The organism is Alteromonas sp. KUL150, from assembly GCF_009811475.1.
In the GTDB taxonomy this organism is placed as follows: Bacteria; Pseudomonadota; Gammaproteobacteria; order Enterobacterales; family Alteromonadaceae; genus Alteromonas; species Alteromonas gracilis.
This window is the reverse complement of record NZ_BLIJ01000044.1, coordinates 1-57,671: the sequence shown is the minus strand read 5'-3', so window position 1 is coordinate 57,671 and position 57,671 is coordinate 1. Positions and strand designations below refer to the sequence as shown.

General features: G+C 43.8%; 50 protein-coding genes. 29 read left to right on the top strand and 21 right to left on the bottom strand.

What is annotated here, in order from left to right; genetic code table 11:
• Positions 1 to 67: 67 nt before the first annotated feature.
• Complete coding sequence (locus tag GVO62_RS10470; RefSeq protein WP_159119148.1) at positions 68 to 1,507, top strand: DUF2066 domain-containing protein; 1,440 nt, start codon at positions 68 to 70, stop codon at positions 1,505 to 1,507.
• 6 nt (positions 1,508 to 1,513) lie between these two features.
• Entirely contained in the window at positions 1,514 to 2,257 is a 744-nt protein-coding gene (gene hda, locus GVO62_RS10465) for a DnaA regulatory inactivator Hda (protein ID WP_159119146.1), read from the top strand.
• Positions 2,258 to 2,331: 74 nt separating this feature from the next.
• Here hda and GVO62_RS10460 read toward each other — a convergent pair whose 3' ends face one another.
• The 4 genes from GVO62_RS10460 to arsC form a co-directional block, all read right to left on the bottom strand.
• Positions 2,332 to 4,299 (bottom strand): hypothetical protein, encoded by a 1,968-nt coding sequence (locus GVO62_RS10460; protein ID WP_236547124.1) that lies wholly within the window; start codon positions 4,297 to 4,299, stop codon positions 2,332 to 2,334.
• A 108-nt stretch (positions 4,300 to 4,407) separates the two neighbouring features.
• On the bottom strand, positions 4,408 to 4,830 hold the full coding sequence (locus GVO62_RS10455) for a DUF2069 domain-containing protein (RefSeq protein WP_120959129.1): 423 nt from the start codon (positions 4,828 to 4,830) through the stop codon (positions 4,408 to 4,410).
• A 50-nt stretch (positions 4,831 to 4,880) separates the two neighbouring features.
• Positions 4,881 to 5,483 (bottom strand): NAD(P)H:quinone oxidoreductase, encoded by a 603-nt coding sequence (gene wrbA, locus GVO62_RS10450; RefSeq protein ID WP_159119144.1) that lies wholly within the window; start codon positions 5,481 to 5,483, stop codon positions 4,881 to 4,883.
• Positions 5,483 to 5,836, bottom strand: coding sequence for an arsenate reductase (glutaredoxin) (gene arsC / locus GVO62_RS10445; protein ID WP_159119142.1), 354 nt, complete (start codon positions 5,834 to 5,836; stop codon positions 5,483 to 5,485). The genes wrbA and arsC overlap by 1 nt, the downstream gene beginning before the upstream one ends.
• A gap of 231 nt (positions 5,837 to 6,067) precedes the next feature.
• Here arsC and GVO62_RS10440 point away from each other — a divergent pair, with 231 nt between their 5' ends.
• A complete protein-coding gene (locus tag GVO62_RS10440) occupies positions 6,068 to 6,577 on the top strand; it encodes a TlpA family protein disulfide reductase (protein WP_159119141.1) in 510 nt (169 codons plus the stop codon).
• 13 nt (positions 6,578 to 6,590) lie between these two features.
• On the opposite strand, the gene GVO62_RS10435 is transcribed toward GVO62_RS10440, so the two are convergent.
• Positions 6,591 to 8,054, bottom strand: a complete 1,464-nt coding sequence (locus tag GVO62_RS10435; RefSeq protein WP_105931409.1) for a M48 family metalloprotease — start codon at positions 8,052 to 8,054, stop codon at positions 6,591 to 6,593.
• Between the two features lie 327 nt (positions 8,055 to 8,381).
• On the opposite strand from GVO62_RS10435, the gene GVO62_RS10430 reads away from it, so the two are divergent.
• On the top strand, positions 8,382 to 9,455 hold the full coding sequence (locus tag GVO62_RS10430) for an AI-2E family transporter (protein WP_159119139.1): 1,074 nt from the start codon (positions 8,382 to 8,384) through the stop codon (positions 9,453 to 9,455).
• Between the two features lie 119 nt (positions 9,456 to 9,574).
• Here GVO62_RS10430 and bcp read toward each other — a convergent pair whose 3' ends face one another.
• Positions 9,575 to 10,039 (bottom strand): thioredoxin-dependent thiol peroxidase, encoded by a 465-nt coding sequence (gene bcp / locus GVO62_RS10425; RefSeq protein WP_159119137.1) that lies wholly within the window; start codon positions 10,037 to 10,039, stop codon positions 9,575 to 9,577.
• Complete coding sequence (locus GVO62_RS10420) at positions 10,017 to 10,580, bottom strand: glycine cleavage system protein R (protein WP_159119135.1); 564 nt, start codon at positions 10,578 to 10,580, stop codon at positions 10,017 to 10,019. Before GVO62_RS10420 ends, bcp begins: the two co-directional genes overlap by 23 nt.
• 178 nt (positions 10,581 to 10,758) lie before the next feature.
• Between GVO62_RS10420 and dapA the strand changes: the two genes are divergently transcribed.
• The 5 genes from dapA to GVO62_RS10395 all read left to right on the top strand — a co-directional run bounded on the left by dapA (position 10,759) and on the right by GVO62_RS10395 (position 17,316).
• Positions 10,759 to 11,643 (top strand): 4-hydroxy-tetrahydrodipicolinate synthase, encoded by an 885-nt coding sequence (dapA, locus tag GVO62_RS10415; RefSeq protein WP_159119133.1) that lies wholly within the window; start codon positions 10,759 to 10,761, stop codon positions 11,641 to 11,643.
• Between the two features lie 12 nt (positions 11,644 to 11,655).
• Complete coding sequence (gene bamC / locus GVO62_RS10410) at positions 11,656 to 12,759, top strand: outer membrane protein assembly factor BamC (RefSeq protein ID WP_159119131.1); 1,104 nt, start codon at positions 11,656 to 11,658, stop codon at positions 12,757 to 12,759.
• Positions 12,760 to 12,771: 12 nt separating this feature from the next.
• Positions 12,772 to 13,485, top strand: coding sequence for a phosphoribosylaminoimidazolesuccinocarboxamide synthase (purC, locus tag GVO62_RS10405; protein WP_159119129.1), 714 nt, complete (start codon positions 12,772 to 12,774; stop codon positions 13,483 to 13,485).
• Between the two features lie 324 nt (positions 13,486 to 13,809).
• Entirely contained in the window at positions 13,810 to 14,682 is an 873-nt protein-coding gene (locus GVO62_RS10400) for a DMT family transporter (protein ID WP_159119127.1), read from the top strand.
• Positions 14,683 to 14,982: 300 nt separating this feature from the next.
• On the top strand, positions 14,983 to 17,316 hold the full coding sequence (locus tag GVO62_RS10395) for a sensor domain-containing phosphodiesterase (RefSeq protein ID WP_159119125.1): 2,334 nt from the start codon (positions 14,983 to 14,985) through the stop codon (positions 17,314 to 17,316).
• A gap of 40 nt (positions 17,317 to 17,356) precedes the next feature.
• On the opposite strand, the gene GVO62_RS10390 is transcribed toward GVO62_RS10395, so the two are convergent.
• A complete protein-coding gene (locus GVO62_RS10390) occupies positions 17,357 to 18,454 on the bottom strand; it encodes an NADH:flavin oxidoreductase (RefSeq protein WP_159119123.1) in 1,098 nt (365 codons plus the stop codon).
• Positions 18,455 to 18,757: 303 nt separating this feature from the next.
• Positions 18,758 to 19,072: a hypothetical protein gene (locus GVO62_RS10385; RefSeq protein WP_159119121.1), complete on the bottom strand. Its 315-nt coding sequence runs from the start codon at positions 19,070 to 19,072 to the stop codon at positions 18,758 to 18,760.
• Positions 19,073 to 19,403: 331 nt separating this feature from the next.
• On the opposite strand from GVO62_RS10385, the gene GVO62_RS10380 reads away from it, so the two are divergent.
• The gene (locus GVO62_RS10380; protein WP_120959140.1) at positions 19,404 to 19,646 is read left to right on the top strand and encodes a DUF2164 domain-containing protein; all 243 of its coding nucleotides are present in this window, start codon (positions 19,404 to 19,406) and stop codon (positions 19,644 to 19,646) included.
• A gap of 76 nt (positions 19,647 to 19,722) precedes the next feature.
• On the opposite strand, the gene GVO62_RS10375 is transcribed toward GVO62_RS10380, so the two are convergent.
• The 5 genes from GVO62_RS10375 to ubiG form a co-directional block, all read right to left on the bottom strand.
• A complete protein-coding gene (locus tag GVO62_RS10375; RefSeq protein WP_159119118.1) occupies positions 19,723 to 20,460 on the bottom strand; it encodes an SDR family oxidoreductase in 738 nt (245 codons plus the stop codon).
• A gap of 261 nt (positions 20,461 to 20,721) precedes the next feature.
• Entirely contained in the window at positions 20,722 to 20,994 is a 273-nt protein-coding gene (gene yfaE / locus GVO62_RS10370; protein WP_159119116.1) for a class I ribonucleotide reductase maintenance protein YfaE, read from the bottom strand.
• A gap of 12 nt (positions 20,995 to 21,006) precedes the next feature.
• Positions 21,007 to 22,137 carry a class Ia ribonucleoside-diphosphate reductase subunit beta gene (gene nrdB / locus GVO62_RS10365; RefSeq protein WP_159119114.1) on the bottom strand — a complete coding sequence of 377 codons (1,131 nt, stop codon included), beginning with the start codon at positions 22,135 to 22,137 and terminating at the stop codon, positions 21,007 to 21,009.
• 123 nt (positions 22,138 to 22,260) lie between these two features.
• Entirely contained in the window at positions 22,261 to 24,582 is a 2,322-nt protein-coding gene (gene nrdA / locus GVO62_RS10360) for a class 1a ribonucleoside-diphosphate reductase subunit alpha (RefSeq protein WP_159119112.1), read from the bottom strand.
• Between the two features lie 544 nt (positions 24,583 to 25,126).
• The gene (gene ubiG / locus GVO62_RS10355) at positions 25,127 to 25,831 is read right to left on the bottom strand and encodes a bifunctional 2-polyprenyl-6-hydroxyphenol methylase/3-demethylubiquinol 3-O-methyltransferase UbiG (RefSeq protein ID WP_159119110.1); all 705 of its coding nucleotides are present in this window, start codon (positions 25,829 to 25,831) and stop codon (positions 25,127 to 25,129) included.
• Between the two features lie 301 nt (positions 25,832 to 26,132).
• On the opposite strand from ubiG, the gene gyrA reads away from it, so the two are divergent.
• The 11 genes from gyrA (at position 26,133) to GVO62_RS10300 (ending at position 40,791) form a co-directional block, all read left to right on the top strand.
• Entirely contained in the window at positions 26,133 to 28,847 is a 2,715-nt protein-coding gene (gene gyrA, locus GVO62_RS10350) for a DNA topoisomerase (ATP-hydrolyzing) subunit A (RefSeq protein WP_159119108.1), read from the top strand.
• A gap of 144 nt (positions 28,848 to 28,991) precedes the next feature.
• Positions 28,992 to 30,077, top strand: a complete 1,086-nt coding sequence (gene serC / locus GVO62_RS10345) for a 3-phosphoserine/phosphohydroxythreonine transaminase (RefSeq protein WP_159119106.1) — start codon at positions 28,992 to 28,994, stop codon at positions 30,075 to 30,077.
• 1 nt (position 30,078) lies between these two features.
• Entirely contained in the window at positions 30,079 to 31,362 is a 1,284-nt protein-coding gene (gene aroA / locus GVO62_RS10340) for a 3-phosphoshikimate 1-carboxyvinyltransferase (RefSeq protein ID WP_159119104.1), read from the top strand.
• Between the two features lie 169 nt (positions 31,363 to 31,531).
• Complete coding sequence (gene cmk, locus GVO62_RS10335) at positions 31,532 to 32,203, top strand: (d)CMP kinase (protein WP_014976668.1); 672 nt, start codon at positions 31,532 to 31,534, stop codon at positions 32,201 to 32,203.
• A gap of 119 nt (positions 32,204 to 32,322) precedes the next feature.
• Entirely contained in the window at positions 32,323 to 33,993 is a 1,671-nt protein-coding gene (rpsA, locus tag GVO62_RS10330) for a 30S ribosomal protein S1 (RefSeq protein ID WP_105931390.1), read from the top strand.
• Between the two features lie 76 nt (positions 33,994 to 34,069).
• Positions 34,070 to 34,357 carry an integration host factor subunit beta gene (gene ihfB / locus GVO62_RS10325; RefSeq protein ID WP_014949641.1) on the top strand — a complete coding sequence of 96 codons (288 nt, stop codon included), beginning with the start codon at positions 34,070 to 34,072 and terminating at the stop codon, positions 34,355 to 34,357.
• 197 nt (positions 34,358 to 34,554) lie between these two features.
• The gene (locus GVO62_RS10320; protein WP_159119102.1) at positions 34,555 to 36,897 is read left to right on the top strand and encodes a PilZ domain-containing protein; all 2,343 of its coding nucleotides are present in this window, start codon (positions 34,555 to 34,557) and stop codon (positions 36,895 to 36,897) included.
• Between the two features lie 82 nt (positions 36,898 to 36,979).
• Positions 36,980 to 37,237 carry a LapA family protein gene (locus tag GVO62_RS10315; protein ID WP_159119100.1) on the top strand — a complete coding sequence of 86 codons (258 nt, stop codon included), beginning with the start codon at positions 36,980 to 36,982 and terminating at the stop codon, positions 37,235 to 37,237.
• Positions 37,237 to 38,406, top strand: a complete 1,170-nt coding sequence (lapB, locus tag GVO62_RS10310) for a lipopolysaccharide assembly protein LapB (RefSeq protein ID WP_159119098.1) — start codon at positions 37,237 to 37,239, stop codon at positions 38,404 to 38,406. Before GVO62_RS10315 ends, lapB begins: the two co-directional genes overlap by 1 nt.
• Positions 38,407 to 38,412: 6 nt before the next feature.
• A complete protein-coding gene (gene pyrF / locus GVO62_RS10305; RefSeq protein WP_159119096.1) occupies positions 38,413 to 39,111 on the top strand; it encodes an orotidine-5'-phosphate decarboxylase in 699 nt (232 codons plus the stop codon).
• Between the two features lie 1,158 nt (positions 39,112 to 40,269).
• Positions 40,270 to 40,791: a hypothetical protein gene (locus tag GVO62_RS10300; RefSeq protein WP_159119094.1), complete on the top strand. Its 522-nt coding sequence runs from the start codon at positions 40,270 to 40,272 to the stop codon at positions 40,789 to 40,791.
• 673 nt (positions 40,792 to 41,464) lie between these two features.
• Here the strand turns inward: GVO62_RS10300 and ald are convergent.
• A complete protein-coding gene (ald, locus tag GVO62_RS10295; RefSeq protein WP_105931386.1) occupies positions 41,465 to 42,598 on the bottom strand; it encodes an alanine dehydrogenase in 1,134 nt (377 codons plus the stop codon).
• A 184-nt stretch (positions 42,599 to 42,782) separates the two neighbouring features.
• Between ald and lrp the strand changes: the two genes are divergently transcribed.
• From lrp to GVO62_RS10255, 8 genes are all read left to right on the top strand, one after another.
• Complete coding sequence (gene lrp / locus GVO62_RS10290) at positions 42,783 to 43,268, top strand: leucine-responsive transcriptional regulator Lrp (RefSeq protein WP_105931385.1); 486 nt, start codon at positions 42,783 to 42,785, stop codon at positions 43,266 to 43,268.
• A gap of 289 nt (positions 43,269 to 43,557) precedes the next feature.
• Complete coding sequence (locus tag GVO62_RS10285) at positions 43,558 to 46,332, top strand: DNA translocase FtsK (protein WP_159119092.1); 2,775 nt, start codon at positions 43,558 to 43,560, stop codon at positions 46,330 to 46,332.
• A 16-nt stretch (positions 46,333 to 46,348) separates the two neighbouring features.
• Positions 46,349 to 47,095, top strand: a complete 747-nt coding sequence (lolA, locus tag GVO62_RS10280) for an outer membrane lipoprotein chaperone LolA (protein WP_159119084.1) — start codon at positions 46,349 to 46,351, stop codon at positions 47,093 to 47,095.
• Positions 47,082 to 48,389 carry a replication-associated recombination protein A gene (locus GVO62_RS10275; RefSeq protein ID WP_159119082.1) on the top strand — a complete coding sequence of 436 codons (1,308 nt, stop codon included), beginning with the start codon at positions 47,082 to 47,084 and terminating at the stop codon, positions 48,387 to 48,389. The genes lolA and GVO62_RS10275 overlap by 14 nt, the downstream gene beginning before the upstream one ends.
• A gap of 75 nt (positions 48,390 to 48,464) precedes the next feature.
• On the top strand, positions 48,465 to 48,848 hold the full coding sequence (gene crcB, locus GVO62_RS10270) for a fluoride efflux transporter CrcB (RefSeq protein ID WP_120959149.1): 384 nt from the start codon (positions 48,465 to 48,467) through the stop codon (positions 48,846 to 48,848).
• 10 nt (positions 48,849 to 48,858) lie between these two features.
• Positions 48,859 to 50,154 carry a serine--tRNA ligase gene (serS, locus tag GVO62_RS10265; protein WP_159119080.1) on the top strand — a complete coding sequence of 432 codons (1,296 nt, stop codon included), beginning with the start codon at positions 48,859 to 48,861 and terminating at the stop codon, positions 50,152 to 50,154.
• 491 nt (positions 50,155 to 50,645) lie between these two features.
• On the top strand, positions 50,646 to 53,552 hold the full coding sequence (locus GVO62_RS10260) for a TonB-dependent receptor plug domain-containing protein (protein WP_159119078.1): 2,907 nt from the start codon (positions 50,646 to 50,648) through the stop codon (positions 53,550 to 53,552).
• A gap of 107 nt (positions 53,553 to 53,659) precedes the next feature.
• On the top strand, positions 53,660 to 54,364 hold the full coding sequence (locus tag GVO62_RS10255; RefSeq protein ID WP_159119076.1) for an SOS response-associated peptidase family protein: 705 nt from the start codon (positions 53,660 to 53,662) through the stop codon (positions 54,362 to 54,364).
• Positions 54,365 to 54,492: 128 nt separating this feature from the next.
• On the opposite strand, the gene GVO62_RS10250 is transcribed toward GVO62_RS10255, so the two are convergent.
• The 6 genes from GVO62_RS10250 to GVO62_RS10225 all read right to left on the bottom strand — a co-directional run bounded on the left by GVO62_RS10250 (position 54,493) and on the right by GVO62_RS10225 (position 57,438).
• Entirely contained in the window at positions 54,493 to 54,930 is a 438-nt protein-coding gene (locus GVO62_RS10250) for a baeRF12 domain-containing protein (RefSeq protein ID WP_159119074.1), read from the bottom strand.
• A gap of 373 nt (positions 54,931 to 55,303) precedes the next feature.
• Positions 55,304 to 55,651, bottom strand: coding sequence for a TusE/DsrC/DsvC family sulfur relay protein (locus tag GVO62_RS10245; protein WP_159119072.1), 348 nt, complete (start codon positions 55,649 to 55,651; stop codon positions 55,304 to 55,306).
• Positions 55,648 to 55,959, bottom strand: a complete 312-nt coding sequence (locus GVO62_RS10240) for a hypothetical protein (protein WP_159119070.1) — start codon at positions 55,957 to 55,959, stop codon at positions 55,648 to 55,650. The genes GVO62_RS10245 and GVO62_RS10240 overlap by 4 nt, the downstream gene beginning before the upstream one ends.
• Complete coding sequence (locus GVO62_RS10235; RefSeq protein WP_159119068.1) at positions 55,959 to 56,327, bottom strand: DsrE family protein; 369 nt, start codon at positions 56,325 to 56,327, stop codon at positions 55,959 to 55,961. The genes GVO62_RS10240 and GVO62_RS10235 overlap by 1 nt, the downstream gene beginning before the upstream one ends.
• Positions 56,327 to 56,716 carry a sulfurtransferase complex subunit TusD gene (tusD, locus tag GVO62_RS10230; protein WP_159119066.1) on the bottom strand — a complete coding sequence of 130 codons (390 nt, stop codon included), beginning with the start codon at positions 56,714 to 56,716 and terminating at the stop codon, positions 56,327 to 56,329. The genes GVO62_RS10235 and tusD overlap by 1 nt, the downstream gene beginning before the upstream one ends.
• A gap of 56 nt (positions 56,717 to 56,772) precedes the next feature.
• Positions 56,773 to 57,438: a Bax inhibitor-1/YccA family protein gene (locus GVO62_RS10225; protein WP_014949619.1), complete on the bottom strand. Its 666-nt coding sequence runs from the start codon at positions 57,436 to 57,438 to the stop codon at positions 56,773 to 56,775.
• Positions 57,439 to 57,671 lie beyond the last annotated feature (233 nt).

Here is a 57,671-nt window from a genome sequence, read left to right as displayed (position 1 = left end):
AGCGGTATAGTCGATTAATGGCGGGTTAGCTAGGTAAGGATTTGATTTGAGAGAGTATGGAGTGTCAATGTTAACGGCAGTAAAACGCAATATCAGTGGGACCAACAAAAAGAGACAACGCTCTAAATGTATTTTAGGTCTTTCATTGATTGCACTGCTGAGCTATACAAGCCCTGCACTGGCTTCTCAGCGTATTGTGGTAAACGAAGCGCAGATTCAGGTGGAAGACCAATCTCAGCGAACTCAACAAGCTGCCCAGAAAAAGGCATTACAGCAAGTACTCGTGAAAATGTCTGGAAGTACAGGTGTATTAGAAAATGCCGGCGTTCGTGCTGTGCTAACGTCACCTCAGTCTTTGCTTCGCTCTTACCGTTTTTCTTTCGAGAACGGCAAAACTTACTACGTCGCCGAATTTGACCAACCTAAGCTTAACGAATTACTTCAAAGAGAAATGCTTCCACTATGGGGGGACAGGCGTCCAGAGACTATTGTGTGGCTGGCCAAAGAAGACGATAACGACGCCAGAGTCATTTTAGATGAGTCACTAGACACTGAACTACAGCGTGCCCTTAAACAAACGGCAAAAGAGCGAGGCGTTCCCCTTAGTTTACCGCTAATGGATCTCACCGACAGTGTGAATATTTCTTCTTATGACGTATGGGGGCGTTTCGCCGGTCCATTGCGCAAGGCGTCCGCTCGTTACAGCGTAGATAACATCATAGGGGCTCGCGTATATCGCAATGACGCCAGTGCAATTCCAGACCTGCCTGAAAATGTTGTGCCATCGGGAACTGTTGAATCACTAGATGATGTGCTTCTTGATGAAACACAAAGCGATGAGCAGGGGACTGAATCTTCTGAGCCTTCAGCAGGTACTTCGGAGCCTTCAGCAGGCGGGCAAGACGGATTTAGTAGCGAAATAAACCCCATGCAAGATCAGCATGCCACTCAGTACAACACGTTACAAGAAAACACTCCAAGCAAGCAGTCGGATAGCGTGACGCCTTCACTGATTGATACCAGCAGCAACACAACCCTTCCATTTACCATGGATGAATTTGCTGATTATGCGAAACGTGCTAGCGAAGGTGAATACGCACTTGATTGGGTGTTCATAGGCGGAGGCAAGGTCAGTTACGGCAGTATTTATGGGGATTCTCCCGAAGCATTAGGTAGTCAACTCATTGATGCTTACTCAAATTACCTCTCTTCTCTTTATGCCATCGTTGGCATTGAGGCGTCAGAGCGTGAAGTGGTAAATGTATCAATCGCTAACATTGGATCAATAAGCAGCTATGCCTCCGCAACTGATTATCTCAACAGTTTAAGCGTTATCGAAAACGCATCGTTAATTGAGCAATCAGGCACTGTGGCCACTTATTCATTGACACTAATTGGCACCTATGACGATTTACTCAACAGTATAAAACTTGAGAGTAAACTTCGTCCTGTTACTGATGCGTACGGACAAACCGTTGAAGGGCACAGTTTCTATTGGAGTAACTAATTTAGCATGCAACTGCCTTTGCCTGTAACGCTACCCGTTGACGAGAACTTCGATAGTTTCGTTAATACGGGCAATGAAGAAGTGGTTTCGATACTTGAGCAGATCGCTGCTGGGCTTCCATATTGGCGGGAGTCTTACGAGTTAGGGCCATTATCGTCACTGCAGTTACCCTTGCTCACTCTATTAGGAAGCAGTGCTACTGGTAAAAGTCATTTGCTGTTCGCCACGTGTCATCAATTGGCCGATAAAGCAGTAAGTCACCTCTATCTCAATTTAAATGATTACCAGTCATGGTCACACGACATTTTTGAGGGGCTTGAAAACCTCTCACTTATTGCGCTCGATAATATTCACGCAATTTCCGGTGATATGGTGTGGGAAGAAGCACTATTTGACTTGCTAAACAGGGTTGTCGAAACCAAGCGTGCATTGGTTATATGTACTAGCCACCTAGGCCCGTCCAACCCTGCGTTTATACTTCCCGATCTGCGGTCCCGTCTTGCTTGGGGTGTGATATATCATGTAAATCGACTTGATGATGCAGGGCGAGAAGAAGCGGTTCGCCTTCGTGCGGAAGAACGCGGCTTGAAACTTTCTAAACAAGCGCGACAGTTTCTTTTACATCACAGTGAACGCGATTTAAAAAGCTTGATGTCGTTACTGGCACGATTAGATACCCGTTCATTGCAAGAACAAAAGCGGCTTTCAGTTGCTATGGTTAAGCGAGAATTGGATCTCGGTGAACAGTGACTCTTTAAAGGCTATATTACCGACACTTTCATCAACCAACTGAAACGCAACAAACTCGTTCAATAAACAATACCTTACCGATGCCCATTTCTGTCGTTAAATCGTGATGTAGTTTTGAATTCTTCACTAACCGTCATGGTATTATCTTCGTCTACGTCAACTATTGGTTCGGCAGCATCAATAAATACGCTAACACCAGCTACTTGTTCATCTGGGTTCACACTAGATGCAGAGTCACGCCAAGTAATGTTGGTAGGGAGCATGAAAGGAGCAGGCAATGAAGCCTGAATGGTAGGAACGTCCAAATCAGGCAACAACCTACTTGCTACGTAGTCGAGGCGCATGGTGACATTATCATCACTTATGCGATTGCGCTGCGCCCAGGTCGGTACAAAAGTGCCATCATCCAGCGTATCCCGTGTAAATACGCCAACGTCTGCTTCGGCGCTCAAGCGGTAAAGCATCATAAAGCGTTCAAAGAGCATAGCAAGGTCTTCGCGTTCGGTGAAATAAGCATAGAAATCTACCGCACCATCGTCCTCAAACCAATTGGCAACTTGTTGTGCAGTGTAATTACGCTGCGCATTAGATGCTGTAGCGCCGCCGAACCTTACGTCCGCCAGTGCGTGTAGTTGAGAAGAAGTAAGAGGCAGAGCAGACGTCAACCCTGTTGAAATTGGGGAGCGGTCGTCATAAGACGAAAGCGGGCTTGCGCTATCATTTAATTGTTGCCACTCGGTATAGTCAAAAAAGTCGTTGGCGTGCGTGAGTTCATGATACAAAAGGTAGCTCAGCGCCGCCTCAACATCAGCTCCGTTTCTAGGCTGCCGTTGGGCTACATTTGATGTGCTGATAATTGGAAAATAATATTCGCCATTTTTCACGTAGCGCCACGTTGTAGTAAAGTCGAGTTCGTTGCCGAAACCACTCCTATAGTCTGGGCGCGTATTCAACGTATCCCGTTCTTGTGGGGTTCGCCAAAAATTATTCCCGTCCAGATAAATAGCGCCCGTAGCCACCCAATAAAACGAGGGGCGAATATCGTATGAGATAACCACGGCCGTTGTTGCTCGAAAAAGCTTCAGCATATCTTCTTGGGTGGCTGAAGTTTCCAAAAAGTCTTTGAAAGCATCACCCATCCAAGGGTGAGAAACATACGTTCTATCTAAAATATCGTCTATGGTTGGGCTTTCAGTCACCTGTCCGATCAGTGGTAAGCTTGAAAACGAGCAGCTATTTGCCACCTGATTATTGTAAACACACGCTTTTAGCGCGTCGGCGTAGGGGCTGTTCGTGCGATAGGGCATCATGTGGGCGCTAACGGTTTCGGGAAGACCTGTTTCGTCGTCTACAAAAAATCCGTTATTGTTGATATCAATATTTTTTACAAGTACTTGCGCTGTGTCCGTAAGCGCCTCGCCATTAGACAACATAACGGTACTTTCTATTTCTATTACGCTATCGCTATTGACGTTAGGCGCTTGAAAATAAATTGAGTGAGAGTAATCGCCATCATCAAAGGTAAATTGACTCACTGATGGTCCGGACTTCTGACGCCATTCAATGGCAGTGATCGCTAAGTTACCTGCGTTTACTGTATCTACACGCAAGGAAACGCGACCGCCCTCAGAGGCTTCATGCCCGAGGCGTAAAGCTGCCAGTGGTGCGTTATTTTCGGCGACCTGTAGCGTGATACTGTCAGTCAACCGAGAGCCATTTACAAGCTCAGCGTTAACCGTAATGTCGTAACTACCGGCAGAAAGTGCGTCGAAACCAATAGTTTGTGTATGCGCGTTGAGCGGTTGTTGTGAGAGGCCTGTCACTTGCCATTCTATGCTGCTTATCTCTGCACCCGCTGGCGCTGACACAGCAAAATCGACGGAATCACCAGCTTTCGCATTTTCAGCGCCTAAAATGTTTATCGACAAGGGCGCTGTGGGCGTTGAAGGTGGGGCATTATTGTCAGAGCCTGAGCCGCCACAGGCGGTAAGTAACGTTAATGGTACTACACACCACACTAACACTGGTACTTTGCACTTCATTTTAACCCCTCGTAAAATTCAACACTGTAGGCCCCGCACTTGCACATTACTGGGTATTATTTCTGAGTGTTATTTCTGAGCATTATTTCTGAGTGTTATTTCTGAGTATTACTGCGAGCCCTGCTCAAAGCGCGCTTTCTCTTCTTCCATTTCGTCTTTTAGCTTTTTTATACCTAAGCCAAGTTCTCTGCCACGTTTTCTTGCAAATGCGGCACAGCCAACGAACATACCCGTGCACAACAGTATTTCTACCACAGCATACCAACGTTCATCAGGAACGGCATAGGCTACAGTACATCCGTGAATAAGATAAAAAAGAACGACGAAGTTAGCCCACGCATGTGTATATGGCTTACCCTTCAATACGCCCCAATAAGGTAACAATAAAGGCAAAATATAAAATAGGGCAATAAATAGGGGCGAGTACGTATGCATTTTAGTAAACGTAAATTGCCATAATGTTATCCAAACAATAAGCCCAGTGTGACTGATGAGTGCTAGATAGCGAAAAAAACGCGTATCTGATGCCATGTTAATTCTCCGATGAAATTGTGTTTCAAATTGTCTTTAAAATTTCGCTATTAGGTTTTCTGCTCGAGTTTTTTCGCCAGCATGGCCAGACGCTTGCCCTGCGCAAGGCATAATGCCTTTTCATCTGCGCTGAGCCTTTCAGGTGTTTTTTGCCCTGAATGTGCCACATGCGTTGCGCCATAGGGCGAACCGCCCGTTGTTGTGCTGTGCAATTCCGGCTCGCTGTACGGCAAGCCGCAAATCACCATGCCATGATGCATAAGCGGGATCATCATTGAAAGAAGCGTAGATTCCTGGCCGCCATGCATGGATGAAGAAGAAGTAAATACACATGCAGGCTTATTTATAAGCGAACCTTTTAACCATTGACTGCTGGTCGAATCTAAAAAGTGTTTCACTGGCGCAGCCATATTGCCAAAACGTGTAGGACTACCTAACGCCAGGCCACTACACTGTTCAAGTTCTTGAAGCGTGACTTCTGGAACCAAATCTGACGCATTCGCCTCGGTGTCCTCATCCTGTACGTCGTGAATACGCTTCACTGTGCGCACAATAACCGGCATATCCTCAGAAGAAACACCTTGTGCGATGGCATCGGCCAGTCGCTTGGTGCTGCCATGGCGGCTGTAATAAAGAACGAGTATAGGATGCACTATAGTATTTCCAAGACTGATTCGGGTGGACGGCCAATTCGCGCACTATCACCGTTAACAACGATTGGACGTTCTATTAACTTTGGTGTCGATGGCATTGCCTCGAATAACGCATCGTCATTTACTGTGCTGTCACCTAAATTGGCGTCTTTATATTCGTTTTCTTTTGTACGCATCATCTCTCTGACCGATTCAACGTTAAGTTTTTTAAATATATCTTTTAGTTCTTGAACTGAGAGAGGGCGCTTTAAATACTCAACGATAACGGGCGAGATGCCTTGCTCTTGCAAAAGAGAAAGGGTTTGTCTGCTCTTTGAGCAGCGCGGGTTATGGATAATCGTAATGGCCGTCATAGATGCTCCTATTTGAGTGATCCTTTGAATTGGCGCGAACTATTGCGTTTTTGCCGAAGAATATCAAGCAGTTTACCGTTAAGTGGCATAGAGCGTGCAACTTTCTACAAACGGAAATAGGGGGAGGTGAGTTATCAACGCGCGTTGGTTGGTTTAAATTAGAATAGAGATAAAAAACGGAATCTGGCACTATATTTACAGGTAGCGCTATTAAACGAATAAGAACCTAATATGAGTGTATCAGACACCCAATCCACTGTTGCGAAAGCCAAACTCTTCGTCTTTACGTTATTAATAGCGAGTGCAGCTCTCGCCGGTTTATTTACCTATCAATACCTTCAGCACGATTTTGAAACTTTAGATGGAAAAACATACCGCTGGAAAGGGTTAGAAGGGCAGTGGATAGTCGTAAATTATTTCGCCCCATGGTGCGCACCATGCCTTCGTGAAATGCCCGAATTAGCGATTTTCAATTCATCGTTGCCAGAAAAAACGCAACTTTTTGCGATTAATTACGACCCCAAATCTGCAAGCGAACTGGCTGAAATGACAAAGGAGTTTAATATTACCATTCCTGTCATCGTCAGTTCACAAAACACGAAACTGCCGATGAAAAAGCCACCTTACTTGCCAGCCACATTTATCATTGGGCCAGACGGGAAGGTAATTGATACCATTATGGGAGAGTTAACCGCTGATAACTTAAAACAGCGCCTCGAAATACTCAAAGGCGCTAATTAACAAGGGAAAGGCGCTAAAGCCTTTCTAGCCTTTCTTCCTGGTCTCTAAACTGCTTTATTCGTGCCCTTATTCGTTGCTTTTCTAAATGGTCTTCGCCAGCAAAGTTATAGGCATACTGTAACTCATCTACTGCACGGTTATAGGCGCCGTAGAGGGCATAGACTTCAGCTTTGCTCTGATGCATTTGAGAAAAGCGCTTAGACTTCTGATACGCTTCACTCATTAGTTGATGCGCAATTTGATAATCTTTCTTCACAAGTAAAAAGTCTTTAAGCAAGGAAATTGCATCGTCGTACTTTTGTGCACTGATATATGCATTCGCTTGATTAAGTGCCAATACTTGATTTCGAGGGTTATGTGTAACGTGTGGGCTCAGCAATTCGACAGCTTTAAGCGGTTCACCGAGCGAAATATAAATGTCGGTCAAAGCGTCAAGATAGAAAAGGTTATTGCTATCACCTGCAATAAGCTCGTCCATTATATTTTTGGCTTTCTCGGTTTGTTCTTCGCGCATGTAGGCCAGTGCCAGCCCATAAAGTGATGCTTCTTTACTGCGCTGAACGTTTTGTTGCACTGCGGCTTCAAAATATTCAACCGCGTAATCGGCTTTGAATGAATAACGGGCTTTGATACGTGCTTTGGCCAACTCAAATTGCTTATTGATAGGGAGATATCTGCGCGGGTAGTCTCCAGCTCTACTTCTTGCATCAGCAATACGCGTTTCCGTTAATGGGTGCGTAAGAAGGCGCGCAGGTGGTCGTGAGACCATCCGGTACTCTTCGGCCATGGTAGAAAAGAATGACGCGGCAGCAGTAGGGTCAAAGCCTGCTCTAGCTAGCATGGAGATACCAATCCGGTCGGCTTCTTGCTCATTGGTTCGGGTATAATCAATTTGTAGCTGAGCAGATGCTGCAGAGCCGGCCTGCATTGCTGCAATACCTGCTTCTGGATTAGCCATGGCAATAAGCACACCACCAATAAGTGACGCCAACGCCAGCGGTGATGAACGCTGCTGCGCCTGCATCCGCCGGGCAATGTGTCTTTGAGTAACGTGCGAAATTTCGTGCGCTAGCACGGAGGCTAATTCACTTTCATTTTCTGCTCGCCGCATCAACCCGGTATGAACGCCAATGTGTCCGCCAAAAAATGCGAAGGCATTAATCGCATCATTGTTCACCCAAAAAAATTCAAAGGGAAATTTAGCATTGTCGGCATGAACAACTAAACGGTTTCCTAAATCCTGCAAGTATTCGTCCAACACAGGGTCTGATATAACAGGACTTTGTCCGCGCATTTGACGCATAACGGCGTCGCCCACAATCATCTCTTTATCGAGTGATATGGCATCTGAGGCAACAACGCCAATTTCAGGAAGCGCGTTTTTATTGCTGTATTTGGCATCTTGTGCAACAGCCGTTAAGCTCGAAGTGAGCATGAAGGAAAGGGCAAACAAAGATGCTGAAAACTTTTTTCTCATGAACCTACAATCATTGTACACGGTTAATACTGCATAACGCTTAGAGCGCTAAGTTGCTAAACAGTTTCAAATTTTATTTTTTTCTAACATACATTCATCTTGGATAGACATAATGCCGAAGTTGTCTCGCTTATACTATGTTATTTGAAGCAAACTCTGTTTCTTTTAACAATATTTACTTAAAAACAGCTTAATACCCAACATTACATACGATGAAATCATCATACCAGTTTGATTTTCAAAGATTCTTAAGTTCTCCTTATTGCTAACTGCTAGTGCTATCAACTATGATGCGTGTCCTATTCTTAGTAATTTCTGGGCGTTTATATGATTAGCGTTTTTGGTCGTTGGTACCGACGCAAATTTTCCGATCCTGATGCAGCGATGCTGCTTATTCTTATTCTCTTAACTACGGCCGTCTTGCTGTTATGGGGCGGATTAATCATGCCGGTGCTGGTAGCGGCAGTGATTGCCTATTTACTAGATTGGCCGGTTTGCAGACTGGTAAATATTGGCGTGGGAAGAACCGTTGCTTGCGGGATCGTGATGTTAGGTTTTATTACCATCACCATTTTTACGCTTATCGGTTTAGTGCCCATCATATCAAAACAAAGCGTTAATCTTATCCAAGAGACTCCACTTATTTGGCAAAAGGCCCAAGAGTGGATATTAACGCTACCTGAAAAATATCCTGACTATGTGCAGGTATATCAAATACATCAAATGATGGAAGGGCTTAACGAAAAGCTTGTTGAAGTGGGCGAAACCCTTATTTCCGCATCGTTTAGTAACATTGCCAACTTTGCTGCGCTGCTTGTATACATGGTACTCGTGCCTTTAATGGTATTTTTCATGTTGAAAGATAAGCTTTTCTTCTTAGAGAGCATATCTCGTTTGCTACCAAAAGAGCGCCGGCTAATCACCCAAGTTGGTCACGAAATGAACGCGCAAATTGCTAACTATATTCGCGGTAAAGTCATTGAGATCATTATTGTCGGTGCAGTAAGTTGCGTCACGTTTGTGTTGATGGATCTGCGCTATGCAATACTACTTGGTGTGTTGGTTGGCTTTTCTGTACTTATTCCCTACATCGGCGCGGCTGTGGTAACCATCCCCGTGGCGGTGGTAGCGATGTTTCAATGGGGAATATCCCCAGAGTTTTGGTATTTAATGATAGCTTACGGCATTATTCAGGCATTAGACGGCAACCTATTGGTGCCGCTGCTTTTCTCCGAAGCAGTAAGTTTGCATCCCCTTTATATTATTGTCGCGGTATTAGTGTTCGGTGGTTTGTGGGGTTTTTGGGGCGTGTTTTTCGCTATTCCATTGGCCACGCTGGTTAAGGCTGTGATAACGGCTTGGTCGAGTAATCCAGTTGTCATACCTGAACAAGCTGGATAACGTTGTCAAAGTTGCTTCAAATGCCATGAAGATTGTGATGATGACAATGTGATGACAAATAAAAAAGCCTCGGGCGTTTTAAACGCCCGAGGCTTTTTTGAATATCGTGCCAAGTGGTCTTAGCTATTTAAGTAATCTAAAACCACGGTGTGGTGGTCTTTTGTTTTAAATTTATTAAATACGTGTTCCACAACGCCATTTTCATCAATCAAGAATGTTAGACGGTGAATGCCATCATATTCTTTGCCCATGAATTTTTTAGGGCCCCATACGCCAAACGCGTCTGCAACGGCGTGGTCTTCGTCAGAAAGCAGCGTAAAATTCAGGTTTTCTTTCTCGATAAACTTTGGGAGACGTTTAACTGCATCAGGACTAATCCCAAGAACAACCACATTTTTATCTTGGAGTTCTTGGTTTACATCTCGTAAACCCTGTGCCTGAACGGTGCATCCTGGCGTCATGGCTTTAGGGTAAAAATACACTAATACTTTTTTGCCCTTAAAATCGCTAAGGGAAACGGTTTGATCATCTTGGTTCTGCAATGAGAATTGCGGCGCAACATCACCAGCTTGTAACGTTTTCATTGGGATCCTTTTTCTGTTTGTCTACTACTTTGCCCGTCACGTTTAACGAAGCAAACAGGGCCATTAGATCAGTTTCTAAACTGTCCACGTTTTCATCGGAAGGGAGAGAGACCACGAATTTACATCGCATATTGTCCTTACCGGTTACTTTATCCTTAAAAGTGCGCTGCCGAAATGCGCTTATCATGGCGTATCGTTCTGCAAAAAAGCCAGTTACAGACTTAATAAGACCCGCAGCATCTTCACCACTAAATTCAACGTTAAAAAGATGGGCTAAGTTCTGTTTTTCATGGTGACTTGTTCGCTTCATCATCGATAGCAAATTAAGTCGCTGGAACAGAGCTGGAAGAAAACACTCCGCCTTGGTAATTGCGCTTTGTGTCCCTTCAATAATCATGGTCAAAGAGAACTCTTTGCCATATATGGCTTGTCGACTATCAAGAATATTGCACTGCGCTTCTGATACTGTCGTAGCAATTTCACTTAATATGCCCGTATTGTCTGTACCCAGAATGGTGACGATAAGTTGGTGTTTCGACATCTACTTCACTTCAATGGTAACAATGACGGGATGTTAGCACAGAGTTTTTTTAGAAGTCAGTGCATTTTTGTTGCCTTTGAATAAGATATTGTCAAATTCTTGTCATTTTACATGCGCTATTACTTGTGTTTAAGCACTGACATATTTACCATGTGCGCTCACATTTTGCGGAGAGATTATGTTTACTGGTAGTTACGTAGCACTCGTCACGCCGATGCTCGAAAACGGCGACATTGATTACAAGTCTTTAGAGAAACTTGTGAAGTTTCATGTAGAGCAGGGTACTCACGGTATAGTGTCAGTTGGTACTACTGGTGAGTCGGCAACGTTACCTTTTGATGAGCATATAAATGTAGTCAAGGAAACCGTTGCTATTGCGTCAGGTGCAATACCTGTTATCGCTGGTAGCGGTGCAAACTCTACTGCAGAAGCAATATTCCTCACGGAACAGCTTGGTTCAACAGGTATTGACGGCTTTTTAAGCGTGGTACCTTATTACAACAAGCCTCAGCAGGCCGGTATGGTTGCTCACTTCAATGCGATTGCAGACGCCAGTGATTTACCCGTTATTTTGTACAATGTGCCCGGCCGCACAGTAGCAGATATGTTGCCTGAAACCGTTGCCACATTATCTGCGCATTCGAATATTGTTGGCTTGAAAGACGCAACTGGCAGTATTGAACGTCTTAAAGCAACGCAGCCTCTTGTACCGGATAATTTTGTGTTGTTAAGCGGCGACGACGGCACCAGCTGCGAATTTATGCGTGAAGGTGGTCACGGCGTTATATCAGTGACGGCGAATATTGTACCCAAGGCCATTGCGCAAATGTGTGAAGCAGCGCTTGCTAAAGATTTTGACAAGTGTCGCGACATTGATGAAACAATCAAGTTGCTACACAGCGAACTATTTATAGAGCCAAATCCAGTAATGCCTAAGTGGGCGTTATATAAAATGGGCATGATGGAAAGTGCTGTTATGCGCTTACCAATGGTTTTACCGGAACTATCAAGCCAAAAACGTATCGAAGAACTACTAAAAAAATACGCATTGATTTCTGGTTAATAAGGAACACAGATGAAAAGAACGCTGGCTATAGCAAGTTCAGTAGCGATGGTTGCACTTGCAGGTTGTTCAAGCCAAATAGATAGAAAGACCGCGTCGGGCAGCTACGAATATTTAAAAACGAAAGAAGAGAAGTCGTTAGAAGTACCTTCTGATCTAGAAAAGCCTACATTCTCACGGGAATTCGAAGTACCTGCATTAGGCGAGAACGCTGATGCTGATTTTGTTGGGAAGTCACTGATGGTACGCTCGCCAGCTTTAGTTTTGCCCCTTGTGACTGGCTCACATGTTGAAGAAGGTAAAAGTTCAGCCACGATTTGGTTTGACCAAGTCGATGACAGTCAGCCGTTAAGCCAAGCTATTTGGAATTCGCTATTAAGCTTCTTGGATGAGCAGGGTATTGGTGTTGATAAATTCAGCCCTGAAGAAAAAGTGCTGGTTACTGACTGGATAGTGATTAAAAAAGAAATCGATGGGCCCTGGTACAGTTTCACTGATGAAGAAAGTGAAATAGGTGAGCGTTTCGAGTTTAAACTAGACGTCAAACCACATGGACGAAGTGCTGCGCTTACGGTAGATCTTAAAGATTACATGCAAACCTTGAATGGCGACGTCATTGCTGAAGTATCCTCTATGGAAGAGCGACGAGAAGAAGTCGAGGTGCTTAATCAAGTGATTGGTCATTACGAGTACCAAATTCAATTGGCTGAAACTCGACGCATTGCGCGTATACGTCAAGGTATTCAAACCGAGATGGGCTTCAATGACGACGGCGACGCCACTTACATTGTTGAAGCGCAATATGACGTAGCGTGGCCTAGAATGTTGCTTGTGCTGCGCAAACTTGGTTTTGATGTAAAAGATTTAGATAAATCTAACGGCCTGCTCTTTGTCACCTATAATGGAGATCAAGGTAGCTGGTGGGATGGTTTATTCTCAGGCGATGATCAACTCCTTAAGAAGGGCGATTATCGTTTGAAAGTTGCAAAAGCGGGTGCAAATCGCACATCAGTGACTTTCATGAATAATGAAAGCGTGCCGTTTGAAGCAAATCAGGTTTCCGACCTTTACAGCGCCTTTGCTGAGGTCATGTCAGAAGATAATCTTGATATATAACTGAGACTGAGAATGGAAAAACGCGACGAGCTTTACCGCGGTAAAGCAAAAACTGTTTATTACACTGATGATAGCGATAAATTGATCCTTCACTTTAGAAACGACACTTCGGCGTTTGACGGTGAAAAAATTGAGCAGTTAGATCGCAAGGGTGAAGTGAATAATAAGTTTAATCACTTTATTATGACGAAGCTTGAAGAGGCTGGTATTGCAACGCAAGTTGAAGCACTGGTGTCTGATACTGAGTCTTTAGTTAAAAAGCTCGACATGATCCCCGTTGAGTGTGTGGTGAGAAACTTGTCTGCAGGTTCATTGGTTCGCCGACTAGGTGTTGAGGAAGGCAAAGAACTGAATCCACCTATTTTCGAGTTTTTCCTTAAAAACGATGCGCTGCACGACCCTATGGTTAATGATTACCATATTTTATCGTTTGGCTGGGCCACAGAGTCTCAAATTGCTGAGATGAAAGCATTAACGTTCAAAGTGAACAGCGTGCTAAAAGCGCTGTTTGATGAAGCGGGTATGTTACTTGTGGACTACAAACTAGAGTTTGGCGTTGATAAAGATGGCAACATCGTTTTAGGTGATGAATTTACGCCAGATGGTTGTCGACTGTGGGATAAAGATACCCGTAAGAAGATGGACAAAGACAGATTCAGACAAGGCTTAGGGTCTGTTGTTGAGACCTACATAGAAGTGGCAGAACGTTTAGGCTTATCGCTATAACTGGAACCACTTCTTCAGTTAATTTTCAAAAAGAGGACCAAAAGGTCCTCTTTTTTATTCCGGATTTGCGAATAAGTTATACCCGTCCGCATAGGTCATTACGCACTCAGCGAGAGTTAAAATGTTCGTAATCGCTGCGTGTTACCGCAGGTACAATGGTTCTATATCGTGGTGGCACAACAAAGAGTACGGACATAACGATTTAGCATCTCCCTAGTAATTTGAAGGCACACAGACGTGACGTTAAACAACCTGCTTCCATCGCTATATCTAAATAAGCTATTGTAGATAAAGAAAAATGAGAGCGTATTAAGGAATGAATCTGTGTTTAAGACTTTTTCATTAGTAACTTTGGCTATGGTTGCATTTGCGGCCAATTCACTGTTGTGTCGAATGGCACTTGCCAATACGTCGATAGACCCTGCCAGCTTTACTATATTGCGTTTAATGAGCGGTGCCATAGCTTTAGTCGTTCTCTCGTTAATATCACAAAGCCGAAAGAGCAACGTTGAGACACCAATAAAATTTTGGCATGACCTAAACAGCAATGCTAGTGTGCTTGGTGGTGTCTCCCTGTTTGTTTATGCAATATGTTTCTCATACGCATATATTTCTATGTCAACCGGCACTGGGGCCTTGTTACTGTTCGGTGCTGTCCAGCTAACGATGATATCAGTGGGCCTGTTCAAGGGAGAACGATTTGAGAAGCTGCAGTGGCTTGGTTTTGTGTTAGCGTTTGCGGGGTTGATCATCCTACTTCTTCCGGGAGCTTCGGCGCCATCTTTAATGTCAGGTATTATAATGACGACCGCAGGTGTTGCGTGGGGAGTATATTCTCTGTTAGGTAAAAGAAGTGCGTCTGCACTAATGTCTACGTCGGGCAACTTTATTTATGCTGCTTTGTTTTGTATTCCTATACTGGTTGTTTCGTACCTAAATTTGGGTGGGTTTACGCAAGATAAAGTCGGAATTTATTATGCGCTTACTTCGGGCATTTTTGCATCAGGGTGCGGCTATGCAATTTGGTATAGCGCTTTGCCGCTCGTTAAATCGACAACCGCGGCCACGGTGCAGTTGAGTGTTCCCGTACTCGCTTCGATTATGGGATGGATAGTCTTAGGCGAGGCGTTGACAATGCAAATATTGATCGCTTCTATCATTACGCTAGGCGGCATTTCGCTCGTAATTAGAAAATAGTGATAACACGTCTCGCTATCATTAGGCGTTTAACATTTCCTTTTTCTGGTTGTATATTAAAAAGCCATTATACTAATGGGCAATACTTGAAGCGTTTTTGAGTGATACTCTAGTGAATACGATTTTTCTTAATAAACGTGAAAAATTTAATTGTTCAAATTCTGATATATAAGTACTTTTCTGTTCCGGCGTTTAAGAGTATCGAATAGAGAATACTCTCCGACATGAACATAGGATAATACCCATGGGTATAAACGCTAAACATTGACGGCGGGCGTTCCCTTTGCGAAGGAGTAAGTTTTGCAATTACCCCCACCCATTTTAAACGATGATGAAAGAGTTAAAGCGGTAGAACGACTGGGGTTACTCGACACCCTGCCGGAAGAACGCTTTGATCGATTAACCCGATTAGCGTCAAGCATCTTTGGATGTCATTTCGCGACAATTACCTTTATTGACGCCGAAAGGCAGTGGATTAAGTCTTCAGTTAATCTTGACTTGGGTGAAAGCGCCCGTGAACTTTCATTTTGCGCTCACACTATCGCACAAAATGAAGTGCTGGTCGTTACTGATACCTGCAATGACAAACGTTTTAGAAATCACCCTTACGTAACTGGCTGCCCACATATTCGTTTTTATGCTGGGGTCCAACTCATGGCAGAAGGCCAACCCGTTGGAGCATTGTGTGTTTTTGATACCGAAGCAAAACAGTTTGATGAAACAAGCATTGAACAATTAGGCAATTTAGGCAAACTCGTCGAATCAGAGCTTCAGCGGCAACAGGTTACTGAATTGTCTAATCAGTTGGAAGAGTATCAGCGTCGTCTTGCTCGCACGCAAAAAATAACGCGTGTAAGAAGTGCCATACTCGAAAAAGTAGTTAATGCAGTGTCTTTACAAGTTGTGCTCAACGACATTGTGTATGCCATTGAAACTGAATTTTCAGAACAGATATGCAGTATATTATTGTTAGAGGATGGCAAGCTTAAAAAAGGGGCTGCGCCGTCACTGCCTGATTTTTATAACGAAGCTATTAATGGCGTTGAGATAGGTGTTGGTGTTGGTTCCTGTGGAAATGCCGCAGCAACCAACACACTGACTATTGTAGAAGATATCAGCACGCATCCCTTTTGGGCTGCATGGAAGGGTCTGGCAGAAAAAGCTGGTGTAGGCTCATGTTGGTCACAACCCATTCAAGACTCTAAAGGTCAAGTTATCGGAACGTTCGCTATCTATCATAAAGAAAAAGCCGTTCCGTCGTCCGAAGAGATCATTTTAATTGGGCAGTTTGCACATATCGCAAGTATTGCTGTGGAAAGAGAGTTGGCCAAAGCGCTTATCTGGAAGCAGGCTAATTTCGATGTGTTAACTGGCCTACCTAATCGTAATTTAATGCTAGATCACCTGCAACTTGCCATGGTTTCGGCTGACCGTGATGAAGAGAAAGTCGCAGTAATTTTTCTAGATTTGGACAACTTTAAAGATATTAATGACGCACTTGGTCACGATCTTGGTGATAAATTACTGGTCGAGTGCGCAGAACGTATAAAAAAGGCGTTGCGAGCAAAAGATACTGTATCTCGGCTAGGTGGCGATGAGTTCATTATTATACTCAACGGTATTTCTGGATTGAGCTCCGTCGAAGCTGTCGTTCAAAAGATACTGGATGCTATTGCCAAACCATATATGTTGGACCTTCAAAGAGTTCACTCTAGCGCAAGTTTAGGAATTACTATCTATCCTGATGATGGTCGTGATGTAACTAACCTATTGAAGAATGCTGATCAGGCAATGTATGGCGCCAAGGGTAAAGGAAAAAATAGTTATCAGTATTACACTCATGAAATGCAGACGGCGGCTATTAAAAGGATCACCTTACTCAATGACCTGCGTTACGCCGTAAAGAACAAGGAGTTGTTTATTGAGTATCAACCTATCTGTAACTTTGACAGTAAAAAGGTTGTGAAAGCTGAGGCATTGCTAAGATGGCAGCATCCAGAAAAAGGCAGGATCCCGCCAGACGAATTCATTCCACTTGCCGAAGAGTCGGGACTTATTATTGAAATTAGTAATTGGGTTTTCGATGAAGTGTGCAGGAATATCAAGCATTGGAAGTCGCGCTTTTGTAGCGAACTACAAATAAGTATTAATACATCACCGAGCCAATATTTTAACGCAGAGTCGAATATCACTGAGTGGCTGAATTTACTGTTGGATAGAGGCATATCAGCGCGCTCCATTCTTTTAGAGGTTACGGAAAACTTGCTAATGGAAGCGAATGATATGGTGTCTAAAAAGCTGTTTGAATTTAGGCAGGCTGGTGTCGATATCGCACTTGATGACTTTGGTACAGGCTTCTCGTCTATTTCCTATCTTAAGAAATTCCCTACCGATTACATCAAAATAGACAAAAGCTTTGTAAAGTCTATGACGGACGTGAGCAACGATAAAGTACTGTGCGAGGCCATCATCGTGCTAGCTAAAAAGCTTGGAATTAGTGTGGTTGCAGAAGGTGTGGAAACACAGGAGCAGTATGACATCTTAAAGCGTATGGGGTGTGATTACGCGCAAGGTTATCTGATTGCTCGACCACTATCCGAGGCGGATTTCGAGTCTTTTCTTATAGCACATTAGCGCAACAGGCGTTGCGCTAGTCATAAACTTGCCAGAGCGTTTAAGAGAGCGTTGCAAGCGATTGACCCGAATATGTTTCAAGCGCTTCTGTTCGGTTTTCTTTTATCTTATTCGCCCAATTAGGGTCTTGAAGCAGCGCTCTACCCACAGCAACTAAATCAAATTCCTCAGCGTTTAGACGTTCAAGCAGATCGTCAACGGAACGAGTATCTGAGCCTTGACCTTTGAAGGCACCGAAGAAATCATCATTCAGTCCCACCGATCCAACGGTTATCGTAGGTTTTCCAGTTAGCTTTTTCGTCCAACCCGCAAGATTTAACTCGCTACCTTCAAATTCATTTTCCCAATAGCGTCGCTGAGAACAATGGAATATATCGACGCCAGCCTCACTCAATGGAGTCAAAAATTTTTCTAATTCTTGGGGTGATTGTGCTAGACGCGCGGTGTAGTCTTGTTGTTTCCATTGTGAATAACGAAGTACGATAGGGAAGTCGGGCGAAGTTGCGCTTCGAATAGCTTTGATAATCTCAACAGCAAAACGGCCACGGTTTTCCATGCTGCCACCCCAACTGTCAGTGCGTTGGTTCGTGCCTTCCCAGAAAAATTGGTCAACAAGATAACCATGAGCACCGTGTATTTCTATTCCGTCCATGCCAATGGCTTTTGCGTCGGAAGCAGCCTGAGCGAATGCTGCAATTACAGATTCAATATGCTCAACAGTCATAGGCTCGGCGCCTTGCTTACCTGGCTTGAAGAGACCAGAAGGCCCTGCACTTGGAAGTTCAGGGTAGGGCGCTTTTTCTGCAACACGAGCCATACCAACATGCCACAATTGAGGCATTATTTTTCCACCCGCGCTATGCACTTCATCAACTACATGTTTCCAACCTGTCAGCGCTTCTTCTCCATGAAATTGAGGGATGTTTTTATCCATCGTTGCGACTTTATCGTTAACCGTTGTTCCTTCAGTAATAATAAGGCCTGTTCCACCTTGTGCCCGACGTTTGTAGTACGCTGCAACGTCAGCCGTTGGAATGCCGTTGGGAGAAAATTGACGCGTCATCGGCGCCATTACAATACGATTAGTTAGTGAAAGATTACCTTGTGAATAAGGTTTAAACAGTGCGTTAGCTGCCATTATCTATTCCTGATTATTATTTCGTTTTTAAGATTTTATAAAGTCCCATAGGGGCTTTTAGGTCTTAGCATTGACAACATTGGTTTGACGGTGAAAGCATTTTATTTGTAGCAGACTTATTGCTTCATCGCATGTTGTGCTCAAAGTATTAAAGCAAATTCGAGAAACTAAAAAGAGCTTTGATAGCAGTCGATATTACTTGGGAGGAGGGCTAAGTCAATTTTCTAATGTTGATAGTAAATAATAAGTAAAAATGAACTATCGGGCGCACGATGCGGCGCCCTTGCTAAAACATCATCAATGTTAATCTAAGATTTCAACTATTTCTCTTGTGGCTTGAATAAGTCTTACCACTTTGTTTTCAATACGAACGGTAATTAAGCCGTCGTTATCTAATGGCACAACAACGCGAGCATGGCCGTAAATATCACGGTCTAGACGTTTGCCAACATCTAACTTTTTTTCCCAACCTGGGGGGAGTTCTCCTGTCCGCTCATATTTTTTTTCTATACCTGGTGGTAGTGAGTTACCCTCATGCGGGTTGGTTGGATTAGCGGTAGCGGGTAAGCTATTTAACGATATAGCGGCTGCAATACCTAGAATGGGTAAAATTTTCATTGTTCACCTCTCAAGTTACTTAAAAGCCCTGCATCTTCAACTTAGTCAATCATGTTACTCATGGATCCTAGAGCAGCGACGCTTTCGGTTCGAGCGCATTTAGGCCCGGTATTTAAAACAATTTTTAATTAATGTTGAAAATTAAAAATACTGATGTGGAAGAAGTAATGCGAAACCTGTACCAAAACGAAATTTTTGGCCTAAAGATCTAAAGTTATAATGATTGTCATGTTAACGTTGACATTGCTTGGGTCGCATATGTTTACCGAACGCCAAGCTTTGAGTAATAGCAAAGGACGGTCAAGTTTAGAAATAATGTCGAGGAGTGATTATGAGTGATATTGAGTTTACGCGAGAGGAAAAAGAAGCATTAGTCGCCAAGTTGCAACGATATTTTGATAGTGAATTGGGGGTGGATCTCGGTCAATTTGATGGCGAATTTCTTCTTGATTTCATTGGTAAAGAAATAGGTGCATCGTTTTACAACAAAGGGGTCTTTGATGCGAGAGCCGTTGTAGCTACTCGTCTACAGATGATTGATGAAGAATTGTATGCGATTGAAAAGGTACAGTAGTAAAGAAGAACAAAGCCTGCCTAGAGCAGACCTTGCTATCAATGATTGACTAGTGCTAGTCATAAAAAAGTCAGAACTATAGCTCCTGATTCGTAGGCCTGATAATCATTTCGTTTATATCAACATCACCAGGTTGTTCAATTGCAAAGGTCACCGCGCGGGCAATAGCATCTGCATCTATGGCATCGTCATACATATCGTCCGCCATTTGCTTGGAATCTTTGTGAGAGATATGGTCAGTCAGTTCAGTAGCGACGGCGCCTGGCGAGATATTCGTTGAGCGAATCTGGCCGTTAGATTCTTTTCTAATACCTTCACTAATCGCTTTTACTGCAAACTTCGTAGCACAATAAACAGTAGCACCGGGAAACACCACATGGCCCGCAACCGATGATAGGTTGATGATGTGGCCACTTTTTTGTTCACGCATTGGTTTTAGCACTGCAGCAACGCCGTACATAACGCCTTTGATGTTTACGTCTATCATTTGCTCCCATTCTTCCACTTTCAATTCATCCAGTGGTGCAAGAGGCATGAGACCTGCGTTATTCACTAAGACATCAATTCGTCCGTAAGCTTCAATTGCTGCATCTGCGAGTGCTTGTACCTCTTCCTTTTTCGTGACATCTACGGTCTTGTAAGTTGCTACGCCACCAGATGACTCAATATCGTCAACGAGTTTTCTAAGACGCTCCTCACGACGGGCACCAAGGACCAATTTGGCGCCTTTGCCTGCAAGCATTTTCGCAGTAGCCTCTCCAAGCCCGCTGCTCGCGCCAGTAATAATGACAACTTTTCCAGATACTTCACTCATAACATTTTCCTTACGTTTGATTAGTGACAGTTCCTACGTACAGATGTTGAAGTGGATTACTTTCATTAGAAATTGATAGCGGGAAAGTGGGAGCGCTACTGCTTAAGTAAAAGGGAAGAAGACCAGTAAAAAGAGACATTTAAAGCTGGAGTCGCTAATTCATAATCGTTGTGCGCGATAACGGTAAATAAAGCTGCTTTAGAGAACGCCAAAAAGCGAGATGCTCTTTGTTTACGAAATTAGGGCCCAGAGATTAGAGACCTAGAGAGGAACTTTAATGGTTAAAGGGCATTTGGCAACGCAGCAGCAGGGAAGAATTTCGTCGTCATCGATGAAAGCAAGGGGGTCGGTAGTATACTCAACTTCGCCTTCTATAAGCTTACTTCGGCACGCACCACAAAACCCTTCACGACAGTGATAGTGAATATGAACGTCCGCTGCCTCAAGGGCGCTTAGAATGGTTTTATCAGAAGGGGCATGAATCGCGCCCACATCGACCACGTCGATGCGGACGAATTTTTCATTACTACTCATCAAGCTGTAATTTTACAGCTCAAAATCGGCAAAGTCGTCTTCGCTTACCGCTGAGTCAATCTGACCAACAAGGTAAGAGCTAATTTCAGATTCTTGAGGAGCAACTTGAACGTTGTCTGAATTCAGGTAGTTATTCATCCAAGGTAGCGGATTACTGCTGATATCAAACGGCGCATCTAGGCCTATAGCAGACATGCGCTGGTTTGCGATGTATTCAACATACTGGCAAAGGATCTCTTTGTTAAGTCCAATCATTGAACCGTTCTGAAACAGGTAATCTGCCCATTGCTTCTCTTGCTCAACGGCATTCATGAAAATAGCACGAGCTTCGTCTTTACACTCTTCTGCAATTTGTGCCATTTCTGGGTCGTCTTTACTCTTAGCCCAAAGATTAAGAATATGCTGTGTTGATGAGAGATGAAGGTTTTCATCACGGGCTATCAAACGAATGATCTTTGAATTACCTTCCATCAACTTACGTTCAGCAAATGCAAAGGTACAAGCAAAGGACACATAGAAACGGATAGCCTCAAGTGCGTTTACCGAGTTCATACATAGAAACAGCTTCTTTTTGAGCTCGTACATGTTAACCGTGTAGGCAGTACCGTTAACGGTATGAATGCCTTCACCCTGCGTTTGCCATAGCTGAGTGGCAAAAATGAGGTCGTCGTAGTACTTAGAGATATCAGCAGCGCGGCGCTTAATTTCGTCATTCACTACGATATCTTCAAAAATTTCACTCGGGTCTGAAAACAAGTTCCGAAGAATATGCGTGTATGAACGAGAGTGGATCGTTTCAAAGAAAGACCATGTTTCAACCCAGGTTTCTAGCTCAGGTAGCGAGATAATGGGCAAAAATGCAATGTTTGGACTGCGGCCTTGTACCGAATCCAGAAGAGTCTGATACTTAAGGTTTGATATAAAGATATGTTTTTCTGGATCGGTTAATTTCTGAAAATCAACGCGGTCACGAGAAACATCAACTTCTTCAGGACGCCAAAAAAAGCTAATTTGTTTCTCAATAAGCTTTTCGAAAATGGCATGTTTTTGTTGATCGTAACGTGCAACGTTTACGGGGTTGCCGAAAAACATCGGTTCGATCAATGGATTAGTACTTTGCTGATTAAACGTAGTGTATTTCATGATAGCCTAACTAAAAACTTAATGATTAACGCGTATTATTGTTTGTGTTCTTGCTGCGAAACGTTAAGGGCAAGTGCGGTAATATCCTTTTATACACTTGCCACTTAAACAGGTGAGCGCGTATTAAATTTTACACGCGCCGCCTGCACAATCATCATCTTCCTCTACAACCACCTCTTCTTGGCGTGGCATAGGCTCGCTTGCTTTTGCGTCTAGCGCTGAGGTGTCTGATGCACCATCGCGAGTATTGTGATAATAAAGTGTCTTAACACCAAGCTTGTAAGTGGTAAGAAGGTCTTTGAGCAGAAGCTTCATTGGTACCTTATTACCTTCATAACGGCTTGGGTCATAGTTTGTATTTGCTGAGATAGTTTGGTCAATAAACTTCTGCATGATACCAACAAGTTGTAGGTAACCATCGTTCGAAGGAATATCCCAAAGTAGCTCATATTGATCTCTTAAAGTTTCGTACTCAGGTACTACTTGCTTAAGCACACCATCTTTACTCGACTTGATACTGATGAATCCACGTGGTGGCTCAATACCGTTCGTCGCGTTAGAAATCTGTGAAGATGTCTCTGATGGCATCAATGCTGACAGCGTAGAATTACGCAAGCCGTGAGTTTTAATTTCTTCACGAAGCGCATCCCAGTCGTAATGAAGCGGTTCATTACACACACTATCAAGATCTTTCTTGTAGCTGTCGATTGGCAAAATACCTTGCGAATACGTTGTCTCATTAAACTTAGGACACGCACCTCTCTCTTTCGCAAGATTGTTCGACGCTTTTAATAAGTAGTACTGCATTGCTTCAAATGTACGGTGAACCAGACCATTCGCACTGTGATCTGAATATTTAACGCCGTTTTTAGCAAGGTAGTAAGCAAAGTTGATAACACCGACACCTAATGTGCGACGCCCCATAGTAGCATTGTATGCCGCCGGAACAGGATAGTCTTGATAGTCGAGAAGGTTATCAAGTGCACGTACAGCAAGATCGGCAAGTTCTTCGAACTCATCTAGTGACTTAATTGCGCCAAGGTTGAATGCAGATAGCGTACACAATGCAATTTCGCCGTTTTCATCATTAACGTGCTGCAACGGCTTAGTAGGAAGCGCAATTTCAAGACAAAGGTTGCTTTGACGTACTGGCGCCACTTCTGGGTTGAATGGGCTATGCGTATTACAGTGGTCAACGTTTTGAAGATAAATACGACCTGTGCTGGCACGCTCTTGCATGAACAGGCTGAACAGTTCCATAGCTTTAATTTGCTTCTTACGGATGCTATCGTCGTTTTCATATTTAACGTAAAGCTCTTCGAATTTCTGTTGGTCGGCAAAGAATGCATCATAAAGACCAGGTACATCAGACGGGCTAAACAATGAAATGTAGCCGTCTTTCATCATACGTTGGTACATCAGTTTATTGAACTGAACGCCATAGTCTAAGTGACGTACACGGTTTTCTTCTACACCACGGTTGTTTTTAAGAACCAATAAAGATTCGACTTCCATATGCCAAATCGGGTAGAAGAGTGTTGCTGCACCACCACGAACACCGCCTTGTGAACAGCTTTTAACGGCAGTCTGGAAGTATTTGTAAAACGGGATACAGCCAGTATGGAATGCTTCACCACCGCGGATAGGGCTACCAAGTGCACGAATGCGACCTGCATTTACGCCGATACCAGCACGCTGGCTTACGTATTTAACAATAGCGCTTGCCGTTGCGTTAATTGAGTCTAGGCTATCGCCCGTCTCGATAAGTACGCATGAACTAAACTGACGTGTTGGCGTGCGCACACCGGCCATGATAGGCGTAGGTAGAGACAGTTTGAATGTTGAAGCAGCATCATAGAAGCGACGGATATAATCCATACGCGTGTTTTTGTCATAATTCGCGAAAAGGCATGCCGCCACTAAGATATACAAAAACTGTGCGCTTTCGTAAATTTCGCCAGTAACACGGTTTTGTACTAAGTACTTACCTTCAAGCTGCTTTACCGCCGCATAGCTAAAGTTCATATCGCGCCAATGGTCGATGTACGAATCCATTTCTGCAAATTCTTCAGCCGTGTAGTCTTCAAGCAAGTGCTTGTCGTACTTGCCCATGTCTACCATTTTACCTACATGCGTAAGCAGCGAAGGTGGTTCAAACTGGCCATATGCCTTTTTGCGAAGATGAAAAATGGCTAGGCGCGCAGCGAGGTATTGATAATCCGGCGCGTCAGTTGAGATCAGGTCCGCCGCTGATTTGATCAGGGTTTCGTGGATCTCGCTGGTATTAATACCGTCATAAAACTGGATCTGTGCTTTTATTTCAACTTGTGAAACTGAAACGTTATTGAGGCCTTTGGCTGCCCAAGTAACGACTTTATGAATTTTTTCTAAGTCGATGGTTTCTTTTTCACCGTTGCGTTTGGTAACAAATAAGTTGTTGTTCATGTTACTGGCCGTTTTTCTGTTAGCGCTTGATGCGGGGCTATGTGTTGCCCATTTTAATTTTAATTATTGTATGAATTACTGCTATTTACATTGACTCACGCCAAATAACAGCCCACACAAAAGCGGCCTAGACCAAAACCTCTAAAGTTTGAAGTAAAGACTGCTTGTTAAATTCGTTTACTGCTTTTTTCCAGCGAGCTTGTTGTCGCAACAGTCAGATGAGTTCGTTCACCTACTTGTAAAGCTGCGATCTGGCGATCCCAAAAATGGGCTGGGATCGCTTGCTGAATCAAACACAAGATAGTGAGGTTTTAACCGTAATGCAACCCAATATCTGGTGGTATTTCAAGCACTCAAACTGGCATGGAATTTATGTTAGTAACAACTAACTTTTTAGGGTTCTACAAGCATTAAATAACGGGATTGCAAGCATTTTAATTAGATTCTTTAATGTAAAAATTAATTTATTCTTAAGATTCAATTTTTATAAAAACACGATATATGGTGTTTAAAATATCGACGCAACCCAAGATATAGTGTTAATTTAATTTTGCGCCACTGTATAAAGTAAGTAGTTTACGTCTACATTATTAGACGAAAGATAAAAACCTTGAGAGATAGGGTCCATGTGAAGCCCTGTCATGTCACGGGGGAGTAAACCTGCTTGATCGGTCATCGCCATGAGCTCTGAAGGTTTTATAAACTTACTGTGATCGTGCGTACCTTTTGGCACGAGTTTAAGAACATACTCAGCGCCAACGATACCCATCAGATAGGATTTTATATTTCTGTTTAACGTCGAGAAAAAAACATGGCCACCAGGTTTGACTAACTTTGCGCAGGCCATGACAACAGATGCGGGGTCAGGCACGTGTTCTAGCATTTCCATACAAGTTACGACATCGAACGCGCCAGCATTATCTTGAGCAAAGTCTTCAGCGGTTGAACAAACGTAGTCTACTTTTACTCCAGACTCCAAGCCATGTAATTTAGCAACTTCTAATGACGCTTCTGCCATATCTAAACCGGTGACAGTTGCGCCAGCACGCGCCATAGATTCGGCTAAAATACCGCCTCCACAGCCAATATCGATAACTTTTTTGTCAAAGAGTCCTTCACTGTGCTGATTAATGAAATCTAAGCGCAGGGGGTTAATCAAGTGGAGAGGTTTAAATTCACCTTCAGGATCCCACCAGCGAGAGGCGAGTTCAGAAAATTTATTGATTTCTTGTTGATCTACATTCGTCATGAGTAAAACGATCCTTAAACTATCTCTTTTTAAGATATCGCAAATCAGGCGCGTGTTTCACTGTTTTTAAATAGATTTAGTGTTTTTATATCAATGGGTGAGTGAAAAATAATCGCTTGTCTTTTTGTTGCCCAATAAGCGTAATTAACCGCTACATAAATCTGTCATCAAGTGGTACACTCAAGCAACGATTATGACCCACATAATAACAAGAGTGCGCGCCCAGTCTTGCTTTCACAATGATGTGATGCAAGGCGCTGGATAACGCAGAACAAACCAAAATAAAGGGATTAAGCAGTTTATGTCTGATAACGCTAAAGAAATCCTCCCCGTTAATATTGAGGAAGAGTTAAAGAACTCATACCTTGATTACGCGATGAGCGTTATTGTCGGGCGAGCCTTGCCTGATGTAAGAGATGGCTTGAAGCCAGTGCACCGTCGCGTGCTGTTCGCAATGAACGAACTGAAAAATGACTTTAACAAGCCATACAAAAAATCTGCCCGTGTGGTAGGTGACGTAATAGGTAAATATCACCCTCATGGTGATTCCGCAGTTTACGATACCATTGTTCGTATGGCGCAGCCTTTCTCTCTCCGTTATATGTTGGTAGACGGGCAGGGTAACTTTGGCTCGGTTGACGGCGACTCAGCCGCTGCCATGCGTTATACAGAGGTTCGTATGGCAAAAATTGCCCACGAACTTCTTGCTGATTTGGATAAAGAAACCGTAGATTTTGTACCCAACTATGACGGTACAGAATTTATTCCTGAAGTATTGCCTACAAAAGTACCTAACCTCCTTATAAACGGTTCTTCGGGTATCGCGGTAGGCATGGCGACGAATATTCCGCCGCATAACCTTACTGAAGTTGTTAACGGCTGTATTGCATTGATCCAAGACCCATCAATTACGATTGATGATCTAATGACTTACATACCGGGTCCTGACTTCCCAACAGCGGCGATGATCAGTGGTCGTAAAGGTATTGAAGATGCCTACCGTACCGGTCGTGGCAAAATATATCTTCGCGCTAAAGCAGACATTGAAACTGACGCTAACGGCAAAGAAACCATTATCGTTAACGAAATACCTTATCAAGTAAATAAAGCACGCCTTATTGAAAAGATTGCCGAGCTTGTAAAGGAAAAACGTATCGAAGGCGTTTCAGCGCTGCGCGATGAGTCTGATAAAGACGGTATGCGTATTGTTGTTGAAGTTAAACGCAACGAATCTGCAGAAGTGCTGCTCAACCATTTATATGCCAACACCCAGCTTCAAACGGTCTTTGGTATTAACATGGTTGCGCTGGACAATGGCCAGCCTAAGGTATTCAACCTAAAAGAAACCTTAGAGTGTTTTATCCTTCACCGCCGTGAAGTGGTAACACGCCGTACTGTCTTTGAATTACGCAAAGCCCGTGACCGTGCTCACATCCTTGAAGGTTTAGCTATCGCTCTTGCCAACATCGACCCTATTATTGAGTTGATTAAAGCGTCGCAAAGCCCTGCAGATGCGAAGAAATCGCTTGTTGCACAAGGTTGGGACCTAGGTGACGTGGCCCAAATGCTAGAACGCGCTGGTGATGATGCTGCTCGTCCAGATTGGCTAATGCCGGAATTTGGTATTCGTGATGACAAATATTATCTGACTGAACAGCAGGCCCAAGCGATCCTTGACCTGCGTCTTCACAAGTTAACAGGTCTAGAGCATGAGAAGATCCTCGAAGAATACAAACAGCTTCTAGAGCTTATCGCTGAACTACTTCACATTTTAAATAGCCCTGAGCGTTTGATGGAAGTCATTCAAGAAGAACTTGAAAAGATCCGTGACGAGTTCGGCGACGAGCGTCGTACCGAAATTACCGCTGCAAGCCACGATATTGATATTGAAGATTTAATCGAGCAGGAAGATGTTGTTGTGACCCTTTCTCGCGAGGGGTATGTGAAGTATCAAAAGCTCACGGATTACGAAGCACAGCGTCGAGGCGGTCGTGGTAAGTCTGCCACTAAGATGAAAGATGAAGACATCATCGAGAAATTGTTAGTGGCTAACACTCACGATCACATTTTGTGCTTCTCTACACGGGGACGCTTATATTGGTTGAAGGTTTATCAACTGCCGTTTGCTAGTCGTAACGCACGTGGACGCCCAATTGTAAACATTCTTCCTTTAGAAGATAACGAGCGAATTACCGCCATTCTTCCAATTAAAGAATTTGAAGAAGGCAAGTTTGTATTGATGGCAACGGCAAACGGCACAGTTAAAAAGACTGACCTAAGCCTATATTCTCGCCCTCGCTCAAGCGGTATTATCGCAGTAAATCTGAATGACGGCGACGAGTTGATTGGTGTTGATATCACCCATGGTGATGACGATATCATGCTGTTCTCTGATGCGGGTAAAGTAGTTCGCTTCAACGAAAAGCTTCGCGATAGCGAAACAGGTGAAGTCAAGCGCGACCCAGAAACAGGTGAAGAGCTGTTAGCGCTTCGTCCTATGGGACGAACTGCAACAGGTGTTCGCGGTATTCGTCTACAAGATGGTCAAAAAGTGGTTTCACTTATTGTACCTAAGGGCGACGGACCCATCCTGACAGCGACAGAAAATGGCTTCGGTAAACGTACGCCGTTAGAAGATTACCCAGCGAAGAGCCGCGCGACGCAAGGTGTTGTGTCGATTAAGGTATCTGAGCGTAACGGGAAAGTTGTAGGTGCGGTACAGGTTGACGAAAGCAATGAAATAATGCTTATTAGTGACCAAGGCACGCTGGTACGAACCCGTGTTGGTGAAGTGTCGGTAGTAGGCCGTAACACACAAGGCGTTCGCTTAATACGTACAGTTGAAGGCGAGCACGTTGTTGGTTTGCAACGAATTGAAGAAGTTGCCGAGTTACAAGAATTAGATGAAGACGGTAACCCAATAATTCTTGATGACGCGCCAGAACAAGCAGAAACTGCTGTTCAAGAGCAAGATAACACCGCACAAGACGGTGAAGGCTCAACGACAGAAGAGTAGGGGTAACGCGCGAGCAACGTGCCTTGCGCATTATCAGTGTTCTTTTAAACAAGCGGCTTTTGCCGCTTGTTTGCCTAATGGCTCACGGAATATAAATATGCTCGTGAGTTTAATGGTAATTATCTACAGGTGTTGAACAACGCGATGAAAGAGGTTTTTAACTTTAGTGCGGGTCCAGCCATGCTTCCTAAAGAAGTGATGCTAAAGGCTCAAGCAGAATTTACGAATTGGCGCGATCTAGGCTGCTCTGTTATGGAAGTGAGCCACCGCGGTAAAGATTTCATTGAAATAGCAGCTAAGGCAGAGCAAGACTTGCGCGACCTGCTATCCATTCCTAACAACTACCACGTACTTTTCACACATGGTGGCGGTCGCGGGCAGTTTGCGGCGGTACCGCTAAACTTGTCAAATGCGAACGATACCAGTCTTCATCTGGTAAGTGGTTCTTGGTCAAAAGGTGCAGTAGATGAAGCCAACAAATACAACAATGCTGTTGTTGTTGGTGAGGTGTCTGAAAAAGACGGCCTTCATTATATCGCAGAGCCTCCATTAAGCGATATCGACCAGTCTGCTGCATACTATCACTTCTGCCCTAACGAAACGGTTGATGGTATTGCCTTTGATTGGTTACCAGAGTCTGGTGATGTACCTCTGGTATCGGATATGTCGTCAACTATCTTGTCGCAACCTTTAGACGTCGCAAAACACGGTGTCATTTATGCCGGCGCACAGAAAAATATTGGTCCTAGCGGCTTATCTGTAGTTATTGTACGTGATGACCTTGTGGGCAAGGCACGAAAAGAAACGCCTTCTATCTTTGATTACGCGCTGGCAGCCAAATCAGACTCTATGTACAACACACCGCCTACTTTTTCTTGGTATTTGGCGGGTCTTGTATTTGAATGGCTTAAAGATATGGGCGGCGTTGATGCTATGGCAAAACGCAACGCTGAAAAAGCAGCGTTACTATATTCTGCGATTGATAGTTCTGACTTTTATTCAAGCAAGGTACACCCCGACAACCGTTCGAAAATGAACGTACCGTTCCATTTAGCTAACCCTGACTTAGATAAACTATTTCTTCAACAGTCACAAGACGCTGGTTTACTTGCATTGAAAGGCCATCGTTCGGTAGGGGGTATGCGTGCCAGTATTTATAACGCAATGCCAGTTGAAGGTATTGTTGCGCTTGTTGAGTTTATGCGCGAATTTGAAAGAGTGAATGGATAAAATGGAACAGTTAACATTAGACCCGATTGCAAAAGTATCGGGAGAGGTCAATGTACCTGGTTCAAAGAGTCTGTCTAATCGCGCTTTGCTACTTGCGGCGTTAGCAGAAGGCGAAACGGAGCTGACTAACCTTCTTGACAGTGAAGACATTGAACACATGCTTAATGCCCTCACGAAGCTAGGCGTTAGCTACCGCCTCAGTGATGACAAAACGCAGTGTGTCGTGCAAGGCAATGGCGGCGCATTTGACGTGGCTGAACCGCTAGAACTTTTTCTAGGTAATGCCGGTACGGCAATGCGTCCATTATGTGCCGCGCTCGCTGCGAGTAATGTTGATACCGTGCTAACTGGCGAGCCGCGTATGGAAGAACGTCCCATTGGAGACTTAGTCGATGCATTGCGCGAAGCCAACGCCGACGTTACCTATTTAAAAAACGACGGTTATCCGCCGCTGCAAATTAAGGGTAAAACATTAAGTGGCGGTGAGATGTCTGTAGATGGAAGTGTTTCCAGTCAGTTTCTGACAGCGCTTCTTATGGCGGCTCCGCTTTTTTCAGGCGATGTTACGATTCGTATTAAAGGTGAGTTAGTCTCTAAGCCCTATATCGACATCACGCTAGACACCATGGCGAAGTTTGGCGTTACGGTTAGTAATGATAACTATCAAACGTTCACGGTTTCGGGCAGTGCAAAGTACGTGTCGCCGGGTAAATTCATGGTAGAAGGTGATGCTTCGTCTGCATCTTACTTCCTTGCAGCTGGCGCCATCAAAGGTGGAACGGTACGCGTAACCGGAATAGGCCAGAACAGTATTCAAGGCGATATCCGCTTTGCTGATGTGCTTGAGGCAATGGGCGCAAAGGTTGTGTGGAACGACGAATACGTGGAAATAACCGGTGCACCGCTTAAAGGTGTCGATATGGATATGAATCATATTCCTGATGCGGCTATGACTATTGCGACCACAGCACTGTTTGCTGAAGGCCCAACAACCATGACCAATATCTATAATTGGCGTGTAAAAGAAACCGATCGACTTGCTGCTATGGCAACGGAACTACAGAAGTTAGGCGCAAAGGTAGAAGAAGGCCACGACTATATTAAAGTATGGCCGACGGACTCGCTGAAGCATGCAGAAATAGATACATATAATGATCACCGCATCGCCATGTGCTTTTCTCTGGTAGCGCTTAGCGATACTCCAGTCACAATTAATGACCCGGGATGCACTCGAAAAACTTTCCCTGATTACTTTACGCGTTTTAAAACACTCTATAACGCATAAGGCGACCCTAAAGTAGTGCAGCGATTGTTTTTTATTCACTGCATTCATGTTGATCTGTATCAGATTTATCCTAATGTTCAATGCCACCTAGTATAGGTGGCATTGCTTATCCCGTGCTAAAGCGTATAATTACGCGCGATTTTTTAGTAATTTAAATGATGGAGCAGGTATGCATTCCACACCCGTAGTCACGGTTGACGGTCCAAGTGGCGCTGGCAAAGGTACATTAAGTAGCTTGTTAGCAAAAAAATTAGGGTGGCATTTTCTAGATAGCGGTGCGATTTACCGTGTTTTAGCAGTTGCCGCACTTCACCACGACCTGCCGTGTGATGATGAAGAATGTGTTGTTCCTCTAGCAACCGGTCTCGATGTAAGTTTCGAGACGAATGGCGATACTACCCGTATTATCCTAGAAGGCGAAGATGTCACTGATGACATTCGTACTGAAGAAGTCGGAGCGGTAGCATCCAAAGTCGCCGCTTTGCCTCGTGTTCGTGAAGCTTTGCTTCGCAGACAACGTGCTTTTCAACAAGACCCTGGCTTGGTAGCAGATGGTCGCGACATGGGAACCGTAGTATTCCCCGATGCGCCTGTAAAGATTTTCCTTACAGCTAGCGCAGAGGCTCGTGCTGAGCGTCGTTATAGCCAGTTGAAAGCAAAGGGCATGGATGTTAATATTGCGCGCCTTTTGACCGATATCAAAGCCAGAGACGAGCGCGATACACAACGTGCAGTCGCACCATTGGTACCGGCACAAGATGCTGTAATTATAGATTCAACAGACTTGGATATTGACCAAGTCTTTGAAAAAGCGATGGATATTATTTCCTCACGCCTTTAATGACGAGAGCTGATCGCATCCAAAGCAGTGTTGCTACAGGGAGTGGCGACTAAATTTAATAACCCCGCGTTATCCGGATAAGAAGCGTGGATATCAACTTAAAAGTTTATTTGAGACTTATGACTGAAAATTTTGCACAACTTTTTGAAGAAAGCTTACAAGAACTAGAAACACGTCCTGGTTCAATTGTAAAAGGTACTGTTGTTTCTATCGATAAAGATATCGTTCTTGTTGACGCAGGCTTGAAATCAGAAAGTGCTATCCCAGCTGACCAATTTAAAAACGCTGAAGGCGAACTTGAAATCGCTATTGGTGATGAAGTAGATGTAGCGCTAGACGCAGTAGAAGATGGTTTCGGTGAAACTATTCTTTCTCGTGAAAAAGCCAAGCGTCACGAAGCGTGGGTTGAGCTGGAAAAAGCTTACGAAGATAAAGTCACTATCAAAGGCGTTATCAACGGTAAAGTTAAAGGCGGTTTCACTGTTGAAGTTAACAGTGTACGCGCGTTCCTTCCAGGTTCTCTTGTTGACGTACGTCCAGTACGCGACACTACGCACCTTGAAGGCAAAGAGCTTGAGTTTAAAGTTATCAAGCTAGATGCTAAGCGCAACAACGTTGTTGTTTCTCGTCGTGCAGTTATCGAAGCTGAAAGCAGCCAAGAGCGTGAATCACTACTTGCTAACCTTGAAGAAGGTCATGAAATCAAGGGTATCGTTAAGAACCTTACCGACTACGGTGCGTTCGTTGACCTTGGTGGCGTAGACGGTCTTCTACACATCACTGATATGGCTTGGAAGCGCGTTAAGCACCCAAGTGAAATCGTGAATGTTGGCGACGAAATCAACGTTAAAGTACTTAAGTTCGACAAAGAGAAGCAGCGTGTTTCTCTTGGTATGAAGCAAATGGGCAACGATCCATGGCAAGAAATTGCGTCTCGTTACCCAGAAGGTACTAAGATCAACGGTCAGGTTACTAACCTTACTGATTACGGCTGCTTCGTTGAAATCGAAGACGGCGTTGAAGGTCTTGTACACGTTTCTGAAATGGATTGGACTAACAAGAACATCCACCCATCTAAAGTTGTTAACTTAGGTGACACTGTAGATGTAATGGTTCTTGAAATTGACGAAGAGCGTCGTCGTATTTCTCTAGGTCTTAAGCAGTGTATTGCTAACCCTTGGGAAACATTTGCTGAGTCACACGAAAAAGGTGACAAAGTATCTGGTAAGATCAAGTCAATCACTGACTTCGGTATCTTCATCGGTCTTGACGGCGGCATCGACGGTCTAGTTCACCTTTCTGACATCAGCTGGAACAAGTCTGGTGAAGACGCGGTTCGTGACTACAAGAAAGGCGACGAAATCTCTGCAGTTGTACTACAAGTCGACCCAGAGCGTGAGCGTATCTCTCTTGGCGTTAAGCAAATCGAAGAAGATCCTTTCAACAAGTATCTGACAGATAACAAGAAAGGTGCTATCGTTACTGGTACAGTAACAGCAGTTGATGCGAAAGGCGTTACTGTAAACCTAGCTGAAGAAGTTGACGGCTACATCCGCGTTGCAGATCTTGCTGTAGAGCGTGTTGAAGACGCAACAGAAGTAGCAAGTGTTGGTGATAGCATCGAAGCGAAGTTCATGGGTGTTGACCGTAAGAACCGCACTGTTAACCTATCTGTTAGAGCGAAAGATCAGGCTGACGAAAAAGAAGCTATCGATAAAGTTAACCAGCAAGAAGATGTTGGTTTCGCTAACGCGATGGCAGAAGCATTCAAAGCTGCTAAAGGCGAATAATGCTTTTGTGGGTGTGCACATGCACACCCAATTCGCGATAGCTGTTTAAACAATAATATTGACAATGAGGTTAAGCATGACCAAGTCTGAATTAATTGAACGGCTCGCGGATCAAGCGCGTCATATTCCGGCGAAAGAACTCGAACTGGCAATCAAAGAACTTCTAGAGCAAATGGCGCAAACCCTTCAAAAGGGTGAGCGTATTGAAATTAGAGGTTTTGGTAGTTTTTCTCTTCACTATCGCGCACCTCGCGTGGGTAGAAACCCTAAAACGGGTGAAACAGTGAAACTTGATGGTAAATATGTACCTCACTTCAAGCCAGGAAAAGAACTTCGCGAGCGGGTAGATGCCTCAATCGCATAACGCAATTTAAAAGCCGCTGTAAAGCGGCTTTTTTCTGTCTGCTCGTTTTTTATGAGTAAGTGGTGGACGTGAATGGTTTTGTATCGCTGACAAACCATTAGCTCTATATACTTACGTTTAATTTTTAATACCTATTGACCCCAAGTTGAATAGGGTTATATATTGTTCTGATAACAATAAACGGTATTCATGAAGCAATGTCAGCCGGCGATGAACAAGCAATAATAAAACAATACCAGCCGCTAATTCGCGCTTTAATTCCTTACGAACAGCAAAATAAGTTGTTAGAAGGGATAAACAAATTTTCGAAGCGCCTTCCAAGTAGTGTCCGAAAGGTAGTAAAAGAGGAAGTCGTAAGGCTGACCTCACTTACAGACGCGCCTGCAGATAACTCAGCGTTCGCCCAATTTCCCGTGATGAAATTTAAACATTTCGGGGTCCAAATGCGCCTTGATAAAGTGGGCGCACAGATACTTAAAAATGAAACCTCGCTTTATCAAGACAGGTATACGGTAGGTGTGTTTGAGTCAGTAATGAACTCGGACTTCTATCAAAATCAGATAAAGAAAGAGCAATTTAAGAAAATTGTTGATGCCTTCAATGTCGAGAGTCAATCATTTACGGATATTGATTTTGGTGAAGACATAGCCATTCGACCTAATTTCACTATTTCTTCTCCAGAATTTGAAAAAGGGCGGCATTGCTCAATTAGTTCGATGTCGCACAGGGAAATAACCCTTGAGACAAAAAGGCCCCCTAATGCATCTACCGGTGATGTGCTAACTTTCACCATTCCTGAGGTTAAGGGTCTCACTAAAGAACCTACTGAGATAACGCTAGAGTTAGAGACGGTTAAGTATAATAAGCACCTTGGAAAGTATGAAACCTCGTTCACCTTTAAAAATGATGTAGACAAAGAATTTATCGCATTGTTAAAACGTTATGTCGCGGTAACGGCCTACAAGCAGCCGCTTCAACGAGACTTAGAAATAGAACGCGCAATGCAGGAGCTAGAGCGTGACCGCATATTGGAAAATAGCCCTTGGTTACCTGTCTTTTTAGCACCTGAGAAAAAATCACTGAAACCCGTTATTGCACTTTTTACAAAGGCCAATGTAGAGCATAACAATGCGGAAAAGTTATTGGCGAGTCTGCAAGACAAGCCCATTTTCGCAACGCTAGTAGAGGAATTGCGCAAATACAACGAGGCGTATGTTTTCCAGGGAAACATCAAAACAAAAAGTGGAAACGTCCAAATAACCGCAACCCATCGTCAGTTGTTAGCGCTCAAACAACTGAATGCCTTGGTCTATTTGCTCGCGAAAAGCGGCGACTTTATATGTACGCATTGTCGTCTTGATGCAGTAAGCAGAGAAGATAAGCAAAAAGCCTTTGCAATCCACGATATCGCCAGTAAAGAGTTCGAACAACTGGCTCAGATATCTCACGTGTTGTATTGCAAAGACGTCTCTTCTTACCTGACTAACTTAACACTTTCCGCTAAATGTGACTTCAAACCTCTATCTAAATCGCTCAAGGCCAGTGGAAATAACTGGCGGATTGACTATGTGATGGAAGAAGACTTAGACAGGCGCTCAGAGACTCGCTATATCATCGATAAGCCGGCGTCAATTAAAGTGGGTTTACTCTCTTCTCTCGATGCTCGTGTGGCAGATTTAAGCGCCAGCGGCATGAAATTGATTGTGGCACCGAACAGTGAATTGCAAAAAGAAGTTCGTGTATCGGTACCAGAATTAAAAATTAAAGGCGAGAAGTATAAGCTTGTTCATTATCAGGCAAGTACCGGTGTTGCTAGACTTTGTCTAGTAGAGGACACGAGGAAAGCCAAGGTTGGCTCCAGTGTCGATAACATGGTTGAGGAAAACACAGCCTATTTTAAGGTGAGAGATATTGCGCGGATTCAGCGTTCAACGCACCGTTTTATATGGGAACTTGCCGTCCGCCATATGCCTTCCTTAGCGGTACTTTGTGTAATGAACCGATTTACGTTGGACAGATTGAAAACCGTTTACCAGAGTGATTCGTCTGACGATCTTTATCCGTTTTCGCGAACACAAAATATTATTCCGCTGCACGGTTTCTTTGCCGATAAAGGTCAAGCAAAGCCAAAGTCTCGAATACTTGAGGGTATGTTTAAAGAAACGTCCAACCAGGCACTTGTAGTACACTGCGTAAGAAAAAGTGATAACAGGCTGGTGTATATAAAAGAGCGAGATTTCCTTTTTTCTAAGTTGCGAACCCAGATCAAGTCACAGCTTGATGATGGGAAAATACAGTTAAGTGCTACAGATGTAACTGCCATTCGGTGTCATGGCGCTATTACTCCATTAACCAAAAAGCGTTTAGCCCAATTGTCTAAAATAGATAAAGCCATGTATGGAAAGCTTGAAACCATGCAAGCGGGTTATACGCATTGCATTTTCATTACTAACATGTCGGCATTGCATCACGATCTAGTTATCGACAACCTCATTGCTAAACCAGAACGACGAGAACTGCAGGCAGAAGGGGCTGCTTAAACGCAATTCTGCTACTCTTTTTGTGTAATCTCTTTTCGCATTTTGCTATTCTTGTAAATAAATCAATAAAAAGGGTTTAGTGTTGAAAGGGATCCTAACGTTTCTTATCATTCTGGTGCTGCTTTCCATTGCGTTTGTTATTGGCTCGCAAAATGAAGCACAAGTGACAGTAAATTATTTGATAGCTCAAGCTAATTTACGTCTATCGACCCTCATTGCAATAACTTTATCAATCGGCGTAGGCGTTGGCATTCTTATCATGCTGTTAAGCTGGCTTAAATTGAGGGTACAGCTGATGAGTGCTCAATCAAAAATACAGAGTTTGGAACAAGAACACTAATGCTCGAACTGCTGTTTCTTCTTTTGCCTGTTGCGGCAGGTTATGGCTGGATAATGGGACGAAATAGTGTCCGCCAAGCCCAACGAAAGCAGTCTAGTATCCTATCAAAACATTATTATAAAGGCCTGAACTTTCTTCTTTCAGACCAGCCTGATAAGGCCGTAGACACGTTAATTAAAATGATTAACGTGAATAGCGATACGGTGGAAACCCACATCGCAATGGGTAGCTTTTTCCGCCATCGCGGTGAAATCGACCGTGCGATAAAGGTGCATCAGAATTTAGTAAGTAGAGACGAACTTCAGCCAGCTCAGCGTGAGAACGCCCTCAGAGAGCTTGGTCATGACTATACACAAGCAGGTTTTTTAGAACGTGCTGAAAATGCATTCCTTCAGTTGCTTAACAGCGAAAAACATTATCTTGTTGCACAACAACAGCTATTTAGCATTTACCAGACTACGAAAGAATGGGAGCGCGCCATAGAGTTAGCTGAGCGGATGGTTCAGTGCCATGGTGATAATGATGACGTGTGCGAGCGGCTGGCTCATTTTTATTGTGAGCAGGCGGCAGTAGAGCTTAAAAATGATAGCCAAGGCGCAGCATTAACGCTTCTTCAAAAAGCCGTAAATGCAGATGAACACGCTGTAAGGCCGTGGTTAATGCTAGGCGATATTGCTTTAGAACAGCAGCGCTATACAGACGCGAACGCCTATTTTACTCAAGTCGCAGAACGTGACATTAATTGGTTTAGCGAGGCGGTTCCTAGCCTTGAAAAAATAGCCGAAGAAACTGATGAGTGGGACAGTTTTCAAAAGAACTTAGAAGCCCACTGGCAAGAGTGCGCTACCTCGTACTTGGCTATGGTTGATATTTTAATGAAGCGTGGCGAAACGCTTCAAGCTGCTGAGTATTTGTTAGAACAACTTAGAAAGCGTCCTACCATGCGGGGTTTCAAAACCCTAATGGGGCTTTATATTGATCAGCTCACAGATAAAACCACAGCTGATAGTCTGCGGCTGTTAAAAGAACTAGTAGAAAAACAAATGCTGCAACGGCCAAAATACCGCTGTGGAAGCTGTGGATTTTCAGGTCGAAAATTATACTGGCTTTGCCCGAGCTGTAAAAAATGGGGCGTAGTGAAACCAATTAAAGGGCTAGACGGAGAATAAAAAGACATGCATGACCCACGCGTTATTGTTGCTTTAGATTATGACAATAAAGACACTGCCTTGGCGTTTGTAGATAAACTAGATCCAAGCTTGTGTAAGCTAAAAGTGGGCAAAGAAATGTTCACCTTATTCGGGCCAGAGTTTGTGAAGGCGCTTATTGCCAAAGGCTATGATGTTTTTCTCGATTTGAAATTTCACGATATCCCCAATACGGTAGCCAAAGCATGTAAAGCAGCGGCGGAGCTGGGTGTATGGATGGTAAACGTGCATGCTTCTGGCGGGTTGCCAATGATGCAAGCGGCGAAAGAAGCCATTGCAACAAGCACTAATCCTCAAACTAAGCTTATTGCGGTTACCGTACTTACCAGCATGGACGAGGCGCAGCTTGCTGATGTGGTAAGCGGTGTAACACCAGAGCAACAAGTTTTGCGCCTGGCTGCTCTTACAGAAAAAGCAGGGTTAGACGGCATTGTTTGTTCGGCGCAAGAAGCCAGCGCGCTACGTGAGAAACATAGCAACGACTTTCTTCTAGTGACACCAGGTATTCGCCCAGTAGGCGCAGACGCAGGGGATCAAAAGCGGGTTATGACACCTCCTGATGCAATGAAAGCGGGCGTGAGCTATTTAGTTATGGGGCGACCTATCACAAAAGCAGAAGACCCTATTGCAGTACTGAATGCAGTAAACGCATCAATAAACGGTTAGCACTAATTCAATAACTTATTGGATGGCTAGTTTTATGCTGATTTACGCGTTTTAGCGCTTCTGAGATAATTATGAACTTAGGTATTGAAGCGTATCCAATGGAATGGATTCCTCCTGAACTTGAGTAGTTGTCTTTTATTTGTTCAGCGTGGTGATGTCGAGTTACCAATATTTAGATTACTCAAGTCGGTGTTGATATTGCAAAATCCTTTTTTCATGTTCACGCTGTAGGCAGATTTGGTCAAAGGCAGTGGAAGGGAAAATACTGTCTAACAAAGTGGTTTGATACTATTGAGTAAAATGTCTCTAAAAACTGCACTGGGAGCTTTGGTTCGCCTCACTATCCGGGGCGAGAATTAAAAACAACGAGGCTTTAATTTCAAAGTACTATAGGTGTAAAAGCCAACGCACTCTTCTACAGCATTATCGAAACCGAAAAGTCCATAGAACTAAATATCTTCGAATATATAAAAAACTTGTCTTTTTGAAATCAGCAAGCCCAACGTTGTTGTCGAGCAACTGATACCATGTCGCTTTGCAAAGCGTAGAGTGTGGTTCTAGTAAGCGTTATTTAACTCAAATAAAAACTCCTTTAAACCCTATCGTCACTAATGGTGACAAATCTCATCACAAGCAGTATTCATGAGTTGCTCAAAAATCAATTGGCTTTAATGGAACATTCTGACTAAGCTAGCACTGAGAAGGATGTCGTATCTCTGAATAGTACAATTGAATATCAAGGATTTAGAGACGGAAAGGTGAAAAAATGAATAGTTCAGAATGCTGTGCGAAAAATGTCTATACTTCGTTAAAAGCACTTTTTAGCAGCCGCTTTATTTCACCCCTTACAACTATTTGTAAGTAAACCTTTCTCAACCGTATGCGGCTACATGCCTTCCGGTACAATACGTTATTAATATTAACTTGAGTGTCCCTTCGAGATCTCTTGTAGATCTTCGACACCATCCGTTGTTGCTAAACCAAACCCTCAAGCGCAAGGTGGAGAAACTTCTTCCAAACTCGCGAATTGGTAACCCAAATTTGGCTTAGTTTACGAGTTACAAGGCGGCTACTTATAGCATCAGCTTACCTGTACATCCTTGGTTTGCAAATAAGCTTTGATAATAAGAGATTGTTTATCAGATTAGGTATCATCTAATGAAATATGTATTCTTTTTAACGCTGTTCAGCTCTTTTGCTTTATCAAATACGTTGGTGCCAGAATCTCTAAACCAAGATATTGAGACAATAACTATCGAGGGCTCTAGACCACTAGGTTATTTTTACAAATTACGACAAAAAGAGCGTCTTGCATTCATGGAAAAATTTAACCACCTCATCAAGGATGAAGACCTGCATTTTGAATGTAGAACAGAAACTCAAACTGGCTCTCACATAAGCTCTAAAGTATGTAGAAATGCATTTGATTGGCGAATAATACAAGAGATCGTAACGGAAGAGATTAATAGAGGGAATATTCTCTCTGCTTATGCGACTGCTTTGATGGGAAATAAAGAGCAAGAGGAGCGAAAACAAGAATTAATCAATAATATCAATGTTTTGCTTGAGGAAAATCAAGAGTTCTCAAGAGCTTATGAAAAGTATCGAGAAGCTGACTCAGCATATAAAAAAGCTCATGTTGCAAGATTCGGAAACCTAAGTCCCTATAATAGTAAGTAAACGAAATTTATATAGATAATAATTCAGTTTTTCTAATTAGGTGAGAAAATTCAGCTATTAAAGCGTGGACGTTTCGACACTTATGTAAAGTAAACGCTTAACACTCAGCAACACGACTGCGTGCACACCGACCATCGAAATGGCCTCAAAATTTAAACAGACATCAATAATTATTTAAATTTGTTTTAGAAACTAATGAACTAACCACGTCCGTATTGATGACTACAAACTACTGGTTACAGTAATTAGTGCAACCTCATTCAAAAACTCTCCGACTTTGTTTAACTAACTTTAGCCAGTGCTTCATATTTCCATTTTCTCGACTGCACAGTTTAATGTCATAGGCACCTCAGCCTCCACAAAAGTGAAACGCCACCGGTGGGTGTACAGTGACTAGTAAACTTACCATTTGGTATGGTTAAACTCAATGGTTAGGATATTTCATGCACGGATTAGTGTGTCTAGTGCGACGTCTACTCCGAGCAACAGTTGACATGGCAATTTACTAAGCGTGAGGAGGGGGAGCGAACTTGAAGCAATAATAAATTTAGCTTATTTCGCTATTAAGCGTTTAAGATAAAAAAAAGCTCGGATGTCGTGTTCACATACCGAGCTTTTTTAAGGCTACTTATTCACGAGAGTGACCTAGAGCCATTAAAATAAACGAAAAGTCTTATTCGCCTTTAAGTGCAACTTCAGCAGGCGTATATGTTAAGCCTAGTTCTTCACCTAGTGCATCAACAACCGCTTTATAGGTGACTTTACCCTCGTGAACGTTCAAGCCGTTAAGCAAGTGCTTGTCTTCAAGCATGGCTTTCGCTGGACCTTTGTTTGCAAGGGCTAAGCCGAATGGCAATGTAGCGTTGTTAAGTGCCATTGTAGAGGTGCGCGCAACGCCACCTGGCATGTTCGCAACGCAGTAGTGAACCACATCATCAACAATGTAAACTGGGTCTTGGTGAGTAGTGGCTTTAGAGGTTTCAAAACAGCCACCTTGGTCAATCGCAACGTCAACTAGTACTGAACCAGGCTTCATTGCTTTAATTTGTTCGCGAGTAAGCAGCTTCGGTGCCGCGGCACCAGGAATAAGTACTGCGCCAACAACAAGATCAGCTTTTGAAGAATAGTGCTCAATAGCATCAACGGTTGAGTATACTGTTTTTACTTGACCGTTGAAAATATCGTCTAGCTGACGAAGGCGTGGAAGAGAACGATCTAAGATGGTTACATCAGCGCCGAGACCAAGTGCCATTTTCGCAGCGTTAGTACCTACAACACCACCACCGATAACCAATACTTTACCCGGCGCTACGCCTGGTACACCACCAAGAAGCGTACCGCTACCGCCGTGCGCTTTTTCTAAATAATGTGCACCGGCTTGAACAGACATGCGACCAGCAACTTCACTCATAGGTGCAAGTAGCGGCAGCCCATTGCGTTCGTCAGTTACGGTTTCATATGCAATACATGTTGCGCCTGATTCCACTAGAAGCTTGGTTTGTGTGGGGTCTGGGGCAAGGTGTAGGTAGGTATAAAGCGTTTGACCTTTACGCAGCATTTTACACTCGTTAGGTTGTGGCTCTTTTACTTTTACAATCATTTCTGCTTCTGCAAACACTTGCTCAGCTGTAGCTGCAATTGAAGCGCCCGCCTCGATATACAAATCGTCGGTGAAACCAATAGCATCGCCCGCGTTAGTTTCAACTAAAACACTATGGCCATGGGTAACAAATTCTTTTACCGCTGCAGGTGTTAAGCCAACACGGTACTCATGGTTTTTAATTTCTTTTGGTACACCAACTATCATGTATCGTCCTCAATTTTAAAGTGAGCTTCTATGCGGCTCTGGTTGAATTTCAATTTATAGCTGTGGGTGACATTGCCCAACACGATATTTGGCGAGTATACGCCATAAAAAAACGAACTATCTGCTGAAGAATGTTCTTTTATAGAATATAATTCTGTATATCCTCATTTATGAAATACATTATATGTTGGTAAAGACCCCAAAACACCTTGACCGAATAGACAGGAATATTCTTGTACAACTCCAGAAAAACGGGCGTATATCGAATGTTGAGCTTGCTAAAGAGGTAGGTTTAAGCCCCAGCCCGTGTCTAGAGAGAGTAAAAAGACTGGAGTCACAAGGCTATATCAAAGGTTATCACGCCATTGTTGACCCCGAGAAGCTAGGTGCCGCTATGCTGGTGTTTGTAGAGATAACCTTGACCAAAACATCTGTCGATATCTTTGCAGAATTTTCTGCTGCGGTGAAACTGCATGACGATATACAGGAATGTCATTTGGTATCGGGAGATTTTGATTTTCTGTTAAAGGCGCGTGTAGCGGATATGGGAAGTTACCGAAAACTGTTAGGCGATACGCTGTTACGATTACCAGGAGTAAGCGAGTCGCGTACCTATGTCGTGATGGAAGAGGTAAAAAGTACATCGTCACTTCGCATTAATTTGAAGTAATGAAAGCGTGGCTCAATTGAGTGATTTTATGGTAGGCTGTGCAAAAATACAGTGTTTAAGATTTCTCAAAGGAAAGCGAGAAGTGACAAACGGAAGGGCAGGGAACCGGAAAGTAGTTGTTTTTGCGGTTTTAGTGTCTTGCATAAAATAAAAATTATCTAGGAATTGCAAGGAGTTTGCTAAGCTCTTTGCTGCTATTAGCGCATAACTCATGCGAAAAGCGTGTGACAAAACATGTGATAATAATAGCTGTAGTAAATGCGACGGAATTTGAAGGTTTTTTAGGGTTATGGCGCGATTAACAGGGGTTCAGCGAGTGTGGGAAGCAGGCATGATTATCGCCTGTGTTTTCGCCTTCTTTTTATTGCTGGCACTAGCATCTTTTCATCCAGGAGACCCCGGTTGGAGTCAGGCTGGGTTGCAATTAGACGTACACAACTGGGTTGGAGCAACCGGAGCGTGGGTAGCTGATCTTCTGCTCTTTTCTTTTGGTTTTTTAGCTTATCTTTTGCCTTTCGGAGCCGCCTTTTTAGGATGGTTTTTGTTTCAGCACATCAAAGAGCTGGACGAGTTTGACTACCTCACCATCGGGCTGCGCATCATAGGCGGTTTGCTGATAGCCCTAGGCGCAACGGGTATTGCAAGTATTAACTTCGACGATATTTACAATTTTTCAGCTGGCGGCTTTGTCGGCGACGTTATTAGTTCAGCGCTTGTGCCGTACTTTAATACGGCAGGTACAATTCTCTTACTACTGTGCTTTTTCTGTACCGGTTTTACGCTACTTACCGGTATTAGTTGGTTAACCATCATCGACAGGCTGGGCGAGGGTACGCTTTGGTTAGGGCGTAAAACACTTTCTGCTCCGCAGAGCCTTTTAGCGTTGGAAATGCCGCGCTTGGCCCTTTCCAACAAATCCTCTCAACAAAACGGTGATGAAACCGCAGCGTTAGATATTACAAGTATGCGCGCAGAACCGTTAGCAACAGACAATGACACACAGCAAGTGCACGCTAAGCCCGCAGCTGTAAAGCGCAGTGAGCCAACATTCGGTAGTAGCGACATAGACGACGAGCCTCCGTTTTACACATACGACACAAATAACGAAGCGAGTAATACAGCTCCCGACAAAACTAGCGATACGAAAAGTGATATTGACGAACAAGCTGACAAAGAATCTGAAAACACACAGGACACTAAAAAGTCTGCATTCTCATTGTCAGGTTTTAAAAATGCTGTTGCTGACTCTGTTAAAGGTAAAGTCGGGTTTGGCAAATCTCATGAGGATGAAGTAAGTGCAGAAAATACACTTGCTGAAAATTCGCAAGGGACGGCTACTCAGCAAAGTCCGCACATTAATTTTGACGAGTTAGAGGAGTTTGATGAGGATTTGCCCTATGAAACAGGCACAAAGCCAACATCCTCTGCTAGTAGCACATCTAATGCAGCGCAAGAAGAGCAAGCAGAATCGATTTCAACTCCGCTTCAGCCTCAAGCACAGAATTTCGCTCCCGCTGCGCTAGGAGCAAAACCAGTAAAGCCCAGAGCAGAAGAGGTGGATCCGAATCTACCACCTATGCCATCTTTTGATTTACTAGAGCGCGCAGATAAGCACGAAAACCCGCTCACTCCTGAAGAGATTGAAGGGATTTCACGGCTTGTTGAAGAAAAACTTGCTGATTTTAATATTGAGGCAACAGTCGTCGGGGTTTATCCCGGCCCAGTAATCACTCGCTTCGAACTTGATTTGGCCCCTGGTGTAAAAGTGAGCAAAATTACTGGCCTCTCAAAAGACCTGGCCCGCGCTATGTCAGCAATCTCAGTACGCGTTGTTGAAGTTATTCCCGGTAAGTCAGTTATTGGCTTAGAACTTCCGAATAAAAAGCGAGAAATGGTCCGCTTGAGCGAAGTGATTAGTTGCGACACGTTCCAGTCAAACAAATCACCGTTAACGATGGTGCTGGGTGCAGATATCTCAGGGCAACCCGTTGTTGTTGACCTGGCAAAAATGCCTCATCTATTGGTGGCAGGTACAACGGGTTCAGGTAAATCAGTGGGCGTAAACGTGATGATACTGAGCTTGTTGTATAAGAGTACGCCAGAAGACGTGCGCATGATCATGATTGACCCTAAAATGCTTGAACTGTCTGTATATGAAGGCATTCCCCATTTATTGTCGGAAGTGGTTACAGACATGAAAGAGGCCGCCAATGCGCTTCGTTGGTGTGTGGGTGAAATGGAACGCCGTTATCGACTTATGAGCGCCCTTGGTGTACGTAACCTTAAAGGCTATAACGCAAAAGTTGAAGAGGCTATTGCCAACGGTACGCCAATTAAAGACCCGCTTTGGAAGAATGAAGAAAGTATGGATGCCGAAGCACCAGACTTGGGTAAGCTTCCTGCTATTGTAGTCGTTGTTGATGAATTTGCCGACATGATGATGATAGTGGGTAAAAAAGTTGAAGAACTCATTGCACGTATCGCACAGAAAGCTCGTGCTGCGGGCATACACCTTATTCTTGCCACACAGCGCCCGTCTGTAGATGTTATCACCGGTTTGATTAAAGCGAACATTCCAACTCGTTGTGCATTCCAGGTATCAAGTAAAATAGATTCAAGAACTATTCTTGACCAACAAGGCGCAGAAACATTACTAGGTATGGGGGATATGCTTTATCTTCCACCTGGAAGTCCAGTACCTACTCGTGTGCACGGTGCGTTTGTGGATGACCATGAAGTGCACGCTGTAGTAGCTGACTGGCAAAAACGCGGTGAACCCGAATACATTGACGAAATCTTAAATGGCGAGGCATCGGCAGAAGTTTTACTTCCTGGTGAACAGCCTGAAGGCGAAGATCAGGAATTTGATGCTTTTTATGACGAAGCTGTAGCTTTTGTCACTGAAACCCGCCGAGCTAGTGTCTCTAGCGTGCAGCGTAAATTTAGAATTGGTTACAATCGCGCTGCGCGACTTGTTGAACAAATGGAAATGAGTGGTGTCGTAAGTGCACAGGGGCATAATGGGAACCGTGAGGTACTTGCACCGCCGCCCCACAAAGAATAACGAATGGATTGAATAAATGAATAAAGCAGTTTCGGTTTATTTTATAAGTGCACTAACCGCTGGCGGCCTAATGATAAATGCTGCCAACGCATCGGCAGAATTAGCTACTAGTAGCAGCGTAGACACTACAGCTATAGCGCAAAAAGAAAGTATCAATGACTCAGTAAGTTCATCGCTGCAGACGCGATTGAGCAACATGAAACAGTTCCGTGCTGAGTTTGCTCAGACAGTGGTTGATGCGCAGCAAAACGTAGTGCATGAGGCCCAAGGCACGCTTACTATGACCCGTCCCAATAAACTTCGCTGGGAAACAACATTTCCAGATGAAACATTGCTTGTAGCCGATGGAGATGCAGTTTGGAATGTGGATACCTTCGTAGAGCAGGTGACGGTGCTATCTCAAGATAATGCGATTAAGGATAACCCTATCGTTTTGCTTACATCTACAGATGAAGCGACGTGGTCAAAGTTTTCTATCAGCCAAATGAACAATGGTGTACCTACCAACACTTCGGCAAGCGATATCAATAACGATACGGTGATGCAAAGTTATCAAATCACGCCTAAAGAAGAAGGGGGGCAAATCGTTACTCTCACGCTGTCTTTCAACCAAGATAACGAACTGGCTTCGCTCAATATGCTAGATGCTCAACAACAGGTAAGCACCTTAGTATTCAATAATATTGAAACCCGTTTTCCTATTCCTGCCGATACATTTTCAGTAGATATCCCAGATAGCTTTATAGTTGATGACCAGCGTTAAACAAGACTTCGCGCCGTTGGCGGCGCGCATGCGCCCCGTTACCATAGCGCAATATAGCGGGCAAGAGCATCTACTGGGAGAAGGCAAACCACTTCGTAAAATGTTAGAGGCAGGGCACTGCCACTCAATGATTTTATGGGGGCCTCCAGGCACCGGAAAAACGACGCTTGCTGAGCTTATCGCTCAGTATACTAATGCGTCTGTATTACGTATTTCGGCGGTTACTTCTGGAGTTAAAGACATTAGAGCGGCTATGGAAACGGCTGAAGATAATGCCCGTTATAATCAGCGAACGCTGCTTTTTGTTGACGAAGTTCACCGGTTTAATAAAAGTCAGCAGGACGCCTTTCTCCCGTTTGTTGAATCAGGTGTTGTCACCTTCATAGGCGCAACAACAGAAAACCCTTCATTTGAACTAAACAAAGCCTTGTTATCTCGGGTGCGTGTGTATGTGTTAAAGACGCTGGAACAACACGCGCTGTCAGAGTTAATTGATAGGGCGCTAGTCGATACTGAAAAAGGACTGGGCGACAGGGCTCTTGGCATTGATGAAACAGCAAGAAACGCCCTTATAGATTTAAGCGGTGGTGATGCCCGCCGTCTTCTCACTTATTTGGAGCTAGCTGCAGATTTCACAAGCGCTAACGACATTACCGTTAGCGATGTTGAACATGCTGTGGGCGAGAAAGTGGCGAGCTACGACAACAAGGGCGATACCTTTTATGACCTGATTTCAGCCTTTCATAAATCCGTGAGAGGCTCAGATCCTGACGCTGCGCTTTACTGGTACGCAAGAATTCTCGATGGTGGCGGTGACGCGTTATATGTGGGAAGACGGCTTCTGGCTATTGCGTCGGAAGATATTGGTAACGCCGACCCAAGGGCGATGCAGCTATGTATCAATGCCTGGGATACCTTTCACCGCGTAGGGCCCGCAGAGGGTGAACGCGCTATTGCGCAAGCTGCAGTATATTGCGCATTAGCAGCAAAAAGTAATGCGGTTTATATGGCGTTTAACGAAGCAAAAGCACTGGCGCGCAAGACCTCAGATGCGTCGGTTCCTATGCATTTGCGAAATGCGCCAACAGGGCTTTTGAAAGAGCTAGGCCACGGCGATGGTTACCGTTATGCGCACAACGAGCCAAATGCATTCGCCGCAGGTGAGTCCTACTTTCCTGAGAGCCTTACCGGTACTCGCCTATACAACCCCAATGAGCGTGGTTTAGAAAAAGCCCTAAAAGCGAAACGTGAATTTCTCGACTCACTTAATGCGAGAAGTAACAATAAAAGGTAAAGTTGCACACGTGCACCTCAATGATTTCAAGTAATATCAAATAGCTTATAAAAAGAACGCGCTAGGGAGTTTTTCGTGCCTCAAGGGTTAGCTTTGTATTGTTTTATTGCCGCTGGCGGGGCAAGTGGTGCCTGTTTACGCTATTTTGTTACTACAAGTGTTGATTCCTTATTTGGAAAACACATGCCGTTTGGTACACTAGCGGTGAATGTGGTCGGTTCGTTTGCACTCGCATTGCTGTACGGTTTTATCGAACGTCATGATTTAAGCGAATCCCCATACCGAGCGCTTATTGGTGTAGGGTTATTAGGTGCCTTTACCACATTCTCAACATTTTCCGTTGAAACCTTAACTTTATTAGAAAACGGGTTGTGGCTTAAAGCCGCAGCAAATGTATTTCTTAACGTTGGCGCTTGCCTTATAGCAGGTTGGCTAGCCATTCAATTAATGAAAGGATAAGTAGAAACACATGTTAGATCCAAAGTGTTTGCGAAGCGATATAGAACAAACAGCTAAGCGATTGGCTGCCCGTGGTTTTAACCTCGATGTAGCAGCTTTCAGTTCGCTTGAAGAAAAAAGAAAAACACTTCAGTCCAGAACACAGGATCTGCAAAACGAGCGAAACGTACGAAGTAAATCCATTGGTAAAGCAAAAGCGCAAGGTGAAGATATTGCGCCGCTTCTCGCAGAAGTGGGTAAGCTTGGTGACGAGCTTGATGCCGCTAAAGCCGAGCTTAGTGAACTGTTAGATGAAATTAATACCTTTACCCAAGGCATTCCTAATTTACCACATGAGTCGGTGCCGGAAGGTGAAAACGAAAACCACAACGTTGAGATTTCTCGTTGGGGCGAGCCGCGTACGTTTGATTTTGAAGTAAAAGATCACGTAGATGTTGCAGAAGGCTTGAACAACGGCTTAGATTTCGCAACCGCCAGTAAGCTTACGGGCAGCCGCTTTGTTGTTATGCGCGGTGATATCGCTCGCTTGAACCGTGCTATTGCTCAATTTATGCTAGACATCCATACTCAAGAGCATGGCTATCAAGAAATGTATGTGCCTTATTTGGTTAATGCAGACAGCTTATACGGCACAGGCCAGTTGCCTAAATTTGGTGAAGATCTTTTTCACACCAAACCAGCAACAGAAGAGGGGCAGGGGCTAAGCCTTATTCCAACGGCAGAAGTACCGCTGACAAATATTGCCCGTGATGAAATTTTAGATGTGAAAACATTGCCAGTGAAAATGACGGCGCACACGCCTTGCTTCCGCTCAGAGGCCGGTTCGTACGGACGTGACACCCGAGGCCTTATCCGTCAGCACCAGTTCGACAAGGTTGAACTTGTGCAGCTAGTTAAGCCAGAAGATAGCTTTGACGCACTTGAAGCACTTACAGGTCATGCCGAAATTATTCTGCAAAAGCTAGAGTTGCCGTATCGTAAAATGCTGTTATGCACGGGTGATATGGGCTTTGGCGCGTGTAAAACCTATGACCTTGAAGTATGGCTACCTGCGCAAAATACATACCGTGAAATTTCTTCGTGTTCAAACATGCTGGATTTCCAAGCGCGACGTATGCAGGCACGGTTCCGCAACCCTGAAACCAATAAACCTGAATTGCTACATACATTGAACGGTTCTGGTTTGGCTGTAGGGCGTACGCTTGTTGCTATTTTAGAGAATAACCAGCAGGCAGACGGAAGCGTTACTATTCCAAAAGCGCTAGTGCCTTACATGGCAGGGCAAGAGGTTATCAAGGCTTCTTAACAATTTATCCGCGGGGCGCTTTCAACGCGTACAGACTTAAGGCTGAAACCTCAATAAAGTGACTAAGCAAACATTAAACAAAAACCGACATTGCAATTCAGTGTCGGTTTTTTATTTTCAAGCCAGTATAAATTTTCATACTTTTTGTAATACGTTAGTGGAAAATTTCAACAAAACCTCAGTAAAGTTAAATAAACTTAATATATTCAAAATCTTATAAACACAATTTCACTAGGTTAAAGTTGTTTCAAAATGTAAACGAGAGCTGACTTTGAGTAAAAAACTTATATTTTTCATTCACTAATGTCATTACATTCACTTCTTTACATGTCTTATACTTTTGGCTAATGTTGCGCGTGCGTGATAAAAAAGAAATATTTCTTTCCTTACGGCAGAAAAAATTGATTCATAAGTCAAAAAAGACGTTTGGGGATAAGGGAAATGTCCATCTTGGAATTTCCGTTACCTCAGCAAAATTCCAGGGAACACACATGTTTAAGAAAAACCTCATTACCACGACGTTGCGAAATGCTGCGTTGATTGGTCTTGTCGGCTCAATTGCCTATCCAGTTTTAGCCCAAGAAAATTCAGTAGATGAAGAGTCGGTTGAAAAAATTAAAGTAACGGGCTCGCGTATTAAGCGTGCAGAGCTTTCAACGCCAGCGCCGATTGTTTCAGTAAGTGCGGAAGAAATTAAGCGTTTCGGTACGCCTGACTTAGGTAGTATTCTTGCTGAACTTCCTGCAATTGCAGCAGGTTCAACCTTAATTGGTAACAATAACAGTAATGCTAATGCTGGCCTAAGTTCGCCAGATTTACGATCTTTGGGTGAAAACAGAACGCTAACGCTGGTTAATGGTAAACGTCACGTCGCAGGTTCACCATTTTCAAATGCGGTAGACACAGGTTCAATTCCTGCCGCTATGATTGAGCGAATTGAAGTTATTACCGGTGGCGCGTCAGCTATTTATGGTTCAGATGCGGTATCAGGCGTAATCAACGTTATCCTTCGTGACGATTATGAAGGACTAGAGTTTAGATTCGATGGTACTACGGACCTTGAAGGCGTTGGAAATAGAACTAATAATTTTAGTGCGCTATACGGACACACAACAGAAGACGGTAAAGGTAACATCACTTTCTTTGCTGAAAAGAACAACATTAACCAAGTTATGCAGCCTGAGCTTCAACAGGCAGCTGCATGGGGAACGATTGTTAACCCATTAGATACTGGCGAAAACGACGGCATTGCAGATAGACTACGTGTTCCGTTTGTTGGTTCAGAGATGATTAACCAGTACGGCGTTATTAATCCATTTGGTGGTGGTCCTAGAATCACATTCATGCCAGACGGCACGCCTATGGATCAAGTTAGTCGCCTGGAAAATAATAGCTTCGCGTTTGGTAATTTCGATCAGCGTTACGACTCTGTTTTCTTCGGTGAAGACTATGTCAACTATATCCCAGACCAAGAAACGGTCACTTTAGCAAGTACGTTTCGCTATGACATTACAGACAATGTTCGTTTTTATGGCGACGTTAAACACGTAGATAAAAAGATTGAACAGCAATTTCAGCCTTCTTTCCGCTTTGGTGGTGTATTTGTAGACGTAGAAGACAACGCGTTCTTGGACGAATCTACCCGTTCACGCCTTCTAGATGGCGGTCAATCAGTGGTAGAAATGTCACGCTTCTTTACCGATATTGGTAACCGAACAGCGTCTAACGACCGAGAGCTCTTCCGCTTCATTGGTGGTTTTGAAGGCTATTTCTCGCTAAGCGATACTGAGTTCGATTACGACGTATACTACACGCGAGGTGAAGTGTCGAACGTGCGTCGTACCTTGAACGATTTGATTCCTTCAAACTTCTTAGCAGCACTGGATTCGGTCATTGATCCGGAAACAGGTCAAGCTGCGTGCCGCAGCCAAGTTCCTTCGCTTCAGGGCGATGACTATGAAGACCCAGCATTGGTTAACCCAGAAAACTGTGCCCCGTTTAATCCGTTTGGATTCGGTCAAGCAAGTGCTGCTGCTGCAGACTTCATCGCTGGTGATGTACAACGCGAAGATGAAATCACTCAAGAAATGATTGGCGGAACTCTCGCATTCGATTCTGCTGAGTGGTTTGAGCTTCCTGGTGGTCCATTAGGTATCGCCTTAGGCTACGAGTACCGCGAAGAAGAGGTGGAGACAACGACCGATGAATTAACGCAACAAGGCGTATTCACCAACGCCGCAACGCCAAACTCTTTTGGTGGTTATGATGTTAGCGAGTTCTTCGTCGAACTTCGTCTACCACTTCTTAGTGACGTTATGTTGGCAAAAGAGTTATCACTTGATGCGGCATATCGTACAGCTGACTATTCTCATGCAGGTAGTGCAGATGCGTGGCAAGTAGGCTTTATGTGGGCGCCGATAGAAGATGTGCGAATTCGCGGTACAGTAGGTGAGGCTGTTCGTGCACCTAACGTTGATGAAGCATTCTCTCCTCAATCACCAGGTTTCGCTAATATTAACGACCCTTGTGATGCCGATAACATTAATGACGATCCTGATCGCGCGGCTAACTGCCTAGCACTTGGTATTCCTGCTGGTTTCGAAGCAAACGATAACGTAAGTATTGAAACAGTATCTGGCGGTAACCCTGATCTGTTTTCTGAAAGCAGTGAATCAAAAACCGTAGGTGTTGTTTGGACCCCAGAGTTCTTAGAAAACTTCTCTGTAACTCTTGATTTCTACGACATTGAAATTGAAGATGCAATCACGGAAGTTGGCGCACAAGACATTCTTGATAACTGTGTGGATGCAACCGGTGGCCCTGACGCAGGCTTCTGCTCTCAGATTGACCGTGACGAAAATAATGACGTTGCAGTTGTACGATCTGGCTTTATCAACGCTTCTGCACTCAAAACGTCGGGCGTTGAATTCCAAATCCGCTATACCACTGAACTGGGTGATTTAGGTCTACCAGGTGAACTTCGCTTAAACCTTCAAGGGAATAAAGTGAACGAACTTGAAGAGTATGCGTTCCAAGACCGCCCAGATGAAATCAACGTAGAAGTAGGCGAGGTAGGTGACCCTGAGTATCAGTTAAGAACCATTGTTGACTATCGTCTTGATGAGTGGAACTTCAACTACACGAGTCGTTTTATTGACCGTTCTGCATTATTTGACGTTTCACCAGGTGCTGATTCTCCGGAAGACGTGTCTCCGGCCTTTGTTGGAAGTATCTGGACTCACGACTTCAGCATTGAATATACCTACAACGAAAATGTTGACGTTTACGTAGGCCTAAGAAACGCGTTTAACAAAGTACCACCTGGCTATACATTCAACCCGCTATATGACTTATTAGGTCGCAGATTGAATGCTGGTATTACTGTTCGCTTCGAATAAGTTCGGCTAAATACTAAGAGCCATCGCGTTATGTGATGGCTCTTTTTCTGTTATTTTCCAAACAACTTCTGTACTTTAAACTGTAGGCAGTCTTTTCTAGATGTTTTATGTGCGGATTTATACAACGTATTACTGACTCACCTCACGTTATAGCACTACTTGAAGAAGTAGGGCTTACGCAAACCATTCCGCTTTTTGTTGACGAGTACTCCTCAAGCAACGTCATTAACTTCTATCCTGCATTTGGTAAAGCGCCCGAAAAGCAAATTACCAATTTAATCGTGTCTGGAGATAGCACCATAGATGCAACATGGTGGTTTGACGCCAAGCCCGTTGGTGACACACTCAAAATTGGCGATAGAACCACGTTTAACGCCCGCAATCTAGATAGCCCTTATTGGGGAAAGTTCATCCGAGAGCGGCGAGCAGTGGTTGTAGCAACAGCGGTAGGGGAGTCGAACCCAGTTGGAAAAGGAAAAGCACATTATTTAATGAAGCCCACAAGCGGAGCATTGCTCATCGGCGCAGTATACCGGCGCTTTAGCAATGGGCTGTTTTCCTGTGCGGTTGTGACGCGGCCGCCTATCGAAGGCTTTAGCCAGTACCATGAAAAATCTATTCCCTGTTTTCTTCCTCATGATAGTCATGCTATTAATGCGTGGCTAACCGCTGACACACAAGGCTCATTAAATAATGAGGTAGAGTATATTTTGAATAATCCTCGTATTTATACCCACCTTGAAGTAACGCGAGTAAAGACGTTTAAAAGTGCAGAGGCAATAGGAGACACGCAATTACTTAAGGCTTGGTAGCGTTTTTTTATAAACGCAATAGTGGCCCAGTGCAAGAATCTACCAAGGTACAAGTTTTTCATTATGTGTAGGGCAGGCGGCTCAGTCTTCAACAGCCGCCTATATTTAACTATTTATTAAGGGGAGTGCTATCTAAGATAAGAAAGTAGAGTTTCCTCATCGGCACCTAAAACATTCTTCGTTACTTCTTTATCGACAACGTCGGTACACGCGGATGACATTTCATTCCTGAGTTTTCCCAGAAAACCTGGTCCACTAATAATATCTATAGAGCCCAACGCACCTCGTTTACGCTCACCATCTAGCCAGTCTGCAATATCACTGGCGAAACGCTCATCTTCAAGTTCAGCTGCGTCTTTTCGATTCATACTGTCCACGCCGGGTACTTGCGACGCAGGAGCCGACTGTCTTCCCGGCCTGTCGGTGTAGATATTTTGATCGCTGGCGTCACTAAATTCGTTATGCCACTTTTTAACTTCAACAAGCGCGGTTCCATGATTGGTATAGGTGTAAGCAATAGCGTTGTCGTGGTTGGCAACGATTACGTAGTGTTTTTGAACTGTCATACAGCCTCCTATGTCCATTTATGTAAAACATTCACGTTTCTGGTGTTTTGCAAAGGCAAATATGAAAAATGTGCCTGAAACAGCAAATAAAACGCTAATGTAAAGGAGTTGTTGCAATATCGGCACCAATACCAAAAAAACATCAATAATGCGCGCTTGAAAGGGCCTAACGAAGGCTGGCTATTGTTACCACGCTAATTAGACTTTGGTTTTTTCTTGATAGAGCGCTTGTTTAAAAACTAGCAGCAGACGTTACTCTTTGAAGGATAAGAGAAATGGAGCAAGGCGCGTTTAAACCGGTAGGCTAGCGGTTATTGCTAGCGCTTCAACTATGACGCCAAAATATTGTAAAAAAATCTTTTTAAATAAAGCGTTATAAACACTTAGCCGGTTTAGGTAATCCAGCCAGTTTGGTGGCTTGCTTAGCAGGGCCTTTTTTAAACAGCCGCTGCAGGTAGCGGCTATTACCTTTTTCTGGACCAAATTTATTAGCCATGGCTTTTACGAGGGCGCGGATCGCTGGGCTGGTTTCGTACTCTTCATAGAAAGCGCGCACGAAACGAACCACTTCCCAATGCGCTTCAGTTAATTGAATGTTTTCTTCTTGCGCCAGTGTCTCAACCATTCCTTCTTCCCACTGCGTGTAGTCGATCAAATACCCGGCTTTGTCCGTAGGAATTTCTTGGCCCTTATAATTAAAGCTATAGGTTTCTTGCGTCATGAAAGAGTAATCCAGTGTATGTGTTTTGCTGACAAGGCTGCTAATTCTCTAGAAGTGATAGGTGTAGCGTAATCCGGCAGCGTAGCGCCTCGTGAAGATGCATCGCTATCGATAAATGCCAAACTGAACGGTGATTCTTCTTTGCCGCTATTTGTTAATTTTTCAAAAAATGCGCTTTCGATTTTAGGGGCATATACGCCGTCGCTTACACACACAACACTTAAATCTGCGTTTGATTGTTTAACGGCAGCCGTTAGAAACTGTTTATCAGCAATAGAGAGTGTTGGGGTTGAGATAGTAATAAGCATTAGAAGGTCACCACATGGTCAACGCTTTGTATAAGGGCAAGTTTTTCAGCTGGATTTATCCACTCACATTCAAGTTCCTCAAACAAATCGGTATTTGCAAGAACATGGTCAATATCGTAATTCTCTGCACTTGTTTTACATACAAAGCATTCTTCTATATCAAAAAAGGGCATACTGGCTAGGCGCTTAGTATGATTCTTAAGCCCTTTAATTGACGCTGATTTAACAAGCTGAAGCACGCCTTGGTTTTCAAAGATCACCTTTACTTCGTGCCCGTAGTTTGTTGCAGCGAGGGCGAAATCTAAACCGTCTTGGCTTTTCGCATTAGAAAAGGGGCCTTGCGTAAATCTAATAAGTAAACGTGCCATTAAAATTGCACCAACCTGTTACACTCATGAAGGGCAGTAAAAAACTCGCCCAAACCTGCTTGTTCAAACGGCGCTGCAAGGTTGGCGTGTGCAATGCCATTCTCTTTCGCTTCTAATTCACTCACAATGCCTCGCTTAACTGCAGCAGTAATGCACACCAGTAGCTTAACGTTGTGCGCAGTTGCGAGTGCTCTCCAGCTATCAAGCGCAAATAGCTCGTCACCAGTGTTAAGCATTAAACTGTTGGTGTGATAGACCCCGTCGCTGTAAAAAAAGACGTGGTTAATTACATCGCCGTTATCAATGGCACCTTGCACAAAGGCGAGGGCGCGTAAAGCTGTGTCGCCTTGAAACGGTGATGATGTGATAAGTATTGAATATTCTGCCATACAAATAAAAACACCCCGTTTAAGGGGTGTTTGTCTTTTAAACCTTTAACGCTGTATTAATCGTCGCCGCCAAATGCACCTAGAAGGTGAAGGATAGACGTGAACAAATTGTATATGTTCAAGTATAGCGAAACTGTCGCGCGAATGTAGTTTGTTTCACCACCGTGGATGATACGGCTTGTGTCAAACAAAATGAAGCCTGACATGATGAACACAATCGCTGCGCTGATTGCTAGGCTTACCGCAGGCACTGCGAAGAAGATATTCGCAATAGCGGCTACAAGCACTACAACTAGACCCACAACCAAGAAGCCGCCCATAAACGAGAAGTCTTTCTTAGTAGTAAGGGCGTAGCCAGATAGCGCAAAGAACACAAGTGCTGTTGCACCTAGTGCTTCCATGATTAGGCCGGGACCTGCTACACCTAGATAGAAATTAAGCGTGTAGCCTAGTGATGCACCCATTAAACCTGTGAATGCAAACACCCAGTAGATACCAGATGCTGAATCAGCTTTTTTCTGCACTACAAATAGAGTTATAAAAGCGCCGATAGTCATAACAAGAGACATCATAGGAGAAATGCCTACCGCCATTGCTATACCAGCACAAACCGCACTAAACGCTAGTGTCATCGCAAGCAGCATATAGGTGTTGCGTAGAACCTTGTTCGTCTGCAATACCGATGGTTGAGATGCACTTGAATACATCGAACGTTGATCCATTGTTTCCTCCAACAGGACTTATGATATGACCAAAATGGTACACAATTATTTAGTGTATGTTGTATGGGTTTTAGTTCCCATTTTCAAGTAGTTTCAGATGAAAATGGTGTCAGGTGAATACAAAACCATCTTTTATGCGCGTGAAGCCGTGTATTTGTTTGATTTCTCGGCACTTGAACAACTTTTTTAATTTTTCGCTTTACAGTCATAAAAATATCATTAAGATACGCAGC

What these genes read in the sequence shown, in the direction of transcription:
- GVO62_RS10470 (WP_159119148.1), top strand. Translation starts at nt 68, where the DNA reads ATGTTAACGGCAGTAAAACGCAATATCAGTGGGACCAACAAAAAGAGA.
- hda (WP_159119146.1), top strand. Translation starts at nt 1,514, where the DNA reads ATGCAACTGCCTTTGCCTGTAACGCTACCCGTTGACGAGAACTTCGAT.
- GVO62_RS10460 (WP_236547124.1), bottom strand. Translation starts at nt 4,299, where the DNA reads ATGAAGTGCAAAGTACCAGTGTTAGTGTGGTGTGTAGTACCATTAACG.
- GVO62_RS10455 (WP_120959129.1), bottom strand. Translation starts at nt 4,830, where the DNA reads ATGGCATCAGATACGCGTTTTTTTCGCTATCTAGCACTCATCAGTCAC.
- arsC (WP_159119142.1), bottom strand. Translation starts at nt 5,836, where the DNA reads ATGACGGCCATTACGATTATCCATAACCCGCGCTGCTCAAAGAGCAGA.
- GVO62_RS10440 (WP_159119141.1), top strand. Translation starts at nt 6,068, where the DNA reads ATGAGTGTATCAGACACCCAATCCACTGTTGCGAAAGCCAAACTCTTC.
- GVO62_RS10435 (WP_105931409.1), bottom strand. Translation starts at nt 8,054, where the DNA reads ATGAGAAAAAAGTTTTCAGCATCTTTGTTTGCCCTTTCCTTCATGCTC.
- GVO62_RS10430 (WP_159119139.1), top strand. Translation starts at nt 8,382, where the DNA reads ATGATTAGCGTTTTTGGTCGTTGGTACCGACGCAAATTTTCCGATCCT.
- bcp (WP_159119137.1), bottom strand. Translation starts at nt 10,039, where the DNA reads ATGAAAACGTTACAAGCTGGTGATGTTGCGCCGCAATTCTCATTGCAG.
- GVO62_RS10420 (WP_159119135.1), bottom strand. Translation starts at nt 10,580, where the DNA reads ATGTCGAAACACCAACTTATCGTCACCATTCTGGGTACAGACAATACG.
- dapA (WP_159119133.1), top strand. Translation starts at nt 10,759, where the DNA reads ATGTTTACTGGTAGTTACGTAGCACTCGTCACGCCGATGCTCGAAAAC.
- bamC (WP_159119131.1), top strand. Translation starts at nt 11,656, where the DNA reads ATGAAAAGAACGCTGGCTATAGCAAGTTCAGTAGCGATGGTTGCACTT.
- purC (WP_159119129.1), top strand. Translation starts at nt 12,772, where the DNA reads ATGGAAAAACGCGACGAGCTTTACCGCGGTAAAGCAAAAACTGTTTAT.
- GVO62_RS10390 (WP_159119123.1), bottom strand. Translation starts at nt 18,454, where the DNA reads ATGGCAGCTAACGCACTGTTTAAACCTTATTCACAAGGTAATCTTTCA.
- GVO62_RS10385 (WP_159119121.1), bottom strand. Translation starts at nt 19,072, where the DNA reads ATGAAAATTTTACCCATTCTAGGTATTGCAGCCGCTATATCGTTAAAT.
- GVO62_RS10380 (WP_120959140.1), top strand. Translation starts at nt 19,404, where the DNA reads ATGAGTGATATTGAGTTTACGCGAGAGGAAAAAGAAGCATTAGTCGCC.
- GVO62_RS10375 (WP_159119118.1), bottom strand. Translation starts at nt 20,460, where the DNA reads ATGAGTGAAGTATCTGGAAAAGTTGTCATTATTACTGGCGCGAGCAGC.
- yfaE (WP_159119116.1), bottom strand. Translation starts at nt 20,994, where the DNA reads ATGAGTAGTAATGAAAAATTCGTCCGCATCGACGTGGTCGATGTGGGC.
- nrdB (WP_159119114.1), bottom strand. Translation starts at nt 22,137, where the DNA reads ATGAAATACACTACGTTTAATCAGCAAAGTACTAATCCATTGATCGAA.
- nrdA (WP_159119112.1), bottom strand. Translation starts at nt 24,582, where the DNA reads ATGAACAACAACTTATTTGTTACCAAACGCAACGGTGAAAAAGAAACC.
- ubiG (WP_159119110.1), bottom strand. Translation starts at nt 25,831, where the DNA reads ATGACGAATGTAGATCAACAAGAAATCAATAAATTTTCTGAACTCGCC.
- gyrA (WP_159119108.1), top strand. Translation starts at nt 26,133, where the DNA reads ATGTCTGATAACGCTAAAGAAATCCTCCCCGTTAATATTGAGGAAGAG.
- serC (WP_159119106.1), top strand. Translation starts at nt 28,992, where the DNA reads ATGAAAGAGGTTTTTAACTTTAGTGCGGGTCCAGCCATGCTTCCTAAA.
- aroA (WP_159119104.1), top strand. Translation starts at nt 30,079, where the DNA reads ATGGAACAGTTAACATTAGACCCGATTGCAAAAGTATCGGGAGAGGTC.
- cmk (WP_014976668.1), top strand. Translation starts at nt 31,532, where the DNA reads ATGCATTCCACACCCGTAGTCACGGTTGACGGTCCAAGTGGCGCTGGC.
- rpsA (WP_105931390.1), top strand. Translation starts at nt 32,323, where the DNA reads ATGACTGAAAATTTTGCACAACTTTTTGAAGAAAGCTTACAAGAACTA.
- ihfB (WP_014949641.1), top strand. Translation starts at nt 34,070, where the DNA reads ATGACCAAGTCTGAATTAATTGAACGGCTCGCGGATCAAGCGCGTCAT.
- GVO62_RS10320 (WP_159119102.1), top strand. Translation starts at nt 34,555, where the DNA reads ATGTCAGCCGGCGATGAACAAGCAATAATAAAACAATACCAGCCGCTA.
- lapB (WP_159119098.1), top strand. Translation starts at nt 37,237, where the DNA reads ATGCTCGAACTGCTGTTTCTTCTTTTGCCTGTTGCGGCAGGTTATGGC.
- pyrF (WP_159119096.1), top strand. Translation starts at nt 38,413, where the DNA reads ATGCATGACCCACGCGTTATTGTTGCTTTAGATTATGACAATAAAGAC.
- GVO62_RS10300 (WP_159119094.1), top strand. Translation starts at nt 40,270, where the DNA reads ATGAAATATGTATTCTTTTTAACGCTGTTCAGCTCTTTTGCTTTATCA.
- ald (WP_105931386.1), bottom strand. Translation starts at nt 42,598, where the DNA reads ATGATAGTTGGTGTACCAAAAGAAATTAAAAACCATGAGTACCGTGTT.
- lrp (WP_105931385.1), top strand. Translation starts at nt 42,783, where the DNA reads ATGTTGGTAAAGACCCCAAAACACCTTGACCGAATAGACAGGAATATT.
- GVO62_RS10285 (WP_159119092.1), top strand. Translation starts at nt 43,558, where the DNA reads ATGGCGCGATTAACAGGGGTTCAGCGAGTGTGGGAAGCAGGCATGATT.
- lolA (WP_159119084.1), top strand. Translation starts at nt 46,349, where the DNA reads ATGAATAAAGCAGTTTCGGTTTATTTTATAAGTGCACTAACCGCTGGC.
- GVO62_RS10275 (WP_159119082.1), top strand. Translation starts at nt 47,082, where the DNA reads ATGACCAGCGTTAAACAAGACTTCGCGCCGTTGGCGGCGCGCATGCGC.
- serS (WP_159119080.1), top strand. Translation starts at nt 48,859, where the DNA reads ATGTTAGATCCAAAGTGTTTGCGAAGCGATATAGAACAAACAGCTAAG.
- GVO62_RS10260 (WP_159119078.1), top strand. Translation starts at nt 50,646, where the DNA reads ATGTTTAAGAAAAACCTCATTACCACGACGTTGCGAAATGCTGCGTTG.
- GVO62_RS10255 (WP_159119076.1), top strand. Translation starts at nt 53,660, where the DNA reads ATGTGCGGATTTATACAACGTATTACTGACTCACCTCACGTTATAGCA.
- GVO62_RS10250 (WP_159119074.1), bottom strand. Translation starts at nt 54,930, where the DNA reads ATGACAGTTCAAAAACACTACGTAATCGTTGCCAACCACGACAACGCT.
- GVO62_RS10245 (WP_159119072.1), bottom strand. Translation starts at nt 55,651, where the DNA reads ATGACGCAAGAAACCTATAGCTTTAATTATAAGGGCCAAGAAATTCCT.
- GVO62_RS10240 (WP_159119070.1), bottom strand. Translation starts at nt 55,959, where the DNA reads ATGCTTATTACTATCTCAACCCCAACACTCTCTATTGCTGATAAACAG.
- GVO62_RS10235 (WP_159119068.1), bottom strand. Translation starts at nt 56,327, where the DNA reads ATGGCACGTTTACTTATTAGATTTACGCAAGGCCCCTTTTCTAATGCG.
- tusD (WP_159119066.1), bottom strand. Translation starts at nt 56,716, where the DNA reads ATGGCAGAATATTCAATACTTATCACATCATCACCGTTTCAAGGCGAC.
- GVO62_RS10225 (WP_014949619.1), bottom strand. Translation starts at nt 57,438, where the DNA reads ATGGATCAACGTTCGATGTATTCAAGTGCATCTCAACCATCGGTATTG.